At 72.5% G+C, this 57,671-nt stretch carries 35 protein-coding genes and 2 riboswitches (2 of these 37 running past the window's edge); of the genes, 18 read left to right on the top strand and 17 right to left on the bottom strand.

Features of this window, described 5'->3' with window-relative positions:
* Positions 1–17, bottom strand: the start of a protein-coding gene (locus ACLQ29_RS24370; protein WP_425773789.1) for an alpha/beta fold hydrolase. It extends 817 nt beyond the left edge of the window; 17 of the gene's 834 nt are visible here — the first part of the coding sequence; it begins with the start codon at positions 15–17; its stop codon lies beyond the left edge, outside the window.
* A 215-nt stretch (positions 18–232) separates the two neighbouring features.
* On the opposite strand from ACLQ29_RS24370, the gene ACLQ29_RS24375 reads away from it, so the two are divergent.
* From ACLQ29_RS24375 to ACLQ29_RS24385, 3 genes are all read left to right on the top strand, one after another.
* On the top strand, positions 233–3,100 hold the full coding sequence (locus tag ACLQ29_RS24375) for a BTAD domain-containing putative transcriptional regulator (RefSeq protein ID WP_425773853.1): 2,868 nt from the start codon (positions 233–235) through the stop codon (positions 3,098–3,100).
* Positions 3,101–3,193: 93 nt separating this feature from the next.
* Positions 3,194–3,676 carry a response regulator transcription factor gene (locus ACLQ29_RS24380; protein WP_425773790.1) on the top strand — a complete coding sequence of 161 codons (483 nt, stop codon included), beginning with the start codon at positions 3,194–3,196 and terminating at the stop codon, positions 3,674–3,676.
* Between the two features lie 36 nt (positions 3,677–3,712).
* The gene (locus ACLQ29_RS24385; protein WP_425773791.1) at positions 3,713–4,534 is read left to right on the top strand and encodes an SDR family oxidoreductase; all 822 of its coding nucleotides are present in this window, start codon (positions 3,713–3,715) and stop codon (positions 4,532–4,534) included.
* 12 nt (positions 4,535–4,546) lie between these two features.
* Here ACLQ29_RS24385 and ACLQ29_RS24390 read toward each other — a convergent pair whose 3' ends face one another.
* On the bottom strand, positions 4,547–5,707 hold the full coding sequence (locus ACLQ29_RS24390; RefSeq protein ID WP_425773792.1) for a low temperature requirement protein A: 1,161 nt from the start codon (positions 5,705–5,707) through the stop codon (positions 4,547–4,549).
* Positions 5,708–5,750: 43 nt separating this feature from the next.
* On the bottom strand, positions 5,751–6,275 hold the full coding sequence (locus tag ACLQ29_RS24395; RefSeq protein ID WP_425773793.1) for an FAD-dependent oxidoreductase: 525 nt from the start codon (positions 6,273–6,275) through the stop codon (positions 5,751–5,753).
* A gap of 103 nt (positions 6,276–6,378) precedes the next feature.
* Here ACLQ29_RS24395 and ACLQ29_RS24400 point away from each other — a divergent pair, with 103 nt between their 5' ends.
* Positions 6,379–6,894 (top strand): MarR family winged helix-turn-helix transcriptional regulator, encoded by a 516-nt coding sequence (locus ACLQ29_RS24400; protein WP_425773794.1) that lies wholly within the window; start codon positions 6,379–6,381, stop codon positions 6,892–6,894.
* Between the two features lie 47 nt (positions 6,895–6,941).
* Here the strand turns inward: ACLQ29_RS24400 and ACLQ29_RS24405 are convergent, their stop codons facing one another.
* The 6 genes from ACLQ29_RS24405 to ACLQ29_RS24430 form a co-directional block, all read right to left on the bottom strand.
* Entirely contained in the window at positions 6,942–7,097 is a 156-nt protein-coding gene (locus tag ACLQ29_RS24405) for a hypothetical protein (RefSeq protein WP_425773795.1), read from the bottom strand.
* Between the two features lie 249 nt (positions 7,098–7,346).
* Complete coding sequence (locus ACLQ29_RS24410) at positions 7,347–7,481, bottom strand: hypothetical protein (protein ID WP_269215350.1); 135 nt, start codon at positions 7,479–7,481, stop codon at positions 7,347–7,349.
* A 145-nt stretch (positions 7,482–7,626) separates the two neighbouring features.
* On the bottom strand, positions 7,627–8,217 hold the full coding sequence (locus tag ACLQ29_RS24415) for a dihydrofolate reductase family protein (protein ID WP_425773796.1): 591 nt from the start codon (positions 8,215–8,217) through the stop codon (positions 7,627–7,629).
* A 64-nt stretch (positions 8,218–8,281) separates the two neighbouring features.
* The gene (locus tag ACLQ29_RS24420; protein ID WP_425773797.1) at positions 8,282–9,118 is read right to left on the bottom strand and encodes a helix-turn-helix domain-containing protein; all 837 of its coding nucleotides are present in this window, start codon (positions 9,116–9,118) and stop codon (positions 8,282–8,284) included.
* 56 nt (positions 9,119–9,174) lie between these two features.
* Positions 9,175–9,321: a hypothetical protein gene (locus tag ACLQ29_RS24425; protein ID WP_425773798.1), complete on the bottom strand. Its 147-nt coding sequence runs from the start codon at positions 9,319–9,321 to the stop codon at positions 9,175–9,177.
* Between the two features lie 73 nt (positions 9,322–9,394).
* A complete protein-coding gene (locus tag ACLQ29_RS24430; RefSeq protein ID WP_425773799.1) occupies positions 9,395–9,970 on the bottom strand; it encodes a hypothetical protein in 576 nt (191 codons plus the stop codon).
* Positions 9,971–10,128: 158 nt separating this feature from the next.
* Here ACLQ29_RS24430 and ACLQ29_RS24435 point away from each other — a divergent pair, with 158 nt between their 5' ends.
* The 3 genes from ACLQ29_RS24435 (at position 10,129) to ACLQ29_RS24445 (ending at position 12,214) form a co-directional block, all read left to right on the top strand.
* A complete protein-coding gene (locus ACLQ29_RS24435; RefSeq protein WP_425773800.1) occupies positions 10,129–10,398 on the top strand; it encodes a hypothetical protein in 270 nt (89 codons plus the stop codon).
* A gap of 71 nt (positions 10,399–10,469) precedes the next feature.
* Positions 10,470–11,717, top strand: a complete 1,248-nt coding sequence (locus ACLQ29_RS24440) for an FAD-dependent oxidoreductase (protein WP_425773801.1) — start codon at positions 10,470–10,472, stop codon at positions 11,715–11,717.
* A gap of 8 nt (positions 11,718–11,725) precedes the next feature.
* Positions 11,726–12,214, top strand: coding sequence for a MarR family winged helix-turn-helix transcriptional regulator (locus ACLQ29_RS24445; RefSeq protein WP_425773802.1), 489 nt, complete (start codon positions 11,726–11,728; stop codon positions 12,212–12,214).
* 83 nt (positions 12,215–12,297) lie between these two features.
* Here ACLQ29_RS24445 and ACLQ29_RS24450 read toward each other — a convergent pair whose 3' ends face one another.
* On the bottom strand, positions 12,298–13,341 hold the full coding sequence (locus tag ACLQ29_RS24450; protein WP_425773803.1) for an iron-siderophore ABC transporter substrate-binding protein: 1,044 nt from the start codon (positions 13,339–13,341) through the stop codon (positions 12,298–12,300).
* Between the two features lie 96 nt (positions 13,342–13,437).
* Between ACLQ29_RS24450 and ACLQ29_RS24455 the strand changes: the two genes are divergently transcribed.
* Genes ACLQ29_RS24455 through ACLQ29_RS24475 form a run of 5 tightly spaced genes read left to right on the top strand, consistent with a single transcriptional unit; the run spans position 13,438 to position 19,847 of the window.
* The gene (locus ACLQ29_RS24455) at positions 13,438–14,517 is read left to right on the top strand and encodes a FecCD family ABC transporter permease (protein ID WP_425773804.1); all 1,080 of its coding nucleotides are present in this window, start codon (positions 13,438–13,440) and stop codon (positions 14,515–14,517) included.
* Positions 14,514–15,599: a FecCD family ABC transporter permease gene (locus ACLQ29_RS24460; protein ID WP_425773805.1), complete on the top strand. Its 1,086-nt coding sequence runs from the start codon at positions 14,514–14,516 to the stop codon at positions 15,597–15,599. Before ACLQ29_RS24455 ends, ACLQ29_RS24460 begins: the two co-directional genes overlap by 4 nt.
* Positions 15,599–16,441, top strand: coding sequence for an ABC transporter ATP-binding protein (locus ACLQ29_RS24465; protein WP_425773806.1), 843 nt, complete (start codon positions 15,599–15,601; stop codon positions 16,439–16,441). Before ACLQ29_RS24460 ends, ACLQ29_RS24465 begins: the two co-directional genes overlap by 1 nt.
* Positions 16,438–18,120: an ABC transporter ATP-binding protein gene (locus ACLQ29_RS24470; RefSeq protein WP_425773807.1), complete on the top strand. Its 1,683-nt coding sequence runs from the start codon at positions 16,438–16,440 to the stop codon at positions 18,118–18,120. Before ACLQ29_RS24465 ends, ACLQ29_RS24470 begins: the two co-directional genes overlap by 4 nt.
* A complete protein-coding gene (locus ACLQ29_RS24475) occupies positions 18,117–19,847 on the top strand; it encodes an ABC transporter ATP-binding protein (protein ID WP_425773808.1) in 1,731 nt (576 codons plus the stop codon). Before ACLQ29_RS24470 ends, ACLQ29_RS24475 begins: the two co-directional genes overlap by 4 nt.
* A 22-nt stretch (positions 19,848–19,869) precedes the next feature.
* On the opposite strand, the gene ACLQ29_RS24480 is transcribed toward ACLQ29_RS24475, so the two are convergent.
* The 5 genes from ACLQ29_RS24480 to ACLQ29_RS24500 all read right to left on the bottom strand — a co-directional run bounded on the left by ACLQ29_RS24480 (position 19,870) and on the right by ACLQ29_RS24500 (position 46,742).
* Positions 19,870–20,079 carry an MbtH family protein gene (locus ACLQ29_RS24480; RefSeq protein ID WP_393361908.1) on the bottom strand — a complete coding sequence of 70 codons (210 nt, stop codon included), beginning with the start codon at positions 20,077–20,079 and terminating at the stop codon, positions 19,870–19,872.
* Positions 20,076–30,848, bottom strand: coding sequence for an amino acid adenylation domain-containing protein (locus tag ACLQ29_RS24485; protein ID WP_425773809.1), 10,773 nt, complete (start codon positions 30,846–30,848; stop codon positions 20,076–20,078). The genes ACLQ29_RS24480 and ACLQ29_RS24485 overlap by 4 nt, the downstream gene beginning before the upstream one ends.
* Positions 30,845–41,257, bottom strand: a complete 10,413-nt coding sequence (locus ACLQ29_RS24490; RefSeq protein ID WP_425773810.1) for an amino acid adenylation domain-containing protein — start codon at positions 41,255–41,257, stop codon at positions 30,845–30,847. The genes ACLQ29_RS24485 and ACLQ29_RS24490 overlap by 4 nt, the downstream gene beginning before the upstream one ends.
* The gene (locus ACLQ29_RS24495; RefSeq protein ID WP_425773811.1) at positions 41,254–45,660 is read right to left on the bottom strand and encodes an amino acid adenylation domain-containing protein; all 4,407 of its coding nucleotides are present in this window, start codon (positions 45,658–45,660) and stop codon (positions 41,254–41,256) included. The genes ACLQ29_RS24490 and ACLQ29_RS24495 overlap by 4 nt, the downstream gene beginning before the upstream one ends.
* 137 nt (positions 45,661–45,797) lie before the next feature.
* Positions 45,798–46,742: a methionyl-tRNA formyltransferase gene (locus ACLQ29_RS24500; protein WP_425773812.1), complete on the bottom strand. Its 945-nt coding sequence runs from the start codon at positions 46,740–46,742 to the stop codon at positions 45,798–45,800.
* A gap of 126 nt (positions 46,743–46,868) precedes the next feature.
* Here ACLQ29_RS24500 and ACLQ29_RS24505 point away from each other — a divergent pair, with 126 nt between their 5' ends.
* Positions 46,869–48,215, top strand: coding sequence for a lysine N(6)-hydroxylase/L-ornithine N(5)-oxygenase family protein (locus tag ACLQ29_RS24505; protein WP_425773813.1), 1,347 nt, complete (start codon positions 46,869–46,871; stop codon positions 48,213–48,215).
* 117 nt (positions 48,216–48,332) lie between these two features.
* On the opposite strand, the gene ACLQ29_RS24510 is transcribed toward ACLQ29_RS24505, so the two are convergent.
* A complete protein-coding gene (locus ACLQ29_RS24510; RefSeq protein ID WP_425773814.1) occupies positions 48,333–49,766 on the bottom strand; it encodes a hypothetical protein in 1,434 nt (477 codons plus the stop codon).
* A 106-nt stretch (positions 49,767–49,872) separates the two neighbouring features.
* Positions 49,873–49,994: riboswitch (cobalamin riboswitch) on the bottom strand.
* A 67-nt stretch (positions 49,995–50,061) separates the two neighbouring features.
* Positions 50,062–50,179, top strand: a riboswitch (cobalamin riboswitch).
* Between the two features lie 93 nt (positions 50,180–50,272).
* Here ACLQ29_RS24510 and ACLQ29_RS24515 point away from each other — a divergent pair.
* The 5 genes from ACLQ29_RS24515 to ACLQ29_RS24535 are packed head-to-tail and all read left to right on the top strand — an operon-like array spanning position 50,273 to position 57,632.
* Complete coding sequence (locus ACLQ29_RS24515) at positions 50,273–53,002, top strand: prenyltransferase/squalene oxidase repeat-containing protein (RefSeq protein WP_425773815.1); 2,730 nt, start codon at positions 50,273–50,275, stop codon at positions 53,000–53,002.
* Complete coding sequence (locus tag ACLQ29_RS24520) at positions 52,999–53,949, top strand: LPXTG cell wall anchor domain-containing protein (RefSeq protein WP_425773816.1); 951 nt, start codon at positions 52,999–53,001, stop codon at positions 53,947–53,949. The genes ACLQ29_RS24515 and ACLQ29_RS24520 overlap by 4 nt, the downstream gene beginning before the upstream one ends.
* Before the next feature lie 4 nt (positions 53,950–53,953).
* Entirely contained in the window at positions 53,954–55,150 is a 1,197-nt protein-coding gene (locus ACLQ29_RS24525; RefSeq protein WP_425773817.1) for a CbiQ family ECF transporter T component, read from the top strand.
* On the top strand, positions 55,147–56,781 hold the full coding sequence (locus ACLQ29_RS24530) for an ABC transporter ATP-binding protein (RefSeq protein ID WP_425773818.1): 1,635 nt from the start codon (positions 55,147–55,149) through the stop codon (positions 56,779–56,781). Before ACLQ29_RS24525 ends, ACLQ29_RS24530 begins: the two co-directional genes overlap by 4 nt.
* The gene (locus ACLQ29_RS24535; RefSeq protein ID WP_425773819.1) at positions 56,778–57,632 is read left to right on the top strand and encodes an ECF transporter S component; all 855 of its coding nucleotides are present in this window, start codon (positions 56,778–56,780) and stop codon (positions 57,630–57,632) included. The genes ACLQ29_RS24530 and ACLQ29_RS24535 overlap by 4 nt, the downstream gene beginning before the upstream one ends.
* A 37-nt stretch (positions 57,633–57,669) precedes the next feature.
* On the opposite strand, the gene ACLQ29_RS24540 is transcribed toward ACLQ29_RS24535, so the two are convergent.
* Positions 57,670–57,671, bottom strand: a 2-nt sliver of a protein-coding gene (locus ACLQ29_RS24540; protein WP_425773820.1) for a hypothetical protein. 352 nt of this gene lie beyond the right edge of the window; only 2 of the gene's 354 nt are visible here; its start codon lies beyond the right edge, outside the window; the stop codon is cut by the window's right edge — 2 of its three bases fall inside, at positions 57,670–57,671.

The raw sequence follows: 57,671 nt of genomic DNA on the forward strand, positions 1-57,671 counted from the left end.
ACTGTGACACGGGGCATACGCACTCCTTGGGCTTGCGTTCCACGCTGGGAACCTCGCCAAAGGTACGGATCTGGAGCGTTTTACGAATCGCCCGGATCACGTAGTCCCCGTGTGTGTCGACCGACTCGACGGACAACGCGAGATGGGGGATGCGGCGGACCCGGTGCGGGCCGCAGGCTGGGCCGAAAAGCGAAGCCGCCACCCTTTCCTCACTAGGATGTCAATCGTGACGATGCCCGACCGCAGGCAGCCGGACGCGCCACAGTCCCACTGCGAGTTCAAAGTCTTCGGCGGCCTCGGCTGCCGGCGGGACGGCTCGGACGTCGATCTCGGCCCGGTTCGTCAGCGGATCATCCTGGCCAAGCTCCTCGCTGCCGGGGGCGACGCGGTAAGCCTCGACACCATCATCGACGGCGTGTGGGACGAACACCCACCCGCCAGCGCCGCCAACCAGATCCACCGGCACGTCGGGCACATCCGGCGGATTTTCGAACCGGATCTGGACGTCCGCGAGACCGGTGGGTACCTCCTGCCGGCCGGCACCGGCTACCGGCTGGTCCTCGCCACCGAGGACTCCGATCTGGCCATGTATCGCGAGCTGGTCCGGCGGGCCCGCGAGGCGCTCGCCGGCGGGGACGTCGTGGCCGGCGTACGGGCGTACCTGACGGCTCTCGAGCTTGGCCGCAGCCCTGCGTTCACCGACCTTCCGACAGGTGCGTTGAGTTCGCCGGAGTTCGTCGCCATCGAACGGGAGCGTGTCGCGGTGGCGATCGCGGCCAGCGAGGCGGCGATCGCCCACGGCATGGCCGGCACCGTGTTGACCCCACTCCTGAGCGTCGCCGTCGGGGCGCCGCTCGACGAGGCGCTACAGGCGTGCCTGATGCGCGCGTACGTGGCCGCCGGTCACCGGGCGGAAGGGGTACGGGTCTTCGAGCGGACGCGGCAACGGCTCGCCGAGGAACTGGGGGTGGACCCGGGGCCGGAGTTACGGGAGGCGTATCGGGAACTGCTCGCCAGCGGCTGGACCCCGCAGGACGAGCCGCGCCCGCCGGAGGAACCCCGACCCGCGCAGCTACCGCCGCCGGTCGCGGGCTTCGTGCGACGAAACGACGTCGCCGCCGTGCTCGACGACCACCTGTCCGACGCGTTCGGTGACGCGACGATCGTGATCACCGTGCTCGGCGGCATGGGTGGCATCGGCAAGACCGCCCTCGCCGTGCACTGGGCACATCAGATCGCCGACGATTTTCCCGATGGCCAGTTGTTCCTCAACCTGCGGGGTCTGGATCCCGACGGACGCGTCATGTCGTCGGAGGAGGCGCTCGCCACGTTGCTCGCGTCACTGGGCGAGCCGGCGGTCGCGTCACCGCTCGAGAACGTCGACGCGCAGGCGGCACGTTACCGCAGTCGCCTGTCCGGCCGTCGCGTCCTGATGCTCCTGGACAACGCCCGCGACTCCGACCAGGTACGCCCGCTGCTGCCCGCCTCTCGCGGCTGTCTGGTCATCGTGACAAGCCGCAACCGGATGACGAGCCTGGTGACCCGGGAGGGCGCACGCTACCTGCACGTCGATCGGCTGACCGGGGCCGAGTCCCGACAGTTGCTGATCAACCGCCTCGGCACCCGCCGCGCCACCACCGACCCGGACTCGTTGGACAAGGTCATCACGCTGTGCGCCGGGCTGCCGCTCGCACTGGCGATCGTCGCGGCCCGATTGGCCCTCAACCCGGCCCTGCCGTTGAGCGCTGTCGTCGACGACGTCTCGGCGCCGTCCGCCCGACTCGACGCGTTCTCCAGCGCGGACTCGTCCGACGATGTCCGGTCGGTGTTCTCGTGGTCGTACCACGCTCTCCAGCCGGCGACGGCGCGGGTCTTTCGGGCCCTCGCCGTCCATCCGGGTCCGGGGATCTCGCTGGAGTCGGTGGCCAGCATCGCCGGAGTCGGCCGCGCGCGGGCGCGCGACCTGCTGAGGGAACTGGTGACCGCGAATCTGCTCGACGAGTCGCAGTCCGGGCGCTACGTACTGCACGACCTGCTGCGGGCCTACGCGGGCGAGCTTCTCCACGAGGATCAGGAGCGAGGAGAGTACGAGCGGCGGCTCATCACGCACTACCTGCACTCGGCCCGCGCCGCGTACGCGAGGCATCACCGGCAACCCGTCGGGACTCTCGACGAGCCGCCCTCGGATGTGACGCCCGAATCGTTCGACAGCGTGCCGCAGGCTGCCGCCTGGTACGCACGGGAACGGTCCGCGCTGTGGGCGGCGATCGATCTGGCCCTCGCCCATGGCCTGCGGCGCGACGCGGTTGCCATGGTCCTCGCCGCCTCGGCTCCGGGCAGCAACTCCATACCCGCTCGCCGGACACCGACCGTACTTGCGATCCTCGACATGGTGAACGTGCTCGGCGAGCCGCTGATGGAGGCCGAACTCCTGCGCGCCGTCGGTGCGGTCTTCGCCCCGCTGCCGCAGGCCGACGAATATCTCCGTCGAGCCCTGGCCATCTTCGAAGGCGCCGGAGAACTCGCCGGACAGGCCGACGTCCTGCGCAACCTCGCCGCGCTGTCGTTGTCGCGTGGCGACCACGACGCCGCCAACGCGTACGGCGAACGCTCGGTGGATCTTGCGCGGCGGACGGGGCGTCAGGAGTTGCTCGCCGTCTCGCTGCTGACACTCGCGAGCGCGCGCCTGGGGTCGGATCGGTTCGAGGCTGGCACCCAGGTCGCGGACGAGGGGTTGGCCATCGCGGTGGCGAAGCGCCTCGATCACCTGAAGATCTACTACGCGCAGCTCATCGCGGAGTCCTCCTGGAAACTCGGCCGGCTCGAACGGGCGGTGCGGGTGTCGGAGTGGGGATTGGCGGAGGGCGTCAGTGAGTCGAACGGTCCCCGGTGTGCCGTCGCGGCGATCCTCGCGCGGGCCGCGTTCGATGGGGGCGACCTGGCGCGCGCGGAACGGGGTTGCCAGCAGTTCGAGGCTCTGATCGCCGACAACGGCTTCCGGGAACTCATCGAATTCTCCGGCATGGAGGAGGCCGAGGCGTACCGGACAATTGTCGCGTATGTCCGGGCTCGGCTGAGCTTGATGAGGGGCGCGTCGTAGACGCACAGCGCGAGCACTCAGTCTGCACTCGTCGTGCACCCCGGTGCGATCGGATGGTCGTCGAGACCCCGAACCCTCGCCCGAGGAGCACGAATGCACCGCGCCGTAGCCGAGCCCGCCCAAGTCCTCTCCCGCGCGGTACTGACCCCACGGCAGGCGCAGATCGCCCTGCTGGTGGCGGCCGGCTCCACAAACGTCGAGGTCGCGACGCATTTGGTCATCAGCACCCATACGGTCAAGCACCACCTGCGCGGGGTGTTCCACCGACTGGGCGTGGCCTCCCGCCGCGAGTTGCGCAGGGCGCTGGCCCACCACGACACGACCAGCCACTTCGCCCAGAGCTGCTGCCTGACCGGTCAGGAGCGCGACATCGCACGCCGGGTGTCGAACGGCGCGTCCAACCGCGAAGTGGCGGCACAACTGTTCATCAGCCCCAGCACTGTGGACTATCACCTACGCAAGATCTTCCGCAAGCTCAACATCACCTCGCGTCGAGAACTGGCGCGACGAGTCACGCAGTCGGCCGTCGCCGTCCCGCCGGGGATGAATCTTGACGAGGTGCAGGCGGGCCGTTGAGCATCCGGAGCCGAGATGCCGTGGTGCCCGGTTTCGTTGAGCACCCGACCCACGGCAGAAGTCGTTATATTGGACCTTATGTACAAAAAACTCAATTCACCAGATTCCACCGAATTCGCCGGCAAGCGCGCGGTCGTCACGGGAGGTTCTCGCGGCATCGGGGCGGCCATCGTGCAGCGGCTGCTCGACGGCGGCGCGACGGTCGTCACCACGGCGCGTAACGCCTCCGACGAGACGCCGAAGGCCGCCACCTTCATCCAGGGCGACATCGGCACACTCGCGGGCGTGCAGGCATTCGCCGCGGCAGCGCTCGACCAACTCGGCGGCGTCGACATCGTCGTCAACAACGCGGCGGCGGCACGCGCCCACCTCGGTGGTGTCTCCTCCATCCCGGACGAGGAATGGCTCGACGCCCTCGACCTCAACTACCTGTCCGCCGTACGCGTCAACAACGCGCTGCTGCCGGCGCTGCGCGAGGCCGGATCGGGCGCCGCGATCGTCAACATCTCCTCCGGAGCGGCGCTCACACCGGCGCCGCCACTGGCCCACTACGGCGCCGCCAAGGCCGCCCTCAACACCTACGGCAAAGCCCTCGCCACCGAACTCGCCCCGGCCGGAATCCGCGTCAACACGATCATCCCCGGCAACGTGCTCACCCCGGGCGCCGACGCGATCCGCCAGAACTTCGCCGACGCCATGAACGTCGCGCTTGCCGACACCACGGCGGGCATCCCCATGGGTCGTCCCGGAGACCCGCGCGACATCGCCGAGGCCGTCGCCTTCCTCGTATCGGACCGGGCCCAGTGGGTCACCGGAACAAGCCTGACAATCGACGGCGGCGAAATCCCCGTCGTCTAGTGCCACGTTCGGTCAGCCGCGCCCCCGTAGCTGCCGACGCAGGTCGGCGTGTCGGACCGTATCCACGACGATCACCACCGTCAGTATCAGCACCAGCAGCGCGAGTGCGGCCAGCGGCGGCAGCAGGGCCGCGACCGGTATGCCGGCCAGCAGCACGCCGACGGCGACCAGCCGCACGCCGCTGAGCGTCATGTGCATGCGCTGGACGAACAGCAACTGCCCGGCCAGGTAGGTCGCGAGGCCGCCGAACAGGGCCGAGGCGTAGAAGAGACCCAGTGGCTCCGCGTCGCCGGCGTGGGCCGCCATGCCCTCGACGCCGAGGGCGCTGAGAACGACGCCGGCGACGATCGGGAAATGCCCGAAGTTGTAGGCCTCCACGGCAAGGATCGTTCTCGCCTGCCCTCGGGCCTGCTCCAGCCGGCGTGCCGCCGCCAGGGACACGAGGTCGAAGTAGAGCCACCACAGGCCGATGGCGAGCCCGACACCCAGGACGGCGACCGCGAGCAGCGGCCAGCCGACGGGCTGGCCCTGGGCGCCAAAACCGATCGACAGGATCGACTCGCCGATCGTCAGGATCACGAACAGGCCGTGCCGCTCGGTCCAGTGCGCGGCGCTGTGCACCCGCCAGTCACCGCGCCGCGAGGTGAGGAGGAGCAAGACCCACTCCACCACGACGGCGCCAGCGAACAGCAGGGTCTGCCACCACCCGCCGACCGCGATCCCGATCAACAACAGGGCCACGCTGACCACCACCGGAATCCACGTGATGGCGAGCTGACGCCGCAGCCCCGCATCCTTGCCGGCGGCGACCGAATACACGCCGAGGTGCACGAAGCGCACGACCAGGTACGCGCAGACGAGCACCAGCGGAGCGTTCAACGCGCCCGGCGCGTCGTGCCACGCCTGCAGAACGGTCAGGTCGACGACGAAGATCGCGACCATCGCCACCGACATCCCCACCCGGAGCAGACCCACGTCGGCCCGAGCCTGGTTGCCCAGCCACGCGTAACCAGCCCACGTCGTCCACAACAACGCGAGCAGGATCAACCCCTGCAGCACCCCGGACGCGCTGTGCGCATCGGCCATGTACTCGGTCACCCGAGTGATCGCGAAGACGTACACCAGGTCGAAGAACAACTCGAACGTCGTCGCCGCTTGACCCTCGCCGGTCATCCGAACCGCACGCAGGAGCCGCGACCCCCGACGAGCGACAGGCTCATCCGACACGACAACGCCCCCTGGGCCTATTTGCCCCGTCTTGATGGTATTGGCACATCGTACCGATGAGCAGGTCGCCGACAGCTTCCGTGCCGTCGGTGAACACCGCTGCGACCTGGTCACCGCGCTGGTCGACGTGGACCAGGCGCTTGCCGTGGTGGATGGGCACGCCGCGGCGGAGGGCCTCCTGGCGCAGCGTGGCGTAGAGGTCGTGGCGTCTGATGACGATCGGGAGCGTCCCGTCGGGCAGCGGAGTGCCGGTGTGTCCTTCGCCCAGGCGTCTGCCGTTGCCGAGCCACATGACGCCGCGGGGTACCGGGAAGCCGGCGTCGCGGACGGCGGTGTGCGCGTCGAGGGTGCGCAGCGCGTCGAGACCGTTGAGGGAGATGCCCATGCTGGCACCCACGTCGTGAGCCGTGGTGGCGTACGCCTCGTAGACGGTGGCGTCGATCCCGACTTTTCGTAGTGCCATGGCGGCGGTCGGACCCGCGACACCGCCGCCGATGATCAGTGCGTGAGTCATGCCCACGCCTTCCTGTTCTAGGCTTTCCGCGGGTCACCCCACCCGAAGCAACAACTTCTCGAAGAAGTTGCTTCTCGGGGAAGCTGTCCGGAAGGAGGTGGGCATGTCAACGGGGCACGAAGCACTCGTGGCGGCTGCCTGGGTGGAGATCCCGCAGTTCGTCAGTGCCACCGCGCTGTTCCAGTCGGCGGTCGCCGACCAACTCGGCGTACCGGTCAACGACCTGCACTGCCTCAACCTCGTCAGCGCGGGTCTCGCCGTCACGCCCACCCAGCTCGCCGAACGGATGGGCATGACCACCGGCGCGGTGAGCAAGATGCTCGACCGGATGGAGGCGCAGCGCCTCGTCCGTCGCGAGCATGACCCGCACGACCGTCGGCGGATCACCGTGCACCCCAGGCCCGACCGGACCGACGAACTCGCCGCGCTGTACGAGCCGATGGCCGCATACCTGACCGAGCGCATCGCCGGGTTCACCGACGACCAACTGCTCCTGCTGACCGACTTCGCCCGTACCGGCCGCGACGTGGCGCTACGCGAGGCCACCCGGCTCCGTAAGGGCGGCAGGCCACACTCCACGCGGAAACGCCGACCGCCGTCGGATGGTCTACCGAACTGATCGCGCGGCGCCGCGTGAGCCTCAGGGACGCCTTCCCCTACGATCCGCTAGAGCAGTTCGCCGACGGTGTTGCCGCCGACGGCCAGGGTGGGCGTGGTCAGCCGGCCCACCGCTGAGATCGCTGCCGCGTTCTGCTCGGCGGCCCGGTAGTAGCCGAAGCCGCAGCGCAGGGCCTCCCGGCCGGTGATCCGGCGCAACTCCATGCGGAATCCCTGCCGGTTAAGCCCGGGTCTCTCCTTGGACGCCCCGCTGGCAGTGGTCCGGGCGTGGGCCGAGCAGCACAATCGAGGAGCGCCGTCGCAGCCCCGACCAGTAGCGCCGCCCGTCACGGACGGATTGATCGGCGGCTCCGCCCGACAGAACCATGATCCACGTGGGGCAGGTGGGAAGCCGACGACCGTCAGCCCCCACCTTCACCGCCGCATTCAGAGAATTGAGCGACGCAGCCGGGGTCAGCGCCCGGTGGGCACGATGTTCGAGGATTGCCCGTTCTGCTCGTCGCGCTTCAGGCGCTTCGCAGTCTGCTTCTCCTTGATCGTCTTACCCTTTTTCTTGACGTTCGCCTTGGTCGTCGAGTCCTTGGACATGATCGAACCTCCTGAAGCAGGTAGGTGAACGTGCAGCGTGGTGCTCGCCTGACAGCGGCGTGCAGGTGACGGATGACCCGCGCGGCGGGCACGAAGTCCTTCACTGCACGCCGACCCTACGCTGTTCTCGCTCGTGCCGGCGCTGTCACCCGCGGCCGTGGAGCACCGGATAGCGCAGGTGAAGCACCCGGTTGCCCTGAATCACCGCGTCCGGATCCTCCAGCAGGTGCTGCGCGTCAACCGACCCGAAGTAGCGCTTGCCGGAGCCGAACACCACGGGTACGACGTCCATGCGTACCTCGTCGACCAGGCCCGCGGCGAGCGCCTGGCCACCGACGTCGCCAGCGGCGACCTCGACGATGCGGTCACCCGCGAGCGTCTGCGCCTTGGCCACGGCGGCCTCGACGCCGTCGACGAAGTGGAACGGCGCCTCGGGGTCCCAGCCCTCGGGCTGCGGCCGGTGCGTCACGACGACCACGTGGTCGATCCCGCTCGGCGGCGTCCCGTCCCAGCCGTCCGTCAGGTCGAAGACGTGTCGGCCGGCGATCGTGACCCCGATCTGGTCCCAGTACGGCCGGGTGTAGTCGTAGGACGTCTGCGACACCGTCAGCGCGCCGCTCTCGTCCAACGCGACGTCACCGCCGGACAACCAGTCGAACAGCGGTCCGGGCTGGTCATTGTCGTCCGCGATGAAGCCGTCAATCGACACCGAGCCGTACATGACCACTCTGCCCACGGGGCGCTCCTCTGCTTCGGGGCCCCCAAGTTAGCGTGTCGTGAGCTGACGCTCTTGTACGAAATCAATCGACCGGCAGCGGCCAGTTGTCCAGCACGTGGCCGGGATGTTCGCGCAGGAAGCGCCGTCGGACTTCGACGTACCGGGTCGGCGTGAGCCCGGTGAACGCCCGGAACTCGTGGCCGAAGTGGGCCTGGTCGAAGTAGCCAGCCCTACCGGCGAGGTCACCCCAGTCGATCGGTCCGGCGGGGTCGATCGAGAACACGGTGGTGGCGAAGCGGTAGGTGCGGGCCAGCCGCTTCGGGGTGACGCCGACGAGTTCCTTGAACCGCCGCGCCAGGTGCGTGCTGCTGACACCTGCCGAAACCCTCAGGTCGTGGATGGCCACCGCCCCGCTGGTCGCCGCGATGACGCTGCTCGTCTGGCGGACCAGCCCCAGGCCGGCGGTCTCGCACAGCCGTCGCATCAGCTCCTCCTCGAGCAGCGTCAGCATCTCTTGTGGTCCCTCGGCCGTGGCCAACCGGTCTCGCAGCTCCGCGATCGCCGGCCGGCCCCACGCCTGCTCCACCGTCACCGGTCGGTCACACAGCTCGACCGCGGGCATCGGCAGGAACGGCGCCAACCCCCACGGCTTGAAGTGCACGCCGACGGACCGGGTTCGGGGTGGGTAGCCGAACTCCCACGCGCGGGTGGGCATGGTGACCACGCAGCCGTCGCCGTACTCGGCCGTCTCGATGTCGGTGCCGGCGCGGATGCGGAACGGCGCCCCGAGGTTGACGATGAGCAGCGCCGCCGGCGGCGGCAACGTCAGCCGGGCGTACGGCGGCTCACCCGCCAGGTAGTAGAGGTCGTCGATCAGCCCGTCCAGCGGCGGTCGCGGCACTCTGGACACGTACTCCACGCCCAGAGTATCGCCGACGCCCCCGCGGCATCGCGTCCAGCCGCGCCAACTCCGGTTCACGTCGCGGCGGTAGTTGCCGGCCACGAGCAGTCGTACACGACGTAACCCCGGTAGGCGGCGCGCTTGTCGTAGAAGGCGCGACCGCCGGAACTGGGCGCGTCGAGCGGCAGCATCGGTGCCTCGTCCTCCTGCTCGCCCAGCACCTGCTGAACGACAGTCAGAGTCGGACCGAGACCAGGTACGAGTGCCGCCGACGTCGGTGCGGCTGGCCCTCGCTCAGCCGCGTCGGGACACGTCCAGCGCGGTGGACCAGAGCGCGACGGCGGCTGGCAGACCGACCACCGCGCGTACGGTCTCGTTGCCCGTGTCGAGGCCGTACGCCGTCGCGCCGGCCGCGGCCACCAGGATCAGCAGTGCGCCGGTCCACAGGTAGCCGGGGACGTCGAAGATCTTGGCCAGGGGCAGGAAGTGCAAGCCGACGACCAGGCAGACGGCCACGACGATCAGCCCTGGTGAATCGGCCTGGAGCAGCCCGAAGACGGCGCCGAGGATCAGCGCGGTCTGGGCCAGGTTGACCAGGTGGAACCAGCGCATCGAATGCGTGTGGACGCGACGGACTCGGGACGGACCGCGCGCCTGCAACCGTCGGCCCGCCACCAGGAGGGCAGCGGCGCCGACCACGGCGGCCAGGTCGAGGGCGAGTCGGACGCCGGTGGGCACCGGTAGGCCGGTGACGCCCACGATCAGCCAGAGCAGTCCGTAGACGATCATTGTGACGACGCCCATGGCGAGCGGACCTCGGCGACTCACGGACTCGCCGCCCAATTGACGCGCGCCGGTGTCAGCAGACATGAGCGGACCCTAGCGTAGGCGCGTCGACAGGCGGCAGCGGCTGGCTCGGCCCCGACCACCGGTTTCGTGACTGAGGCGATCGGGCGAGGCTGCGACGGCGGAGTGACACGCGCGACCTGCGGGGAGCGGGCGGGCGGCCGTACGCGGACAATGGGGTGATGAAGCGAGAGGTAGGCGGGATGCGGTTGACCGGGGCGCGCGCCAACGGCGCGGTGGCGACGGGCGCGGCGGCCACCGGCGCGCGGGCTGCGGGGGCGGCGTCCCTGGGCGCCCTCGCGGTGGGGGCGCTGGCCGTCGGGGCCGTGGCCGTCGGGGCGCTTGTCATCGGGCGGCTGGCGATCCGCCGGGCGGTCGTGCGGGAGCTGCGCGTCGGCCGGTTGGAGATCGACGAGCTGGTGGTGCGCAGCCGACCCGCCGCCGAGGCATAACCCGTACCCGGCCCACCAGACGTGGCACGGCGCGGCCTTGCCCAAATCATCTTAGTCATTAAGATAACCGCATGGTCGTATCGACTGACTTCTCGGTGGCAATCGCCGGTGCCGGCCTCTCCGGCCTCTGCCTCGCCCAGTACCTGACGCGTGCCGGCATCGACGCGCACGTCTACGAGCGGGACCCGGGGCCGTTCGTCCGGCGGCAGGGCTACCGGATCATTCTCGACCGGCACGGGCTGGGGGCGCTGCGCGAGAGTCTGCCCCGCTCGCTGTACAACCTGGCGCTGACCACCGGCGACGAGCCCGGCGGGCACCTGCGCTTCACCGACAGCAGGCTGCGGGACGCGTTCACCATCGCCTTCAAGGACGAGCCGCACGCGACCCGCCAGGTCGACCGGCTGACCCTGCGGTCGATCCTGCAGTCCGGGCTGGACGGGCGCATCCACTACGGCAAGGACGCCGTCGCGGTGGACAGCGGCGGCCCGGCCGGGTTGCGGTTGCGGTTCTCCGACGGCGACGCCGCCCCGGCAACTGTCGTCGTGGGCGCGGACGGCGTCGGCTCGGCGCTGCGCGCACAGCTCGCGCCGGACGCGGACCCGGCGAACACCCCGATGGCGGGCATCTACGGCCGGTCGCCCCTGCGGCGCGACGGTGTGAGCGTCATCCCGGACGCCCTGCGTACCAGTGGGGTCCTGGCCATCGCCGACCGGCCGGGCCGCGCCTTCTTCTTCACGTCGATGCGGTTCGGCGAGAGCCCGCGGGAGGCGTTCGCGCGCCTGGCCCCGGGCAGCTACGCCCCCACCGGCGACGACTACGTCATGTGGGGGCTGCTGCTGCGGCAGGAGGAGGTGCCCAGCGGCGCCCGTGGGGACCTGCTGAAGCTGTGGAGACTGGCCGCCGGGATGAGCGCGGACTTCCACCCGCTGATCCGGCGGCTTGTCGACACGGCCGAGTTGGACGCGACAGTGCTCAACCACTTCGCCACCGGCCGGCGCCCGCGCCGATGGGCGGTGCCCCGGGCGACGATGATGGGCGACGCCGTGCACGTCATGCCGCCGTTCGGCGCGCACGGCGGCAACACCGCGCTTCGCGACGCCGCCCTGCTTGGCCACCGGCTGGTCGAGGCCCGGGCGACAGGCGCGTCGGTGGAGGAGGCGATCGCCCACTACCAGGACGAGATGGTGCCCTACGCCTTCCGCGCCGTCGACACCGCCGCCGGGCTGATGCGCCGACTCACCGGGGGAGCGGCCGCGCCGCATTGGGTGCTGACCCGCGTGTTACCTCGACTGCACCGGGTCACCGTCCCGGAGGCATGATTGCCGGCGTGTCCCACGAACCTGCCCGTGCGTCCGCGATCGCCGACCTCATGCGCGCCGGGCGGGAGATGTCGCGGCTGTCCATGGTGTTCCGGTACGCCATCGCGGAGCGGCTGGGCCTCACCGTGAGCGACCTGGAGTGCCTGGACTACCTGGCGGACGTCGGATCCGCCACCGCGGGGCAGGTCGCCGAGCGGACGAACCTCACCACCGGTGCGGTGACCAGCATGCTCCGCCGGCTCCAGCAGGCGGGCTACGTGACGGCCACGCGCGACCCGGCGGACCGGCGGCGGGTGATCGTCACCCTGCGGCCGGAGCGGATCGCCGAGTTGGAGCGACCGTACGAGGGGTTCGCCGAGCGGGCGGAGCGGCTCATCGAGGGCTACAGCGTCGCGGAGGTCACGCTGTTGGCCCGGCACTACGACCGCATGCGAGCGATGTACCTCGCCGAGTTGGACCGCCTCCGCAGCGACGACACCGAGCGGCGGCCTACCTGAGGCGACGTACCCGCGCCTGTGTGCCGGTCCGGCCGCCGCCGGGTGGGGAACTGTCCCGTCCGGTCCAGTTCCCCACCCCGACGTCAGGCGGCGGACCGCTGGACCGCCGTGGCCGGGTTGCCGTCCACCGCCGCGGTCAGCTGCGGAACGAGCTTCTCCAGCAGGAACGGCAGGCTCAGCGGGGTGATGAACGAGGTCGCCGCGCCGACCAGCTCCTCGTTCTCCAGGTAGATGTCACGACCCTCGGTCTTGACCTTGAGCTTGCTGTAGAGCGGGTCGGCCTGCACCTTCGCCCGGTCGGCGTCGTAGCTGTCGACAAGCCAGATCAGCACGCCGGTGTCGAGCATGTCGGTGCGCTCCCGGCTCAGGTTCGCGCCGAACTCCTTGCCGGTCACCTCGGCGAGCCCCGACGGCAGCGTGAAGCCCAGGTCGGTGAGGAACCGACCGCGCGAGTCCTGCGGGCCGTACACGTAGTAGCCCTCGTAGGTGGTGGCCATCAGGCCGGTCGCGCCGGCGAAGGCCGGGTTCGCCGTGCGTACCGCGGCGAACGTGGCCTCGACGTCGGTGACGACCTTGTCCGCCTGGGCCTTGCGCCCGACGGCGGTGCCGACCGTACGGGTGACGTCCTGCCAGGACACCCCGTAGTCGACCGAGTCCTTCGGCTGGGCCACGGTCGGCGCGATCTTCGCCAGCTTCGCGTAGTCGTCGCTGGTCAGCCCCGAGTAGACGCCGAGGATGAGGTCGGGCCGCAGGGCCGCCACCTTCTCGAACTGGATGCCGTCGGTGTTGGTGAGCACCTGCGGCTTGGCCCCCGCGCCCAGCGCGGCCTCGGCCCAGGGCCAGATCGCGCCCGGCTTCTCGCCGAACCACTCGGTGGTGGCCACCGGCACGACGCCCAGCGACAGCAGGGCGTCCTGCTCGACCAGACCGACCACGGCGATCCGCTTGGGCTCGGCCGGGATGGTGGCGGTGCCGAACTTGTGCTCGATCGAGACCGGGAAGGCGGTGGAGGTGGCGGCGCCGGAGGAGGGGGCCGACGGCTCCGATCCACCGCCGCAGGCCGCGAGGAGAAGCAGGAGCGCGGTCGAAGCGACAGTCGCGCTCCGGCGGATTGAGGGAAGCCGCACGGCTGTTCCTTTCTGCCAGCGAGGCCCCAGGGTGGTGACCTCGAACGGGAGTGTAGGTTAGCCTCACCTAATTGAGTAATGCGAACGGGTGGACGGATGGAGCACGTGTTGACCCCAGGCGCCAGCACCCGCCCGGCGCCCGGGACCGTTTCACCCCGGAAGGCGCCGCGCGAGTCGTTGTCGCGCTCCGGCCGCCGCTGGGCCGGCCTCGTCGTCGGCGTCGTCGCCCTCGCCGCCGCCGTGGCGCTGAGCATCGCGGTCGGCAGCCGTTCGCTCGGCCTCGGCACGGTCTGGCAGGTGCTCTGGCACGACGACGGCTCCTCCGCCGCGGAGATCGTGCACCGGCTCCGGGTACCGCGGACGATCCTCGGATTCGCCGTGGGCGCGGCGCTGGGCCTGGCCGGCACGGTGATGCAGGCGCTCACCCGCAACCCGCTCGCCGAACCCGGCCTGCTCGGGGTCAGCCTGGGCGCGTCCACAGGCGTGGTGCTGGCCATCGCGCTCCTCGGAGTGACAAGCGCGAACGGGTACGTCTGGTTCGCCATCGCCGGCGCCGGGCTCACCTCGGCGGCCGTCTTCGCGCTCGGCGGCGCCGGCCGGGCGCCCACCCCGGAACGGCAGGTGCTCGCCGGGGTGTCCCTCACCTCGGTGCTCGGCGCCGGAATCTGGGCGATCCTGGTGACCCACCGGGAGGCGTTCGACAGGTACCGGCACTGGGACGTCGGCTCGCTCGCCGACCGCGAGACCAGCACGATCACGCAGTTGGCGCCGTTCCTGGTGGTCGGCGTCCTGCTCGCGCTGGCGCTGGGCCGCCAACTCAACGCGCTGAGCATGGGCGACGACGCGGCGACCTCGGTCGGCGCGCACCCGGGACGGATCCGGGTGCTGGGCATGATCACGATCACCCTGCTGTGCGGGGCCGCGACCGCCGCCTGCGGGCCGATCTGGTTCGTCGGCCTCGCCGTCCCCTACGCGGCCCGGATGTTCACCGGCTCGGACCACCGCTGGATCCTGGCCTACTCGCTGGTCCTCGGCCCCACCCTGCTGCTCGTCTCGGACGTGCTCGGGCGGGTCCTGGTGGCCCCGGCCGAGCTGCCGGTCGGGGTGGTCACCGCGTTCCTGGGCGCACCGCTGTTCATCGCGCTGTGCCGCCGACGCCGGCTGAGCACCCTGTGAGCGGCCCGGTGCTCCAGCTCCGCCCGTCCGGACGGACGACCCGCCTGGTGATCCGCAGCCGGGGCGGCCGGCTCTCGCTGCGGGTACACCTGCGGGCGCTTATCGCCGGCACCGCGCTGCTGCTCACGGCGCTGGGCGTCGCGCTTGTCAACCTCTCCAGCGGCGACTTCCCGATCCCCGTGCCCGACGTGCTGCGCAGCCTCGTCGGCCAGGGCGACCCGGGCACCGACTTCATCGTGCAGGAGCTGCGGCTACCCCGCGTACTCATCACGCTGCTGGTCGGCACGGCCCTGGGCGCGAGCGGCACGATCTTCCAGGGGTTGACCCGCAACCCGCTGGGCAGCCCCGACTTCGTCGGCCTGACGGTGGGCGCGGCGACCGGCGCGCTCATCGTCCTGCTGCTGTTCAACGGCGGGGGCTTCCAGGTCGCGGCCGGTGCGATCGTCGGCTGCCTGGCCACCTCGGTCGCCATCTACCTGCTCGCGTTCCGCCGTGGGGTGCAGCCGTTCCGGCTGGTGCTGATGGGCGTCGGAGTGTCCGCGCTCCTCGACTCGTTCAACTCGTACCTGATCTACCGCAGCCGACTGGACGAGGCGATCGCCGCCCAGGTCTGGTTGATCGGCAGCGTCAACGGCCCCGGCTGGACCGAGGTGACGCTCGTCGCCGTCGCCGTCGCGGTGCTGCTGCCGGTCGCCCTCTACCACGGCCGGCACCTCGACATGCTGGCGCTGGGCGACGAGCCCGCGATGCTGCACGGCGTACCTGTCGAACGCAGCAGGGTGGTGCTCGCGCTGGCCGGCGTCGGACTCGCGGCCGGTGCCACCGCCGCGGCCGGGCCGATCGCGTTCGTCGCTCTCGCCGCGCCACCGTTGGCCGCTCGGCTGACCCGGTCGCCGAACGCCGGGATCCTGCCGGCCGCGTTGATGGGCGCCGCCCTGTTGACGGCCAGTGACTGGGTGGCGCAGCGCATCCTGCCGGACGACGACGTCCCGGTCGGTCTCGTCACCGCCGCCCTGGGCGGCATCTACCTGACCTGGTTGCTCTTCCACGAGCGACGTAACCGCGGACAAGGAGCACAGTGATGACCGAGTCGCGGCTGCGGGCCGACGCGCTGACCCTGGCGTACGACAAGAGGGTGGTCGTCCGGGACCTCGACGTCCAGATCACCGACGGTTCGTTCACCGTCATCGTCGGACCCAACGCCTGCGGCAAGTCGACGTTGCTGCGGTCACTGGCCCGGGTGCTGAAGCCGCAGTCCGGCGCCGTCTACCTCGACGGCCAGACCATCGCGTCGCAGCCGTCCAAGCTGGTGGCCCGACAGCTCGGCATGCTGCCGCAGTCATCGGTCGCGCCCGGCGGGATCGTGGTGGAGGAGCTGGTCGCCCGGGGGCGCTTCGCCCACCAGCGTGTGCTGCGGCAGTGGTCGCCGGAGGACGAGGCGGCGGTCGCCGACGCGATGCGCCAGACCGAGGTGACCGAGCTGGCCGACCGGTTCGTCGACGAACTCTCCGGTGGCCAGCGTCAGCGGGTCTGGCTGGCGATGGCGCTGGCCCAGCAGACGCCGATCCTGCTGCTCGACGAACCGACCACGTTCCTCGACCTGTCGCATCAGTTCGAGGTCCTGGACCTCTGCGCCGACCTGCACGAGCAGGGCCGGACTGTCGTCGCCGTCCTGCACGACCTCAACCATGCCTGCCGGTACGCCACAGAGCTGATCGTGATGCGGGAGGGCCGGGTCCTCGCTCAGGGTCCGCCCGCCGAGGTGATGACGGCGGAGCTGGTGGAGACGGTCTTCGCGATGCCCTGCCGGGTGATGACCGACCCGGAGACGGACACGCCGATGGTGGTCCCGGCCGGGCGGCAGCGGCGTCGACTGGCCCGCGCCGGCGTCGTCGCGACGCCTGTCGACCGGGTTCCCGCGTGACCGGCGGGCGCAGACTGCTCACCGACACGCTCGGCAGGCAGCGGCGGCTCATCTCGCTGAGCACGCTTCTGATCACCGGCCACCAGGCCGGCGAGGCCGCGGTGCCGTTCCTGATCGGTGTGATCATCGACCGGGCCGTGGACGGCGGCGTCGGCAGCCTGGGCCTCTGGCTGGGTGTGCTGGCCGCCGTCTACGTCGGCCTGAGCTACAGCTACCGGTACGGCGAACGTACCGGTGAACGTGCCGCCGAACAGGCGGCGCACGACCTGCGGCTGCGGGTGACCGGGCGGGTGTTGCACGAGCGCGGCGGCGCGGAGGTCGACCGGTTACCCGGTGCCCTGGTGTCGATCGCGACAAGCGATGCGGCCCGGGTCGGGGCGGTCGCCATCGCTGTCGTCTCCGGCGTGGCCGCCGTCGTCGGCCTGATCCTCGCGGCGGTCCTGCTGCTGTCCATCTCCCTGCCGCTCGGGCTCGTGGTGCTCCTGGGCACCCCGCCGCTGCTGCTGCTCACCCGCCTGTTCGGCAAACCGCTGGAGGAGCGCAGCGAAACGGAGCAGGAGCACAGCGCGCACGCCTCCGGCATTGCCGCCGACCTCGTCATCGGCCTTCGCGTGGTCAAGGGCCTGCGGGCCGAGACGGCGGCGGTCGAGAGGTACGCGCAGCGCAGTCGCAGCGCGCTCGCCGCGACCGTGCGAGCGGCGCGCGCCGAGGCCGCGTACCAGGGGCTGGTGCTCACGCTCAGCGGGGCGTTCCTGGCGGTCATCGCGGTCATCGGCGGGGTCCTCGCACTCCACGGCGAGATCAGCGTCGGTCAGCTCATCTCCTCGCTCGGCCTGGCGCAGTTCCTGGTCGGTCCGATGTCCACGTTCGGCTGGGTGGGCGCCGACCTCGCGCAGGGCCGCGCGTCCGCCCGCCGCGTCGCCGCCGTCCTGGACGCACCCGTCGCGGTGCCCGACGGCACGGCGAAGCCGGTCACGCCGGCCCGTGGCGGGCTCGCGCTGCGTGGGGTGGACAGCCCACCCCTGCGCGGAATCGACCTGGAGATCGCCCCCGGCGAGCTGGTCGGAATCGTGACCACCGACCCGGCCGAGGCGGCCGAGCTCGTGCGGCTGCTCGGGCGGGTGCGCGATCCGGTCGCCGGGGTGATCGAACTGGACGGCATACCGCTCGCCGACCTCGCACCGGACGACCTGCGGGCCGTGGTGCTGGCCGTCGAACATCAAACCGACCTGTTCGACGACACCGTCCGAGCGGCCGTCTCGCTCGCCGAACGGGCCCTCCCGGCACGAGTCGACGCCGCGGTGACCGCGGCAGACGCCGACGAGGTGGCCCGCGGCCTCCCGGATGGGCTGGACACGGTGCTTGACGATCGGGCCCGCTCGCTCTCCGGCGGGCAGCGGCAGCGCATCGCGCTCGCCCGGGCGCTGGCCGGCGAACCGCCGGTGCTGGTCGTGCACGACCCGACCACCGCTGTCGACGCGGCGACCGAGTCCCGCATCGCGGGGCGACTGCGCGCGATGCGGGACGGACGTACCACGATCCTGATCACCGCCAGTCCGGCGCTGCTCGCGGTGACCGACCGGGTGATCGTCGTACACGACGGCACCGTCCGCATTGACGGCGCGCACGGCGACCTGGTCGCCGAGGACGACACCTACCGGGAGACCGTGCTCGCATGACCACCGACTCGACGACGTTGCTGCCGATCGCGACCGGACGTCGCACCCTGGCGCAGTTGCGGACGCTTGTGCGTCCGCACCGCTCCCGGCTGGCCGGGGCACTTGCCCTGCTGGTCGCCGGCACCGCGGCCGGGCTGGTAGGCCCGCCGCTGCTCGGGCGCATCGTCGATCTGGCCACCGGCGGCGGCAGCACCGGTGACGTGGTCCTCACCGGCGTGGGGCTGGTGGCCGCCGCGGTCGTCGAGGCGGTGTTGGCCGGGTTCGGTGTCGCCCTGCTCGCCCAGGTCGGCGAGGGTGTGCTGGCCCGACTACGGGAACGGTTCGTCTCCTCGGCGCTGCACCTTCCGCTCGAACAGGTCGAGCGCGCCGGGACCGGTGACCTCACCTCCCGGGTGACCAACGACGTCGCCGTGATCGCCGAGGCGGCCCGCAGCGCGGTCCCCGAGTTCACCCGCGCCCTGCTGACCATCGTGCTCACCCTGGCCGGGATGGCCGTGCTCGACTGGCGTTTCCTGGTCGCGGCGCTGATCGCGGTGCCCGTGCAGGCGCACACGGTGCGCTGGTACGCCCGCCGCGCCGTCCCGCTCTACGCCCGGCAGCGGGTCGCCGTCGCCACGCAACAGCACCACCTGCTCGCGACCATCGACGGGGCGTCGACCATCCGCGCGTTTCGGATCGCCGACGAGCACCGGGAGCGGGTCGCCACGAAGTCCCAGCAGGCGGTGGACCTGTTGCTGCGGGGCGTCGCGTTGCAGACCCGGTTCTACGCCCGGCTGCACGTCGCCGAGTTCCTCGGGCTCGCCGCCGTCCTCGGCACCGGCTTCTTCCTGGTCCGCGGGGATCTGGTGAGCATCGGCACGGCGACCGCGGCGGCGCTGTACTTCCACGGCCTGTTCGGCCCGATCAACGTGGCTCTCGCCCTGGTCGACGATGCCCAGGCCGCCGCCTCGGGGCTGGACCGGCTGGTCGGGGTCGCCGACCTGACCCCGCCGGTACGGCAACGGGCCAGCGGCGGCGAAGGCCCGGACGCGGTGGTGGTTGGTGGGCTGGACTTCGCCTACCGACCGGACCGGCAGGTGCTGCACGACGTCGATCTGACGATCGCCCGCGGCGAGCGGGTCGCCCTGGTCGGCGGTAGCGGCGCCGGTAAGACCACTCTGGCCAAGGTGATCGCCGGCGTGCACCAGCCGACCCGCGGGAACGTCGCGGTGCCGGCCGGCGAGGTCGCACTGATCACCCAGGAGGTGCACGTCTTCGCCGGACCCCTCGTCGACGACCTGCGACTGGCCCGTCCGGACGCCACCGACGACGAGGTGAGCGCCGCGCTGGACCGGGTGCAGGCGCTGGGGTGGGTGCGGCAACTGCCCGACGGCCTGCAGACCGAGGTCGGCGCGGGCGGGCACGTCCTCACCGCGGCGCAGGCCCAGCAGTTGGCGTTCGCCCGGCTGATCCTGGCCGATCCGCCGGTGGCGATCCTGGACGAGGCCACCGCGGAGGCCGGGAGCGCCGGAGCGCGCCTGCTCGAACGGGTGGCCACTGCCGCCCTGGCGGGGCGTACCGCGCTGATCGTGGCGCATCGACTCACCCAGGCGGTGAGCGCCGACCGGGTCCTGGTGATGGAGGCCGGCCGGATCGTCGAGGCGGGCACCCACCGCGACCTCGTCGAGCGGGACGGCCCGTACGCCACGCTGTGGCGGGCCTGGTCGGACCAGCGCGCTCGGCACTGAGCGCGCTGGTCCGGCCTGCCGGTCAGCGCTCGGCGTCGATCAGGCTCTGCGGGCGCATGTCGGTCCAGTTCGCGTTGACGTAGTCGACGCAGTCCTGCCGACCGGCCGGGCCGTGCACGGCCCGCCAGCCCGCCGGCACCTCGGCGAAGACCGGCCACAGGCTGTGCTGGTTCTCGTCGTTGACAAGCACCAGGAACGTGCCATCGGCGTTGTCGAACGGGTTCGTGCTCATCGGATACTCCTCGTTACCAGGGTGTGTGTTACCAGGGTGTGCAGGGCGTCGAACCAGAGGTGGGCGAGATCGTCCACCGCGCCTTCGGCGAACACGCCGTCCGGCCAGCTCCAGGTGGCGACCAGGTGCGGGCCGGTCGCGCGGTCCTCGGTCTGGGCGTTCAGCACCAGCTCGTACGTCTCGGGCATGGCGTCGTCGGCGCCGTTCTCGGCGGCCTCCGCCTCGGGGGCGAACTCCCAGTCGGCGGCCTCCGGGAAGTCGAACCGTCCCATGTAGTTGAACTGGATCGGCGGATGCGGCAGCGCGGCCAGCGTGGGCGCGGTCACCGGGTTGAGGTGGCGGAGCAGGCCGTAGCCCATGCCGTTGTCCGGCAACTCGGCCAGGTGCTCGCGGACCCGCACCACCGCCTCGGCCACCGCCGCGCCGCCGGCCGACACGTCGATCCCGGCGGTGTCCAGGCAGACCGGGAAGATGTTCGTGAACCAGCCGACCGTGCCGGACAGGTCGGCCCCGTCCACCAGGTGCTCCTCCCGCCCGTGGCCCTCCAGCGCGACGAGCACCGCCTCGCCCGCGCCGCCCTGCGCGGCCCGCCACCTGGTGACGGCCACCCCCAACGCGCCCAACAGGACGTCGTTGACACCGGCGCCGAGCCCGGCCGGCACGCGGGTGAGCAGGGCCTCGCTGACGTCGGTGGGCAGGGTCAGGGTGATGTCGCGCAGGGTGCCGGCCACGTCGACCGCGGCGTCGAGCGGGCGGCGTACCGGCAACGGGTCGCCCCGCCGCACGATCTGCTCCCATCTCGGCAGCTCCGCCACCCGGGCCGGGTCCAACGCCCGCTCGGCGAGGCCTGTCGCCCAGCGGCGGAACGACGTGCCGGTGGCGGCGGTGAGCGGTGTACGACCGGCGACCGCGTCCCGCCAGGCCGCGCCGATCTCCGGCAGCAGCACCCGCCACGAGACACCGTCCACGACCAGGTGGTGAACCAGCAGCAGCAGGCGGCCCGGCCGGTCCGGGCCGGCGTCCAGCCAGGCGGCCCGGATCATCCCCCCGTTGTCCGGGTCGAGGCCGGCCTGCGCGACTGTCGCCTGCTCGACGACCGCGTCCCACAGGCCACGGTCGTCGAGGCCGCGCACGTCGACGCGGACGGTCCAGTCGGCGGCCCGCGACGAGCCCGGTGGCGGCACCGTCACCGACCAGTCGCCGGTGCGGTCCAGCCGGGCCCGCAGCAGGTCGTGCCGGTCGGCGACGGCCTGCAACGCGGCCAGCAGCGGCGTCCAACCCAGACCCGCCGGGACCTGCACCACGGCCGACTGGTTGAACCCGTCGATCGGGCCGTCCACCTCGCGCAGCCAGCGCATGACAGGGGTCAGCGGGAACGACCCGACCCCGTCGTCGGCCCGGCCGTCGGCCCGGTCGAGCGCGGTCGCGACCAGTGCCAGCCCGGCCACCGTACGCTCCGCGAAGACCTGCCGCGGGGTGAGCCGCAGGCCGGCGGCACGGGCGCGACCGACGAGCTGCATCGCGACGATGCTGTCGCCGCCCAACGCGAAGAAGTCCGCCTCGACATCCACCGACGGCAGGCCCAGCACGGCCGCGACCACCTCGCCCAGGACCCGCTCCCGTTCCGTGCGGGGCGCCCGGCCGGCGCCTGTCGCGCCGAGGTCGGGCGCGGGCAGCGCGGCCCGGTTCAGCTTGCCGTTGGCCAGCGTGGGCAGCCGGTCGAGGCGGACCACTGCGGACGGCACCATGTAGTCGGGCAGCTCGACGGCGACCGCGGCACGCAGCGCGGCCAGGTCGAGACCATCGGCACCGACCACGTAGCCGGCCAGGAGGCGTACGCCGGGGCGGTCCTCCCGGGCGACCACCACGGCCTCGGTGACGCCGGGCTGCGCGGCGAGCACCGACTCGATCTCGCCCAGCTCCACCCGGAAGCCACGGATCTTCACCTGTTCGTCGACCCGGCCGAGGTACTCCACCCGGCCGTCCTCGGTCCACCGCACCAGGTCACCGGTGCGGTACATCCGCTCGCCCGGCGCGCCGTGCGGATCGGCGAGGAAACGCTCGGAGGTCTGGTCCGGCCGGCCCAGGTAGCCACGTGCCAGTCCGGCGCCGGCCACGTACAGCTCGCCGGCCACGCCGGTCGGGGTGTGCCGCAGGGCCCGGTCCAGCACGTACGCGCGGGCACCCGCGACGGCCCGGCCGATCACCGGGGAGGTGGTGTCGCCGATCCGGGCGGCGAGAGCGTCCACAGTGGCCTCGGTCGGGCCGTACAGGTTGAACGCCTCGGTGCCGGGCAGCCCGCCCAGGCGCTGCCAGAGCGCGGGCGGCACCGCCTCGCCACCGACGCCGACCACGGCGAGGGGGCAGCGCCCGTCGCGGATCAGGCCGGCGTCGGCGAGTTGCGCGAAGTGCGAGGGCGTCAGCTCGATGAAGTCGATCCCCTCGGTCCGGATCAGCTCGACGAGCTGCTCCGGGTCGCGTTGCGACTCCTCGGTGACGATGTGCAGGGCGTGCCCGTCGAGCAACCACAGCTGCGGCTGCCAGGAGGCGTCGAACGCGAACGACCAGGCGTGCCCGACCCGCAGGTGACGGCGGCCGGTGGCGGCGCGGGCGGGCAGGTGCAACTGCGCGCGGTGGCTCCGGAACAGGTTTACCAGGTTGCGGTGGGTCACCACCACGCCCTTCGGGCGTCCGGTGGAGCCGGAGGTGTAGATGACGTACGCCGGGTGCTGGGGGAGGGCCGGGCGTACCCGGTCGTCGTCGGTCAGGTCGTGCCCGGCGAGCGTGGCCAACGCCGGGTCGTCGACCAGGACGCGGTCGAGCCCGTCCGCCGCGACACCGACCCCGGCGGCGGTGACAAGCGCGGCGGGCCGCGCGTCGGCGAGCATCGCGGCGACCCGCGCCGGTGGGTAGGCCGGGTCCAGCGGCAGGTAGGCGGCACCGCACTTGAGCACCGCGAGGATCGCGGCGACCGCGTCGGCGGTGCGCGGCAGGGCCAGGGCCACCACGTCCTCGGCGCCGACCCCCCGGCCGACGAGCAGCCGGGCCAGCCGGTTGGCGCGGTCGTTGAGGTCGGCGAACGTCAGGCGAACCGGGCCGCAGACGACGGCGGGCGCGTCGGGTGACTCGGCCACCTGCCGCTCGAACAGGTCCGCCACCGTCGGGTCGTCGCCGCTGGCCGGCGGTTGCGGGTTCCCGCCGCCGCGGTCCTCGTCCGAGACCAGGTCCAGGCGGCCCACCGCACGGTCCGGGTCGGTGGTGAACGCGGTCAGGACGGCGGTGAGCGCGTCGACGAGTCGTCGGGCGACCGGCGGGGCGAAGAGGTCGGGACGGAACTCCAGGCCCATCCGTAGCCGCTGGCCGGGGTCGACGACCCAGGTGAGCGGGTAGTGGGTGGCGTCGCGCCCGCCCGCGTCGACGGCGGCGAGCAGGCGCTCCGACCCGTCGTCGGCACGCTCCGGATAGTTCTCCACGATCAGCAGCGTGTCGAACAGCTCCCCGACCCCGGCCAGGCGCTGGACGTCGGCCAACCCGAGATACTGGTGGTCGAGCAGCGTCGACTGCTCGTCCTGGAGCCGGGCCAGCAGCCCCGCCACCGGCTCGGCCGGGTCGAGGCGGACCCGCACCGGCACGGTGTTGATGAACAGCCCGATCATCGACTCCACACCTGCCAACTGCGCCGGTCGTCCGGAGACGGTGGCGCCGAAGACCACGTCGTCACGGCCGGTGAGCCGGCCCAGCACGATGCTCCAGGCGGCCTGGACCAGCGTGTTCAGCGTCAGCCCCCGGGAGCGGGCCAGGCCGGTCAGGCGCGCGGTCACGGCCTCGGTCAGTTCCTGCTCGACCAGTTCGGGAACCGCGGGTTCCCGTTGCGGGTCGGCCGGGGCGAGCCGGGTGGCGTCGGCGACCCCGGCCAGCGCGGCACGCCACGCCTGCTCGGCGGCGGACCGGTCCTGCCCGACCAGCCAGGCGAGGAAGTCGCGGTACGGCGCCGGGGCGGTGCCACCGTCGGTGGCCTCGTACAACTCGGCGAGCTGGTCCATCAGCGGCCCTCGGGACCAGCCGTCGAGCAGCATGTGCTGGTGGGTGAGGATCAGCCGGTACGCGTCACCGGTGCGGACCAGCATCATCCGCAGCAGCGGGGCGACCGCCGGATCGAAACGGCGGCCCTCCTCGGCGAGGCAGCGCTGCCACGCCTCCTCGTGCCGCGCGGCCTCCAGATCGGACAGATCCGCCTCGGCCCAGGGCAGCGTGACACCCCGGTTCACCACGGCGACAGGTCGACCGGACTCGAGCTGGTGAAACGAGGTCCGCAGGTTGGCGTGTCGCTGCAACAGCGCCTGCCCGGCGGCGCGCAGCCGGGCCGGGTCGATGCTGCCGGGCAGGTCGAAGACCATCTGCACGGTGTACAGGTCGAGGCCGTCGGCGTCGAACGCGGCGTGGAAGAGCAGCCCGGTCTGCAATGGGGAGAGCGGCAGCACCTCGGCCACGTCCAGGCCCCGACCGGCGATCTCGGCGGTCTCGGCGTCGGTGAGCGTGACAAGCGCGCCGCTGCCGCTGGTCACGGTGAACGCCGACCCGGCGGCGGCGGCCAACGCGGCAGGCGTACGCAGCTGGAACACCTGCCGCAGGCTGAGCGACAGACCTGCGGCGCGGGCCCGGCCGACCAGCTGGATCGAGATGATGCTGTCGCCGCCGAGGCTGAAGAAGTCGTCGTCGACACCCACCGTGGGCACCGCCAGCACCTGTGCGAACAGGTCGACGAGCACCTGCTCACGCGGGTTACGCGCGGCCGTGCCGGTGCCCGCGCCGGCGAAGTCGGGCGCGGGGAGGGCGGCCCGGTCCAGTTTGCCGTTCACCGAGACCGGCATCGAGTCGAGGACGACGAAGGCGGACGGCACCATGTGCTCGGGCAGCAGCGCCGCGAGCCGGGCCCGCACCGCTGCCTCGTCCAGTGCGCCGGCCACGGTGAGGTACGCGACCAGGTGCGCGACACCGGGCCGGTCCTCGCGCAGCAGCATCACCGCCGAACCCACGTCGGGCTGTGCGGTGAGCGCGGCCTCGATCTCGCCCAGCTCGACGCGCAGCCCACGGATCTTCACCTGGCCGTCGCCGCGGCCGAGGAACTCGAGCACCCCGGGCGCGCTCCAGCGCACCTGGTCGCCGGTGCGGTACATGCGTTCGCCGGCCGGACCGTACGGGTCGGCGACGAACCGGTCGGCGGTCAGGTCGGGCCGGCCCCGGTAACCGCGGGCCAGCTGCACGCCGGAGAGGTAGAGCTCACCGGGCACCCCGACCGGCACGTGGCGCAGCCCGGCGTCGAGCACGCTGACCCGGGTGTTCCACACCGGCGCGCCGATCGGGACCGAACCCGTGCCGGTACCACGCTCGGCGGGCCACGCCGTCACGTCCACCGACGCCTCGGTCGGACCGTACAGGTTGTGCAGGGCGGCGCCGGGCAGCAGCTCCCGGCACCGATCGGCGAGGGCGCTGGGCAGCGCCTCGCCGCTGCACAGGACGCGGCGCAGGGCTGTGCAATCGGCCGCGCCGGGCTCGGCGAGGAACGCGGCGAGCATCGACGGGACGAAGTGCACGGTGCTGACCCGTTCCCGCTGGATCAGTTCGGCGAGGTAGACCGGGTCGCGGTGGCCGTCCGGCCGCGCGAGGACGAGGGTCGCCCCGGTGCTCAGTGGCCAGAAGAACTCCCAGACCGAGACGTCGAAGCCGGCCGGGGTCTTCTGCACCACCCGGTCACCCACGGTGAGGCCGTACTCGTGCTGCATCCAGCGCAGCCGGTTGACGATGCCGGCGTGTTCGACCTCGACACCCTTGGGCGCGCCGGTGGAGCCGGAGGTGTAGATGACGTACGCCGGGTGCCGGGGGCCGGGCGGGGTGGGCCGTACCCGCGGGTCGTCGAGCGGTCCGTCGAGCACGATGGGCGCGTCCGCGTGCGGCAATCCGGCGACGCGCGGCGCGGTGGCGCCGACGGCGAGCACCGCGACGGGCCGCGCGTCGGCGAGCATCGCCGCCAGCCGCGCGTCCGGGTGGTCCAGGTCGAGCGGCAGGTACGCGGCGCCGGCCCGTCCGGCCGCGAGGATCGCCACCACCAGCTCGACCGAACGCGGAAGGGCGAGCGCGACGACTGTCTCCGGTCCGGCGCCGACGGCGGCGAGCACCCGGGCCAGCCGTTCGGTGCGCGCGTCCAGGTCGCGGTAGGTGATCTCGGCACCGTCCGGGTCGACGAGCGCCACCGCGTCGGGGGCCGCCGCGACCTGTGCGGCCACCAGCTCCGGCAGGGTCGCCGCGGGCAGCTCGCGGACCTCGCCGGTCCCGGCGGCCAGGATCGCCGCGCGCCCGCCCCGGTCGAGCAGGCCGACCCGACCGACCGGGGCGTCCAGCCCGCTGACGAGTTCGTCCACGACCGTGACGAGCGCCGTGGCGAGCCGCCCGGCGTACGCGGCGTCGAACAGGTCGGGCCGGTACTCGACGGCGAGGTGCAGGGTCGGGCCGGGCTCGGCGATGAGCGTGAGCGGGTAGTGGGTGGCGTCGTGCCCGTCGGTGCCGGTGACCGGTAGCCCGTCGTCGGCGGCGTCGCCGTCCGGGTAGTTCTCGAAGACCAGCAGGGTGTCGAACAGCTCGCCGTGCCCGGCGATGCGCTGGATGTCGCTGAGGCTGAGGTACTGGTGTTCCATCAGCGCGGACTGCTCGTCCTGGATCCGGTCGAGCAGCGCGTGGGCGGGCTCGGCCGGGTCGATGCGGACCCGCACCGGCACGGTGTTGATGAACAGGCCGACCATCGACTCGACACCTGGCAACTGCGGTGGCCGCCCGGAGACGGTGGCGCCGAAGACCACGTCGTCGCGGCCGGTGAGCCGGGCCAGCAGCAGCGCCCAGGCGGCCTGCACGATGGTGTTCACGGTCAGGCCACGGGCGCGGGCGTTCGCGGTCAACGCCGCCGTCCGGTCCGCGGGCAACTCCACCTCGGCCACCTCGGGCGCCAGCGCGGCACGACGCCCGTCGGCGGGCGCGACACGGGTTGGCGCGGCCAGGCCGTCGAGCGCGGCGGCCCAGGCGTCCTCGGCGGTCCGCCGGTCCTGCCCGGCCAGCCAGGCGAGGTAGTCCCGGAACGGTCGGCCGGTCACCGGCGCGGTGTCGCCGTCGCGGTACAGGGTGGACAGCTCGGCCAGCAGTGGTCCCCGGGACCAGCCGTCGAGCAGCAGGTGGTGGTGGGTGAGCACGAGCCGGTGGGAGTCCGGGCCGGTACGCACCAGAGCCAGACGCAGCAGCGGCGCGACGGCCGGATCGAAGCGGCGGCCCTGCTCGGCGAGGAGCCGCTGCCAGGCGTCCTCCCTCGCGTCGGAGTCCAGCTCGGACAGGTCGACAGCGGTCCACGGCACGGTGACGGCGGCCGGGACGACGCTGACCGCCGTGCCGGACGCGAGGTGGTGGAACGAGGCGCGCAGGCTGGGCTGCCGGTCGAGCAGCGCCTGACCGGCGGCGCGCAGGCGGGCGGCGTCGATCGGCCCGGTCAGGTCCACCACCATGCGGACGGTGTAGACGTCCGGGCCGGCGTCGTCGAGCAGGCTGTGGAACAGCAGGCCGGTCTGCAACGGCGAGAGCGGCAGCACCTCGCGGACGTCGACGCCGAGGCCGGCCAGTTCGCGCCGGTCAGCTTCGGTGAGGGTGACCAGGGACAGGCTCGACGGCACCGCGTCGGCGCCGGTCACGGTGCCGGCGACGGCCACCAGCCGGGCCGGGGTGCGACTGTGGAACACCTGACGCGGGGTGATCAGCAGGCCGGCGACCCGGGCCCGGCCGACCAACTGCATCGACATGATGCTGTCGCCGCCGAGGGCGAAGAAGTCGTCGTCGATGCCGACCGTGGGCACCCCCAGCACCTCGGCGAAGACGTCGCAGAGCAGCTTCTCGCGGGGGGTTCGGGGCGTACGCCCGCCGCCGTCGGCGGTGAACTCCGGGGCGGGCAGGGCGGCCCGGTCCAGCTTGCCGTTGACCGACACCGGCAACGCGTCCAGGGCGACGAACGCGCCGGGGACCAGGTAGTCGGGCAGCGTGGCGGCGATGCCCGCCCGCAACCGGCCGAGATCGGTGCCGCCGACGACGTACGCGACGATCCGCTTGACGCCACCGTCGGTACGCAGCACCACGGCGGCCTGCCGGACGCCCTCCTGCCGGGCGACGACAGCCTCGATCTCGCCGAGTTCCACCCGGAAGCCGCGGATCTTGACCTGGTGGTCGACGCGGCCGACGAACTCCAGCGCCCCGTCCGGGGACCAGCGCACCAGGTCGCCGGTGCGGTACATCCGGGCGCCGGGCGCGGCGAACGGGTCGGGCAGGAAACGCTCGGCGGTCAGGCCGGGCCGGTTGTGGTAGCCACGGGCCAGGCCGAGGCCGCCGAGGTACAGCTCACCGACGACACCGGGCGGGACCGGGTTCAGGCCGCTGTCCAGCACGTACGCCAACTGCCCGGGATCCGGATAGCCGATCGGCACGGTGCCGGTGGAGACCGGCACGCACTCCCACAGTGTCGCGTTGACGCTTGTCTCGGTGGGCCCGTACGCGTTGAACATGCGCCGGCCGGCGGCGAACCGTTCGGCCAGCCGGGCCGGCACCTCCTCGGTGCCGACGAGCATGGACACCCCGAGCGGCAGTCGGCAGTCGGCCGGCAGCGCGCTGAGCACCGACGGCGGCAGGGCCAGTTGGGTGACCTCGTGCTTGGTGAGGTAGTCGACGAGCGGCGCGCCGGGGACGCGCAGTTCGGCCGGGACCACCACGAGCGCGCCGCCGGAGAGCAGCGCCTGGCACAGCTCCCAGTACGCGAGGTCGAAGCTGGGCGACGCGAAGAACAGCACCCGACTGGCCTGCGTGACACCGAGCCGGAGCTGCTGGGTGGCGAGCAGCTTCGCGACGCCCTCGTGGGTGACGACGACGCCCTTGGGTTGGCCGGTCGAACCGGACGTGTAGATGACGTACGCGGCGTCCGAGACGTCCGGCTCGACACGTGTCACGTCCGGTCCGGACGCGGTCACGTCCACCACGGGCACGTCGCCGGGCAGCGTGTCGGTCAGCTCGGCACGGGTGACGACGCAGGCCGGTGCGGCGTCCTCCAGCATGTAGCGCAGCCGGTCGGCCGGGTAGTCCAGGTCGAGTGCGAGGTAGGCGGCGCCGGAGCGGAGCACGCCGACAAGCGCGGTGACCAGGTCGACGCCGCGGGGGAGTGCCACCGCGACGACCTGCCCGGGGCCGACGCCCCGGGCGGTCAGCGCCCGGGCCAGCCGGTCCGAGCGCACGGCCAGCTCGGCGTAGCTGATCTGCTCGTCCTCGCAGATCACCGCGATGTTCTCCGGGTACGCGGCGACCATGTCGGCGAACCGCCGGGGGAAGGTGGTGGCCACGATGCCGTCCGTGCTGCCGTTCCACTCGGTGAGGACTGTCGCCCGCTCGGTCGGGTCGAGGATGTCGATCCGGCCGACCGGGGCGACCGGGTCGGCGGCCAGCGCGGTGACGACGCGGACCAGTCGGTCGAGGATGGTGCGGGCGGCGTCGGCGTCGAACACGTCCGCGCGGTGCCGGATCTCCAGGTTGATCCGGGTGCCCGGCTCGGCGACCAGCACCAGCGGATAGTGCGTGGCGTCCTCGTCCTGCGCCTCGGTGACCCGCAGCCCGGGCACCGGCTCGGCGGCGTCCGGACTGTCGGGGTAGCTCTCGAAGACGGTGAGCGTGTCGAACAGCTCGCCGTGTCCGGCCAGCCGTTGGATGTCGGCCAGCCCGAGGTACTGGTGTTCCATCAACGCGGCCTGCTCGTCCTGCAGGCGTACGAGCAGGTCGTGGGCTGGCTCGGCCGGGTCGACGCGGACCCGCACCGGCACGGTGTTGATGAACAGGCCGATCATCGACTCGACACCTGGCAACTGCGGTGGCCGCCCCGAGACGGTGGCGCCGAAGACCACGTCGTCGCGGCCGGCGAGCCGGGCCAGCAGCAGACCCCAGGCCGCCTGCACCACTGTGTTGAGTGTGACACCGAGGGTACGCGCGAGGTCGGTGAGTCGGCCGCTCAGCTCGGCGGGCAGCGCGGTCTCCACCGAGCCGGGGACGACCGGCTCGGGCGTGGTGCCGGCGGGCGCCATTCGGGTCGGTTCGTCGAGCCCGGCGAGCGCGTCCCGCCAGGCGGCGGTGGCGGCGTCCCGGTCCCAGCGGGCCAGCCACGCCAGGTACGCCTTGTACGGGGTGACCGGCGGCAACGAGCCGGGCTTGGCGTACAGGTCGAGCAGTTCCCGCACGAGCAGCGGCGCGGACCAGCCGTCGAGCAGGATGTGGTGGTGGGTGATGGTGAGGCGGTGTGCCGCGGGCCCGAGTCGGGTCAGCGTCATCCGCAGCAACGGCGGCCGGGTCATGTCGAAACGCTGCTGCTGGTCGGCGGTGGCGAGCCGGTCGAGTTCCGCGTCGCGCTCGGCCTCGGGCAGGCCGCTGAGGTCGTGCTCGGCCCAGGGCAGGCGGGCCCGGGTGGGGATCGCGGCGACGGTGGTGCCCTTGGCCGTACGCCGGAACCCGGCCCGCAGGTTGGCGTGCCTGTCGAGCAGCGCCTGCCCGGCCTCGCGCAGCCGGACGGCGTCCAGCGGCCCGGTCAGGTCCAGCGCCGTCGACACGGTGTAGACGTCGGGGGCGTCGGTGTCGTAGAGCGCGTGGAAGAGCAGCCCCTCCTGCAACGGCGACAGTGGCAGGACGTCCTCGAGCCCGGTCTTCTTCGTCACTGCGTCTCCCACTCGGACTCGAGGTCGGCGAACTCGGCCTCAAGGCTGTCGATGTCGGCCTGGCTCAGCTCGACCAGGCTCAGGTCGGACGGGGTGTAACCCCCGGATTCCGGGTCGGCGGCGAGCGCTCGCAGCGCCTCCCGCCAGCGGCCGGCCAGGTCGCGGACGTGCTCCTCGGTGAGCAGGTCCCGTGGCCAGGTGAAGGTCGCGGCGAGCCGGGGCCCGTCGGCGTGGTCCTCGGTTGTCGCGTTGATCTCCAGCGGGTAGTCGGCGGGCATGCCGTCGTCGGCGCCGCCGCCCCAGCCCTCCCCGGCCGGTTCCCACGGCCCCTCGTCGGCGTTGCCGGCGGCGAACCGGCCGAGGTAGTTGAAGCCGATCGAGGGCTTGTCGTACCCGGCGAGCACGGCGGCTGTGTCGGGGTTGAGGTGGCGCAGCAGGCCGTAGCCGACGCCGTTGTCCGGCACCGCCCGCAACCGCTCCTTGATCGTCTTCAGGGCGTCCGCGGGGTGCTCCGGGCCGAGGTCCAGCCGGACCGGGTACTCGCTTGTGAACCAGCCGACCGTGCGGGACAGGTCGGTGCCGGCCACCAGGTGCTCCTCGCGGCCGTGCCCTTCGAGCATGACCAGCCAGCCGGCGCCGCCGGCCCAGTCGCGCAGCGCCAGCGCGAGCCCGGTCAGCAGCACGTCGCCGACGCCGGCGTGGAAGCCGGTGGGCACCGTGGTGAGCAGCGGCAGGGTCTCCTCCGGTGGCAGCTCGACGGTGATCTCGTCGCAGGTGCCGGTGCGGTCGCGGGCCGGGTCGAGGGGACGGTTGCCCAGCGGGGCGCGCGGCCCGGCCAGAACCTCGGTCCAGTACGGCAGCTGCGCCACAGTCCTCGCGTGGCGGGAGAGGCCGTCGAGTTCCCGGGCCCAGCGGCGGAACGAGGTGCCGGTGGGCGGGAGCGTGCTCGGGGTGCCCGCCCGCCGGGCCGCCCAGGCGGCGGCGAGGTCGGGCAGCAGGACCCGCCAGGACACCCCGTCCACGGCGTAGTGGTGCACGACGAGCAGCACGTGCCCGGGTTCGAGCAGCACCGCCTGGAGCAGGACGCCCCGGGCGGGGTCGAGCCGGTCGCGGGCGGCGGCGGCGATCGCGGGCAGGTTCTTCTCGTCGTACGCGGCCACCCGCACGACGTCGACGGGCGCGCCGGGCTCGGGGATCTGCACACCGTCGCCGGTCACCCGGGCGCGCAGCAGGTCGTGGCGGTCGACGAGCGCCTGCACCACCTCGGCCAGCCCCGCCGCGGTGAGCCCGGCCGGGGCGTGCAGCAGCATCGACTGGCTGTATCCGGTGGTCGGGCCGTCCACCTCGGCGAGCCAGCGCATGACCGGGGTGAGTGGCGCGCTCCCGTACGCCTCGCGGGGGTCCTCGGTCACCGGGGCGTCGACGGTGGCGGCCTGGGCGAGCCCGGCCGGGGTCTTGTGTCGGAACACGTCCCGTGGGCTGATGCCGAGGCCTGCCGCGCGAGCCCGGCTGACCAGTTGGATCGAGACGATGCTGTCGCCGCCCAGGGCGAAGAAGTCGTCGTCGACGCCGACGGTCGGCAGGCCCAGCACCTCGGCGAACAGGTCACACAGGTGCTGCTCGCGGCTGGTGCGGGCGGCCGTGCCGCCGACAAGCGCGGAGAAGTCCGGGGCGGGTAGCGCGGCGACGTCGAGTTTGCCCGCGATGGTGCGGGGCAGCGCGTCGACCTCGACGAACGCCGACGGGATCATGTAGTCGGGCAGCGTCGCCCGGAGCCGGTCGGTGTCGACGGGCCCACCCACGACGTAGGCGACGAGTCGGCCGTCCCGGAGCACCACGGCGGCCTGGCCGAGGGCGGCCTCGATCTCGCCCAGCTCGATGCGGTACCCGCGAACCTTCACCTGCCCGTCGGCGCGGCCGGCGAACTCCACCACCCCATGGCGGTTGAGCCGCGCCAGGTCGCCGGTGCGGTACATCCGACTACCCGCCGGACCGAAGGGGTCGGCCACGAACCGTTCCGCCGTCAACCCGGTCCGGTTCAGGTATCCGTGTGCCAACCCGGCCCCGGCGACGTACACCTCACCGAGCACCCCCGGGGGCACCGGCCGCAGCCCGGCGTCGAGGACGTAGGTCCGGACGTTCGCCAGCCGGTACGCGGTCCGGTCCGGGCCGTGCCACCCGTAGGCGTCCACGGACGCCTCGGTTGGCCCGTACAGGTCGTGACAGACCAACCCCGGCGTGGCGCACACCCGCTGCCACAACTGCCCGTCGATCGCCTCACCGCCGACGAGCAGCACGCTCAGGCCCGCGTCCAACAGTCCGGCCGCGACCAACTCCCGCAGGTAGGTGGGCGTCACGTCCAGCACGTCGAGGTGGTGGCGGCGGACGTAGCCGACCAGGGCGGTGTCGTCGCGGTACTCGTCGTCGTCGAGGACGTGCAGGGTGTGCCCGTCGAGCAGCCAGAGCAGCGGCTCCCACGACCCGTCGAAGGTGAACGACGCGACGTGCGCGACCTGACGTCGGGGACCGGTCATCAGCCGCTCGCGATGCGACGCGAACAGGTTCACGATGCCCCGGTGCGGCACCACCACACCCTTCGGCCGCCCCGTCGACCCCGACGTGAAGATCACGTACGCGGGGTCGTCGGCCCGAGGGCCGGCGGGGCTGCCGACCGGGCCCGCGAAGACTGTGGGCTCGTCGAGCAGCAGGTGGGCGGTGGCGGGCGGCAGGGGCACGTCACCGCTTGTCAGCACGAGCGTCGGGGCGGCGTCGTCGAGCATGGCCGTGATCCGGTCGGTCGGCTGGTACGCGTCCAGCGGCAGGTACGCCGCACCTGCCTTGAGCACGCCGAGGATCGCCGGGACGGTGAGCGGGCGGGACACCGCGAGCGCGACCAGGCTCCCTCGGCCCACGCCGCGTCCGGCCAGCACCCCGGCCAGCCGGGACGACCACCTGTCCAGCTCGGCGAACGTCCACGACCGGCCACCGGAGACCAGCGCCACGGTCGCGGGCGTGGTCGAGGCCTGCGTCTCGAACAGGTCCACGATGGACCCCGGCGGGACCGTCGCGCCGACGTCGGCGTCGAGCAGCCGGTCCCGTTCGTCCGGGCTCAGGACGTCGATTCGGCTGACCACCGCCGACGGGTCGGCGGCGACGGTGGTGAGGACCCGCTGCAACCGCTCGACGAGGATCTGGGCGGACGACCTGTCGTACCTGTCGGTGGCGAATTCGAGGCTTCCCTCGATGCCGCCGCCCGGGGCGTCGGCGAAGTCGAAGGAGAGGTCGAACATCGCCGTACGGTGTCCGACGGGTTCGGGCGCGCCGGTCAGCTCGGCGAGCGTCCAGGTGTCGCCCCCACCGGGCAGGTAGGAGACCATTGTCTGGAACAGCGGGTGTCGGCCCAGCGACCGGACCGGGTTCAGGGCTTCCACGAGGTGTTCGAACGGTACGTCCTGTCGGTCGAACGCGGCGAGGTCGGTGTCTCGTACCCGGGCCAGCAGTTCGCGGAACGACGGGTCGCCCGAGGTGTCGGTGCGCAGCACGAGGGTGTTGACGAAGAAGCCGACGAGGTCGTCGAGTGCGGCGTCCGGGCGGCCCGCCACCGGTGCGCCCAGCGGCACGTCGGTGCCCGCGCCCAGGCGGGACAGCAGCACCGCCACCGCCGCCTGCACCACCATGAACATGGAGGTCCCGGTCGACCGGGCCAGGTGGCGTAGGTCGCGGGCCACCTCGGCGGGCAGGTCGAAGTCGACCAGGTCCCCGCGGTGGCTGGCCTCTGGTGGGCGGGGGCGGTCGGCCGGCAGGTCCAGCTCGTCGGGCAGCCCGGCCAGGGCCTCCCGCCACGCCCGCACCTGGTCGGTCAGGCCGGTGGACTGCTCGCGCTGCCACAGCGCGAAGTCGGCGTACTGCACGGGGAGCGGTCGGAACGCCGGGGCGTGTCCGGCGCGGCGCGCCTCGTACGCGGTGGTGAGGTCGGCGCGCAGCGGTTCGTCGGACCATTCGTCGCCGGCGATGTGGTGCACCAGCAGGAGCAACACGTGCTCGTCAGGTGCCACCCGGAACACGTCGACCCGCAGCGGCGGCTCCCGATCGAGCGCGAACGCGTGCGCGGCGGCGGCGTCGACGTCGCCGCCCTCGTGGAACGCGACCGGGACGGCGTCCGGTGGGAGGATGTGTTGGTAGGGGGTCCCGTCGACGTCCGGGAAGATGGTGCGGAGGGTTTCGTGTCGGGCGACGACGTCACCGACGGCCGCGGTCAGCGCGTCGGCATCGAGTCGGCCGCGTAGCCGCCAGGCGATCGGGATGTTGTAGGTCGGGTTCGGTCCTTCGAGCCGATACAGGAACCACAACCGTTGCTGGGCGTACGACAGCGGCACCCGGTCCGGGCGCGGTCCTGCCACGAGTGGCGCGCGATTGGACCCGACAAGTTTCGGCAGCAGACCCGCCACGGTTGGTGCGTCGAACACCGCCCGGACGGGCAGTTCGACGCCCAGGACGGCGCGTACGCGGCCGGCGAGGCGCATGACCAGCAGCGAGTGGCCGCCGAGGGTGAAGAAGTCGTCGTCGATGCCGACCGAGGGCAGTCCGAGGACCTCGGCGAAGAGGTCGCAGAGCTGTTGTTCGCGGCTGTTGCGGGCGGTCCGGCCCACACTTGACGTGGTGAGGTCCGGGGCGGGAAGCGCGGCGACGTCGAGTTTGCCCGCGACGGTGCGGGGCAGCGCGTCGACCTCGACGAACGCCGACGGGATCATGTAGTCCGGCAACGTCGCCCGGAGCCGGTCGGTGTCGACCAGCCCACCCACGACGTAGGCGACCAGCCGGCCGTCCCGCAGCACCACGGCGGCCTGGCCGAGGGCGGCCTCGATCTCGCCCAGCTCGACCCGGTACCCGCGAACCTTCACCTGCCCGTCCGCGCGGCCGGCGAACTCCACCACCCCATGGCGGTTGAGCCGCGCCAGGTCGCCGGTGCGGTACATCCGTGCGCCCGCCGGACCGAAGGGGTCGGCCACGAACCGCTCGGCCGTCAACCCGGTCCGGTTCAGGTATCCGTGCGCCAACCCGGCCCCGGCGACGTACACCTCACCGAGCACCCCCGTTGGCACCGGCCGCAACCCGCCGTCGAGCACGTAGGTCCGGACGTTCGCCAACCGGTACGCGGTCCGGTCCGGACCGTGCCACCCGTAGGCGTCCACGGACGCCTCGGTCGGCCCGTACAGGTCGTGGCAGGTCAGCCCCGGCGTGGCGCACACCCGCTGCCACAACTGCCCGTCGATGGCCTCACCGCCGACCAACAACACGCTGAGGCCCGCGTCCAACAGCCCGGCCGCGACCAACTCCCGCAGGTAGGTGGGCGTCACGTCCAACACGTCGATCCGCTGCTCACGAAGCCGCGACACGAGAATCCCCGCGTCGCGGTACTCGTCATCGTCGAACACGTGCACCGCGTGCCCGTCGAGCAGCCAGAGCAGCGGCTCCCACGACCCGTCGAAGGTGAACGACGCGACGTGCGCCACCCGACGCCGGGGACCGGCCATCAGCCGCTCCCGATGCGACGCGAACAGGTTCACGATGCCCCGATGCGGCACCACCACGCCCTTCGGCCGTCCCGTCGACCCCGACGTGAAGATCACGTACGCCGGGTCCTCCGCCGATGGCGTGGCCACGAACGGTTCCGCCTGCGGCACCGCCGAGCCCACCACCAGCCGAGGGCCGGTCCAGGGCACGTCGGTGTCCCCGGTGGTGACCAGGATCGCCGGCCGGGCGTCGTCGAGCATGGCCGTGATCCGGTCGGTCGGCTGGTACGCGTCCAGCGGCAGGTACGCCGCACCCGCCTTGAGCACGCCGAGGATCGCCGGGACGGTGAGCGGGCGGGAGGTGGCCAGCGCGACCAGGCCCCCGGTGTACGAGGCCAGCGCGCCGGCTAGGCGCGACGACCAGTCGTCCAACTCGGCGTACGTCCAGGTCCGGCCGCCGGAGACCAGTGCCACCGCTTCGGGGTTGGCCGCCGCCCGCGCGACGAACAGGTCCACGACGGAGCCCGCCGGGATCGGTGTGGAGGGCTGCACGGCCAGCAGTCGAGCACGCTCGGCGGGAGCGAGCACGTCGATCCGGCTGACCACCGCCGACGGGTCGGCGGCGACAGTGGTGAGGACCCGCCGCAACCGCTCGACAAGGGTCTGGGCGGATGACCTGTCGTACCTGTCGGTGGCGTACTCCAACTCGCCACGGACGCCGCCGCGCGTCTCGAAGAAGTCGAACGAGAGGTCGAACATGGCGACGTGCTGGCGTACCCGCTCGGTCTCGACGCGCAGCGACCCGAGGTGCCAGGAGGCGTCGGCCTCGCCGAGGTAGGAGACCATCGTCTGGAACAGCGGGTGTCGGCCCAGCGACCGGACCGGGTTCAGGGCTTCCACGAGGTGTTCGAACGGTACGTCCTGTCGGTCGAACGCGGCGAGGTCGGTGTCTCGTACCCGGGCCAGCAGTTCGCGGAACGACGGGTCGCCCGAGGTGTCGGTGCGCAGCACGAGGGTGTTGACGAAGAAGCCGACGAGGTCGTCGAGTGCGGCGTCCGGGCGGCCCGCCACCGGTGCGCCCAGCGGCACGTCGGTGCCCGCGCCCAGGCGGGACAGCAGCACCGCCACCGCCGCCTGCACCACCATGAACATGGAGGTCCCGGTCGACCGGGCCAGCGCACGCAGCCGTTCGGTCACCTCGGCGGGCAGGTCGAAGTCGACCAGGTCCCCGCGGTGGCTGGCCTCTGGTGGGCGGGGGCGGTCGGCCGGCAGGTCCACCTCGTCGGGCAGCCCGGCCAGGGCCTCCCGCCAGCCGTCGACCTGCGTGCTGAGCGCGCCCGACTCGGCGCGCTGCCACAGCGCGAAGTCGGCGTACTGCACGGGCAGCGGCGGGAACGCCGGCACCAGCCCGGCGCAGCGGGCGGTGTAGGCGGCCACGATGTCCCGGCGCAACGGCACATCCGACCACTCGTCGCCGGCGATGTGGTGCACCAGCAGCAGCAACACGTGCTCGTCAGGTGCGATCCGGAAGAGCCAGGTGCGCATCGGCGGCTCGTGGTCGAGGCGGAACCCGTACGCCCCGATCTCCGCGAGCCGGTCGGCGAGGTCCGCCTCGGCGATGTCCGCCACCGACACCGCGACCGGCGCGGCGGGCAGGATCCGCTGGTACGGCTCGCCGCCGTCCTGCTCGCCGAAGATGGTGCGGAGGGTTTCGTGTCGGGCGACCACGTCACCGACGGCCGCGACCAACGCGTCCGGGTCCAGTCGGCCGCGTAGCCGCCAGGCGATCGGGATGTTGTAGGTCGGGTTCGGTCCTTCGAGCCGATACAGGAACCACAACCGTTGCTGGGCGTACGACAGCGGCACCCGGTCCGGGCGTGGTCCCGCGACCAGTGGCGCTCGGCTCGACCCGACAAGTTTCGGCAGCAGACCCGCCACGGTTGGTGCGTCGAACACCGCGCGGACGGGCAGTTCGACGCCCAGGACGGCCCGCACCCGGCCGGCGAGGCGCATCACCAGCAGCGAGTGACCGCCGAGGGCGAAGAAGTCGTCGTCGATGCCCACCGACGGCACACCCAGCACTTCGGCGAACAGGTCGCACAACTGTTGTTCGCGGCTGTTGCGGGCGGTCCGGCCCACACTCGACGCGGTGAAGTCCGGGGCGGGAAGCGCGGCGACGTCGAGCTTGCCCGCGACGGTGCGGGGCAGCGCGCCGACCTCGACGAACGCCGACGGGATCATGTAGTCCGGCAACGTCGCCCGCAGCCGGTCCAGGTCGACAGGCCCACCCACGACATACGCGACCAACCGGCCGTCCCGCAGCACCACGGCGGCCTGGCCGAGGGCAGTCTCGATCTCACCAAGCTCGATCCGGAAACCGCGAACCTTTACCTGCCCGTCCGCGCGGCCGGCGAACTCCAACACCCCGGCCTGGGTCCACCGGGCCAGGTCGCCGGTGCGGTACATCCGTGCGCCCGCCGGACCGAAGGGGTCGGCCACGAACCGCTCGGCCGTCAACCCGGCCCGGTTCAGGTATCCGTGCGCCAACCCGGCCCCGGCGACGTACACCTCGCCGAGCACCCCCGTTGGCACCGGCCGCAACCCGCCGTCGAGCACGTAGGTGCGGACGTTCGCCAACCGGTACGCGGTCCGGTCCGGACCGTGCCACCCGTAGGCGTCCACGGACGCCTCGGTTGGCCCGTACAGGTCATGGCAGACCAACCCCGGCGTGGCGCACACCTGCTGCCACAACCGTTCGTCGATCGCCTCGCCACCGACGAGCAGCACGCTCAGGCCCGCGTCCAACACACCCGCCGGCACCAGTTCCCGCAGAAACGTGGGCGTCACGTCCAACACGTCGATCCGCTGGTCACGCAGGTGGCCGACAAGCGCGGCGGCGTCGAGGTAGACGTCGGAGTCGACCACGTGCACCGTGTGCCCGTCGAGCAGCCAGAGCAGCGGCTCCCACGACCCGTCGAACGTGAACGACGCGACGTGCGCCACCCGACGCCGCGGACCGGCCATCAGCCGCTCCCGATGCGAGCCGAACAGGTTCACGATGCCCCGATGCGGCACCACCACACCCTTCGGCCGCCCCGTCGACCCCGACGTGAAGATCACGTACGCGGCGTCCTGCGCCGACGGCGTGGCCACGAACGGCTCCGCCTGCGGCACCGCCGAACCCACCACCAGCCGGACACCCGTCCACCCCGGGGCCGGGTCGTCGCCGGCCGCGACGACGAGCACCGCCGGGGCGGCGTCGTCGAGCATCGCCGTGATCCGGTCGGTCGGCTGGTTCAGGTCGAGCGGCAGGTAGGCCGCGCCGCTGTCGAGCACGCCGAACACCGCCGGCACGGTGAGCGCTCGGGGCAGCGCGAGCGCGACCCGATCGGTACGCGTGACGCCGCGCTCGCGCAACGCCCCGGCCAGTCCGGCAGCCCAGCGCTCCACCTCGGCGAAGGTCCACTCGCGTCCGTCCGCGACGAGAGCGACAGCCGTGGGCGTCCGGGTGGCCTGCTCGTGGAACAGCGCGCTGACAGTGGTGTCGGGCACCGGCCGGGCGGTGTCGTTCCAGCCCCGTAGGACGCGGTCCCGTTCCGCCGAGGTCAGCACGTCGACGGTGGCGAGGGGCGCGTCCGGGGCGTCGCAGATCCGGGTCAGCACCACTGTCAGCCGGTCCAGCAACGTCCCGGCGGCGTCGGTGTCGATCAGGTCGGCGCGGTACTCCAGGTCAAGGTGTAGCCGCTGGCCGGGACGCGCGGTGAGCGTCAGCGGGTAGTGCGCGCAGTCGCGGACGGCCGCGCCCGTGACGCGGACGCCGTCGGCAGGCGCCGGCAGCGACTCGCCGAGCGGGTAGTTCTCGAAGACCGTCAGGGTGTCGAACAACTCGCCGTGCCCGGCCAGCCGCTGGATCTCGGCCAACCCGAGGTGCTGGTGCTCCATCAGCCGCACCTGCCCGTCCTGCAGGCGGCGCAGCACTGTCGTCACCGGCGCGGCCGGGTCCAGGGTGATGCGGACCGGGATGGTGTTGATGAACAGGCCGATCATGGTGTCGGCGCCGGGAAGGTCCGGCGGTCGACCGGCGACAGTCGCGCCGACCACCACGTCGTCGCGTCCGGTCAGCGCCCCGACCACGATGCCCCAGGCGCCCTGGACGACCGTGTTCAGGGTGAGCCCACGGGCACGACCGAGTGCGGTGAGTCGGGCGGTCAGGTCGACCGGAAGGTCTCGCACGAGACGTTCCGGCACGACCGCGTCGGCCGGGGGCCGCCCGGCCAGCACTGTCGGCCCGTCCAGCCCGGCCAGTGCCTCGCGCCACGCGGCCTCGGCCGCCGGGCGGTCCTGGGCGGCGGTCCAGGCGAGGTAGTCGCGGAAGTCGGCGGGCTCGGGCAGCGGGTCGCCCCGGTAGAGGGCGACCAACTCGTCCAGCAACAGCGGCACCGACCAACCGTCGAGCAGCAGATGGTGGTGGGTGATGACGAGCCGGTGCCGGTGCGGACCGAGCTGGACCAGGGTCATCCGCAGCAGCGGCGCGGTCGCCGGGTCGAGCCGGGTCGCGAGGTCCGCGTCGAGGAAGCCGGGGAGGTCGTCCTCGGCCAGGGTCAGGGCGGACCAGGGCAGCGGCACGTGCCGTGGCACCACGGCCACGGACTGCCCGTTCTTGCGGCGGCGGAACGCCACCCGCAGGTTGGGCCGACGGTCGAGCAGGGCCTGCCCGGCGGCCCGCAGCCGCTCGGCGTCCAGCGGCCCGTCCAGGGCAACAGTCAACTGTCCGGTGTAGACGTCCGGGCCGTCCGCGGCGAGATGCGCGTGGAAGAGCAGCCCCTCCTGCAGCGGGGTCAGCGCCAGGATGTCGGCGATCCCGGAGGCCTGCCCGGGGGTGGCGGTCGCGGTCACGAAAGCTCCCATTCGGCCTCGAACTCGTCGATCTCGTCCTGGCTGAGCCGCAGCGTCAGGTCGGACGGGGTGAGCCCGCCGGCGGCCGGGCCGCGGGCGTGCACGACGAGGGCCTCCAGCGCGGCGAACCAGGCCGCGGCCAGGTCGGCCACCGCCGCGTCGTCCAGCAGGTCACGCGGGTACGCCCAGGTCACCCCCAACTCCGGGCCGGCCGTGGTGTCCTGCACGTACGCGTTGATCTCCAACGCGTACGGCGCGACGGGCATGCCCAGGTCGAACCCGCCGGCCAGGATCCCGTGCCCCGCCACCGGCGTCCAGCTCCCGCCGTCGCCGGACGAGGCGGTGAACCGGCCGAGGTAGTTGAAGCTGACCTGCGGCGCGGGGTGGGCGGCCAGCTCAGGCTCGGTGTCCGGGTTGAGGTACCGCAGCATCCCGTACCCGATGCCGTGGTCCGGGATGGCCCGCAGTTGCTCCTTGAGCCGCTTCAGCGCGGTGCCGGCGCTCGGTCCGCCGGCCAACGCGTCGGCGACATCGATGTCGCCGGGGTCGAGACGGACCGGGAAGACGCTCGTGAACCAACCGAGCGCCGGGGTGAGGTCGGCGTTCGCGACGACCTGCTCCTCCCGGCCGTGCCCCTCCAACGCGATGAGCACCGAGCGCTCGGTCCCCTTGCCGTGGCGGGTCCGCCAGTCGATCATCGCCAGGGCGAGCGCGGTGAGCAGCACGTCGTTGATGCCGGCGTGGAAGGCGGCGGCGACCGTGGTGAGCACCGGCTCGGTGGTCGCGGCGGGCAGCCGTACGGTGTGCCGGGCGACGGTGGCGAGGTCGTCCACCGGCCGCAGCGGGCGCCGCGTCAGCGCCGGGTCCGCGCCGGTCAGGATGCGCCGCCACAGCGCCAGTTCGGCGGTGCGTTCCGGTCGCCGGGCCGCCTCGGTGAGTGCGGTGGCCCACCGCCGGAAGGACGTGCCGGTGCGTTCCAGGACGGGGGTACGACCAGCCTTCCGCTGTTCCCAGGCGGTGGCCAGGTCGGCCGGCAGGATCCGCCACGAGACGCCGTCCACGACGCTGTGGTGGATGACGAGCAGCAGCCGGCCCGGCGCGGAGGGCCCGTTGTCGAACCAGACGGCCTGGGCCATCACGCCCCGCTCGGGGTCGAGCCGGTCGGCGGCGGCCCGCTCCTCGGCCTCGATCACCGCGCCGGGCTCGGCCCGCCGCAGCCACGACTGGCCGGTGCCGCGCGGCGCGACGTGCAGCCGGCCCGGCGTCGTGGGGGTGGCGCGGACGAGCCGCGAGCGCAGCAGGTCGTGCCGGTCGGTGAGCGCGGTCAGCACGGCGGCCAGGTCGGCCTCGGTGGCGCCCGCCGGAGTGGCGAGCACCATCGACTGGCTGAACGCCTCGATTCCGCCGCCGGTCTCGTCGAGCCAGCGCAGGATCGGCGTGAACGGGATGTCGCCGACCCCGTCGTCGGGACGGTCCCGGGCACCGGTGTCGAGGTCGGTGACGACCTCGGCCAACGCGGCCACCGTCCGACGCTCGAACACCTGGCGTGAGGTGCAGACCAGCCCCAGCGCGCGGGCGCGCAGCACGAACTGGATGGAGACGATACTGTCCCCGCCGAGGCTGAAGAAGTCGTCCTCGATGCCAACCCCCGGGACGCCCAGGACGTCCGCGTAGAGCTGGCAGAGCACCCGCTCCCGGGGCGTGCGGGGCGCGGTGCCGGTGGCCTGGGCGGCGTAGTCAGGTGCTGGCAGCGCGGCCCGGTCGAGCTTGCCGCTGGTCAGCACCGGCAGTCGGTCCAGCAGCACGAAGCCGGTCGGCACCATGTAGCCGGGCAGCCAGGATTCCGCGTGCAGGCGCAGCGCCTTCACCAGCGCCGTCGGATCGGCGGCCGCGGTCGGGGTGTTGGCGTGCGTGGCCACCCCGCCGGGACGGTAGGCGTGCCGGGGCTCGGCGTCGCGTTCAAAGACGACGTCCAGGTCCCCGCTTGTCGAGGAGCCGTCCCAGGTCACCACGACGCGGTAGCCGGACGCGTCGCCAAGTGCGTGGATGTCCTCGACGGACGGGGCGTCTGCCGCACCCAGGCGCGCGTTCGGCACCGCGGTGACCCGCAGTCGCCGCGGGCCGGCGGTCAACTGCTTCCGGACGTCGATAAGGCTCCCGGCCCACGCGTACGTCGCCTCGGGTGTGGGCGCGGGCACGGGCGCGGTGGTCAGCACGACGTCGTAGCGGTAGCCGCTCAGCTCGTTGTGGTAACCGCCCCGCTTGACCCACACCTCGGCGCCCCGGATCGACCCGCTCGGCAGCGCGGCGAAGTAGTCCGGGTCGAGCAGCAGTTCGCGTTCGGCGCGGACCGCGGCCTCGACGGCGGCGTCCACCTCGGCGGGGGCGACGCCACGGCTGGTCTGGATCGCCTCGTGCAGCATCCGGTGCAGGCGCAGGTTACGGACGTCTCCGACGAAGATCACACCGCTGGGGGCGAGTCGCTCGGCCGCCGCGCGCAGCACGCCGGTCAGGTAGTCGGCGCTCGGGAAGTACTGCGCCACCGAGTTGATGACGACCGTGTCGAACCAGCCGGTCGGCACACCTTCCAGGTCGTGGGCCGGTTGGGCGCGCAGCGTGACCCGTTCGTCGAGTTCCGCAATCGTCGCCACCGCGGCCCGTAGCGTGTCGATGGCCTGCTCGGAGAGGTCGAGTCCCCAGTAGCTCTCGCACTCCGGGGCGAGTCGCGACAGCAGCAGCCCGCTGCCGACACCGATCTCCAGGACGCGCCGGGGCCGGAGCGACCGGATCCGGTCGACAGTGGTGTCCCGCCACTCGCGCATCTGCTCCACCGGAATGGGCGAGCCGTCGAAGCTGCTGTTCCAGCCGGTGAAGTTCTCGTCGAACTGCTCCACCCGGCCGGCCTGGTAGAGCAGTTCGTGCAGTTCCTTCCACTCGGCGACCTGGCTGTCAACCCGGTCCTGCGGCGGGCCGTCCGCGCTCGGTACGACGTAGGCGGCCAGCCGCACGTCACCCGGGCGGTCCTCGCGGGCCAGCACGGTGACCTGACCGACGTTCGGGTGGCGGGCCAGCACCGACTCGATCTCGCCCAGCTCGATGCGGTATCCGCGCACCTTCACCTGGTCGTCGACCCTGCCGAGGAAGTCCAGCCGTCCGTCGGCACGCCAGATCGCCACGTCACCGGTGCGGTACATCCGTCCGCCAGGTGGTCCGAACGGGTCGGCGAGGAAACGCTCGGCGGTCAGGTCCGGACGGTTGACGTAGCAGCGGGCCAGGCCCGGCCCGGCGAGGTAGAGCTCGCCGGGCACACCGGGCTCCACCGGCCGCAACGCGTCGTCGAGCAGGTAGGCGTCGGTGCCCGGGTCGGGGCGACCGATCGGGACCGAGGCGCCGTCGATCCGCTCCGGGTCACACTCGCCGAGCGTGGAGTTGACGGTGGCCTCGGTTGGGCCGTACGCGTTGAACATCCGGCGATCCCGCGCCCAGCGGGCGACCAGTTCCGGCGAGACCCGTTCGGTGCCGGCCAACAGGATGCCCGGTGGCAGTTCGCACTCCGGAGGCAGCGCGGCCAGCAGCGCCGGCGGCAGGATCATGAAGTTGGCGCGGTGCCGGATGGCGTACTCGGTGAGTGCCGGCCCGGCGACGCGGCGGTCGGCGGGGACGATGACCAGCCGCCCACCGGAGAGCAGGGCCAGGCAGAGATCCCAGAACGCGACATCGAAGCTCGGCGAGGCGAAGTGCAGGACCCGGACGTCGGGGGTGAGCCCGAACCGCTCGAACTGGGTGGAGAGCAGCTTGGCCACGCCGGTGTGGGTGAGCAGCACGCCCTTGGGCCGGCCGGTGGAGCCCGAGGTGTAGATGACGTAGGCGGCGTGCTCGACCCGCAGGCCAGGCCGCTCGGGGTCGTCTGTCGACGCGTTCGCCAGCTCGGCCGTCACCTCGGGGGCGTCGAGCAGCAGCCGGGGCACGTCGTCGGCGCGGGGCAGTCGGTCCGCCACCTCGGAGGTGGTGACCAGGCACACCGGTCGCGCGTCGCCGAGCAGGTAGGCGAGCCGTTCGGCCGGGTCGGCCGGGTCCAGCGGGAGGTAGGCGCCGCCGGCCTTCAGCACGGCCAGCTCCGCCACGATCATGTCCACCGAGCGGGGTACGGCGAGCCCGGCCACCCGATCCGGGCCCAGCCCCTGGGCGACAAGCACGTGCGCGAGCCGGTTGGCCCTGGCGTCCAGTTCGGCGTAGGTGACCTCGACGTCCTCGAAGACCACCGCCACCGCGTCGGGGTCACGTCGCGCCATCGTCGCGAAGGCGTCCGGGAGTGTGGTCGGGGCGACGGTCAGCGGGCCGCCACTGGAGTACGCCTCCCGGTCCGCCACGGTGCCGCCGGTGCTGCCACCGATGATCTGCATACAGTCGCTCCTGAAGGGCCGGGGCGGTCGTCAGTAAGGTAAGCCTGACCTAAACGTAGAGATTCGAGGCGCGACGGATCCGAGGCCCCGCCCATCGGCGCGAGCCCCGGAGGCCCGAACGAATCAGCGCCCTCGCGTCACGGGTGGCTGGTGAGGTAGCCGCCCATGGTGCGGAAATACTCCGTCGCGGTCAGCTCGGTGCCGTCGTCCAGGCGGACCCGCTCGATCGCGAGACCACGGCTTCTGCCACGGCGGGCCTCGGCGCCGGCCACGACGACGACGGCGTCGCCCTCACGGAAGAAGATGCGGCCGGGTGTACCGCCGTAGATGCCCTGCGAGACGGACGCGGCGACGATGCGCAGACGCCGGCCCTGGTGGAACGCGTACGCGTTCGGGTACGGGTCGGACTGCGCCCGGACCAGCCGGTCCAGCTCCTCCGCCGACCAGGTCCAGTCGATGCGGTTGTCCTCATCGGAGCGCTTGTGGAAGAAGCTGGCCTTCGAGCGGTCCTGCGGCGTCCAGTCGGTCTTGCCGGAGGCGATGAGCGCGAGGCCGTCGACGGTGATCGGCCCGAACAGCTCGAGCGTCTTGTGGAACAGGTCGGTGGTGGTGTCCCGTGGGCCGACCGGGACCGATCGCTGCAACACGACGTTTCCGGCGTCCAGCTCCGCGTCCATCATGTGCGCGGTCACCCCGACCTCCTTCTCACCGTTGATGAGAGCCCAGATCAACGGCGAGAAGCCCGCGTACGCGGGGAGCAACGAGTCGTGCACGTTGAGCGTGCCCCGCCGGGGCAGCTCGAAGATCTGCGGTGGAATCCAGGTGCGCCAGTTGGTCGCCACGATGACGTCCGGGTCGGCCTTCTCCAGCGGGACCAGCAGATCGTCGTCGGGCCGGTCACGGACCTCGACCGGGATGCCGTGCGCCGCCGCGAGGTCGGCGACCGAGTCGCTCCAGATCCGCTCGTACGCGTGGTCACTCGGCGGATGCGTAACCACGAGGGCGACCTCGTGTTCCGAGTCCAGCAACGCTTGCAGGGTCCGATGCCCCCACGTCTGGTACCCGAACATGACTACCCGCACGGTTCCTCCTGGCCCATCCAAGTCAGCAAAAGTTAGGTTAGTCTAACCTAGCTTCGCGCCGTCCCCGGGGGCGGCTCTTCCACGTGCAGGGTGTCGACCCACTCGACCTGACGATGAGGACTGCCGATGTCACAGGCCGCTCCGTACGGCGCAATTCCGGTCTACGACCTGGTCGGAATCGGCTTCGGTCCGTCCAATCTGGCCCTGGCGGTCGCGGTGCGCGAGCACAACGACGGCGCCGGGGCGGACCCGGTCACCGCCGTGTTCCTGGAGCGCCAGGCCCGGTTCGGCTGGCATCGCGGCATGCTGCTGTCGGACGCGACGATGCAGGTGTCCTTCCTCAAGGACCTGGTCACGCTGCGTAACCCCACGAGCGAGTTCAGCTTCCTCTGCTATCTGCAGGACCGGGGGCGGCTCGTCGACTTCGTCAACCACAAGAGCTTCTTCCCGCTGCGCGTCGAGTTCCACGACTACCTCGAGTGGGCCGCGGCCAAGGTCGACGACCTGGTGCACTACGGCCAGGAGGTCACGACTGTCGTTCCGGTGCTCCGCGACGGCGTCGTCGAGGCGTTCGACGTGCTGGTGCGCCACAGCGGCGGCGTCGACTCGTACCGCGCGCGCAACCTCGTCGTCGCGACCGGGCTGCTCCCGCAGACCCCGGCCGGCGTGGAGGTCTCCGACCAGATCTGGCACAGCCGCGACCTCCTGACGAACATCGACCGGCTCGACGGCACCGACCCGTCCCGGTTCGTCGTGGTGGGCGCCGGCCAGAGCGCCGCCGAGGTCACCGCGTTCCTGCACGAGCGGTTCCCGTCCGCCGAGGTGTGCGGCGTCTTCTCCCGGTACGGCTACAGCCCGGCCGACGACAGCTCGTTCGCCAACCGCATCTTCGACCCGGCCGCCGTGGACGACTACTTCACCGCGCCGTCCGAGGTCAAGACGATGCTGATGAACTACCACCGCAACACCAACTACGCGGTCGTCGACGCCGACCTCATCGAGGAACTCTATCGGCGCTCCTACCAGGAGAAGGTCAACGGCGTCCAGCGGCTGCGCCTGCTCAACATGTCCCGTCTGACCGGGGCCCGCGAGCACGACGGCAGGGTGGCGGTGACCGTCGAGACGCTCACCACAGGTGCGGTGTCGGTGCTCGACGCCGACGTCCTGATCTGCGCCACCGGCTACCAGCCGGTCGATCCGTTCCCGCTGCTCGACGCCGCCGCCCGCTACTACCACCGGGACGAGTTCGGCCGAGCCGTGGTGCAGCGCGACTACCGGATCCGGGCGGACGCGTCGGTGCTGGCGAACGTCTACCTGCAGGGCGGCACCGAACACTCCCACGGCATCAGTGCCTCCCTGCTGTCCAACGCGGCCGTACGCGCCGGCGAGATTCTCGGCTCGATCGTCGGCCACCGCGCCGACGACCGCCCGATGGCCACCCGCGTCGCGGTGAGCGCGGGCGTGCCGGACTGACGGAACACCCATCCGGAGCCGCGCGTTTCCGCACCTCACCTGACCAACCAGCAGCCGGACGGGTGACCAGCGGCAGCGGGTGAGCCGCCGCTGGCCACGTCAGCACCCGGACGACAGTCAGACCCCGTAGCGCAGGTAGATGGTGTCGCCGACGGTCACGGTCGTGCCGCGCGTCGCGGTGGCCGGGGTGCCGCCGTCTCGGGCGACCTTCCAGGTGGACGAGCCACTGTTGGCCAGGCCGTTGATCGAGGTGATGGTGCCGGTGCCGCTTGTCGGGTTGAGGGCGGTGACACAACCGCCGGGGGTGGCCGCCCCGACGGCGGCGTCCAGCACGGCGCCGAGGGTGGTGGTGGCGGCGGTCGGCGTCAGGGTGACCGCGCACGGCGTGATGCTGCCGCTGCCGTTGTCGATGATCACGGCGAGCCGCGTGGCGGTGCCGGCGGTGAATCCGCTCGCCGCGACCCAGGTGGGGGCGCCCGAGGTGACCGGGGTCGGGGGAGCGGCGGTGTAGCCGGCGCCGGCCAGGGCCCGGACCGCGTCGATCGACGCGTACGCCGATGGGGTGGTGTTTGTCGGCAGGTACTTGAACCCGCCGCCGGTCAGCTGCTGCGCGCGCAGGAAGTCGATCGGGGTCTTGCCGGCGGTGGTGGTGAAGTCGGTGCCCTGGCTGGGGATGCCGCAGGCGTTGAGCCCGGAGACGGCCCAGGCGTTGGAGTCGGTGTTGACGCCGAACATCGAGGTGAAGGCGCCCGAGGCGTTGACGAGCTTGCCCTTGAGGAAGTTCTTCGCCTGGACGATGTCGGTGTCGGTGTTGGGCACGCCTGCGGCGCAGAGGGCCGCCATGGCGGCGCCGGTCATGTCGATGTCGCCGGGAGTGGCGAGTGCGCTCGCGTTCCCCTCGGCCTGGCTGAAGGTCCAGCCGCCGTCGTTGTGCTGGTTGTTGCGGATCCGGGTGACCGAGAGGTCGAGCAGTGCCTGCGGTACACGGGCGCCGCCGGTCTGGGTCTTCGCCCCGGCCAGGGCGAGGGTGGCGAAGATGGTGCCGTTGACGTTGGCGGGCGGGCCGTAGTAGCCGGGCGAGCCGGTCTGCCAGTAGGCGATGGTGTCGGCGATCAGGTTGCGGGCGGGGGAGACCCGAGCGGGGTCGATGCCTGCCGCGTAGGCGTTCAGGACGCCGCGCTCGTAGTCGGTGACGACGGGCGAGGCGCTTGGCCAGGACGCGGCGGAGAGCTGGTTGCGGTAGACGGTGCGGGCGTTCTTGGTCGTGTCCCCGGAGGGGTAGACGTCCACGGCCGCGACGCCGGCGGGGGCGAACGCGCTGAACGCCCACTCGTTCGACAACCCGCCGCTGGCGTAGCTGCCGTCGGCCGCCTGCAGCGTCCGCAGGTAGGCCACGCCGTTGGTCCGGGCGGTGGCGATCTGCGCGGGCGTCGAGGTCGCGGCGGCCGGTGCGGCACCGGCAGTCACCGCGACGGCGGTGGCGATCAGCGCGGCGGCGGGGACTGTCGCGAGACGTCTCCGGCGGCTGCCGGAGGAAAGGCGCGAGGACATCGGGTCTCCTTGGGGGTACGGGGCACGACTGCCTCGACCCAGAGCCCGACAGGGAAGCCGGCGGGGGCGGGGCGGGCCGGCCGCAGGACGCGTGGGACGGATACCGCAGGTGCTGCGTCACCACGTGGGTAGTCGGGCTCGGGACGGCGGACCGTCCTCACCGTTGCGCGTCAGCCCCGGATTCCCACCGGGTTCCCCCACGCGATGACGCGGTCACCGTATGGGAGGAAGCCCCTACCGCGCGCTGTTAGCTAGATGACAGCGGCTCGCGTTGACGGCGTGGTCGCGGGTGTGGTCCGATGGCCGCGATCCAGCAGTCAGGGGAAGCCGGTCAAAGTCCGGCGCTGGCCCGCAGCCGTAGGTCCCGTTTTCTCGGGACGAGTCGGATTACCTGGCTGGATAGTGCACCGCAGCGCCGTCGAGGTACACGGCGCGGAGCCAGGTTTCCGAGACTTGTCCTCGGGGTCCGCGTCCGCGCCTGCGCCGCTACCCCCGAGAGAGTCGCCATGTCCCCACTTGTCAGTCGCACGCCGCGTGTTCCCCGGGCGTGGTTGGCGTTCGTCGCCGCGGTGACGCTTGGCGTGGCGGCGCTCGTGGTGCCGACCCGTGCGATCGCCGATCCGCTGGAGTCCTGCACGCCGACCCAGGGCGCTGTCGTCGCTGTCGACTTCGGGCCGTGGGGCGGGCCGCTGCTGCGGGGCTGCGACGCCACCCCGACCACGGGTCTGGACCTGCTGCACGAGGCGGGTTTCACCACGGCCGGCACCGCCCATGACGGCCCCGGTTTCATCTGCCGGATCGGCTCACCCGCCTTCGAGTCCGGTGCCGAACGCCCGACGCCCGCCGACGAGGCGTGCCAGTTGACGCCGCCGGCGACTGCCTACTGGTCCTACTGGATCGCACCGGCCGGGCAGGACCACTGGACCTACAGTCCACTCGGTGCGATGTCCCAGCGGCCGGGCCCCGGCGAGGTCGAGGCATGGGTCTTCGGCGGCACCGACATCGGCGGCACGACCGGGGCGCCGAACTTCACCCCCGCGTCGGTGCGCGCGAGCGGCCCGACGCCCTCCTCGACGCCGACTCCCTCGCCCACCACGACGGCCGGGCCGACCGACCCGGCGCGGCCGACCGAAGCCCAGGTCAAGGCCGTCGGCAGCTACCTGGTGGAGCAACTCACCGACGGCGACCACGTCGACTACGGGTGGGTCGACTACTCCCGGACGATCGCCGTCGCCACCGCCCTGGCCGCGACCGGCGGGCAGGACGAAGCCCGCACGAAGATCGTCGACTACCTCCGGACGCACGTCGACGCGGCGATCTTCCCGGACGGCGAGTCCGCCGCACCCCACACCGGCAACGTCGCCAACCTCGCACTCCTGACGACGAGCACCGGCGGTGATCCCCGCGCCTTCGGCGGCCGGGATCTGATCACGACACTCACCGACCGGGTCTGCGCCGCGACCGACGCCGATGCCGGCTGCGCCGCCGCAGGTGACTTCGCCGGAGCGCCCGGGCCGATGGCCCAGGCGAGCGCGCTGCTCGCGCTCAAGCGGGCCGGCGTCACCCCGCCCGCCGCCACCGTCACCCGACTCACCGAGCAGCAGTGCGCGACCGGGGCCTTCGGCGACCGGTGGCTCTCCCCGGGCGACGGCTGCGATCCGGACCTCGCCGCCACGACGCTTGCCGTCCTGGCGCTGCACACGCTCGGCGGGCAGGACGCGGCGCTGGGCTCGGCAAAGGCGTTCCTGACCGGTGCGCAGGACACCGACGGGGGTTACCAGCCGTACACCGGCGCCGGGTTCACCGACACCTACTTCACCGGGTACGCCGCGCAGGCCCTCGCCGTGCTGGGGGTGACCGACAGGGCCGCCACCGCCACCGGTTTCCTTGTCGGTCGGATCGTCACCGGCGGTGGGCTCAGCCGCGACCCGAGCAACCCGGACGCGGAGTTGGACGCCACCGCCGCGGCGGCGCTCGCGCTGGCCGGTAAGAACCTGGCCACCCTGGGTCAGTCGCCGCCGCAGGCCGGGCCGCGACCCGATCTGGTCAAGGGGGTGTCCTACCTCGTCGCGCCGAGCAACCTGATCGACGGCAGGTACTACGAGTCGTTCCCCGGCTTCCCCGAGTTCGGGTTGAGCATCGACGGCGCGTACGCCCTCGCCGCCACCGGCGGGGACGACGCCAAGCTGCGCGCGATCGTCGAGTTCCTGCGCGGCGGCGGCGCGGTCGGCGACAGTGGATTCACAGTCGACACCTGGCTCGGCGTCGGCACCGACTCCGCCGTCGGCGGCGCGATCGGCAAGATGGCGCTGCTCGCCCAGGTCACCGGCTACGACCCACGGTCCTTCGGCGGTCACGACCTGATCGCCGCGCTGAAGGACGTGACCTGCGCGAAGGTCGACACACAGGCCGGCTGCGCCGGGGCCGGCAACTACGCGTACGCCACCTCGGTCTTCGGCCAGTCGCTCGGCATCATCGCCCAGCTCCGCGCCGGACAGGGCGAGGCCGCCGCCGCACCGATCGCCTTCCTCAAGGGTCTCCAGCGCGCCGACGGGTCGTTCCCCAGCCTCATCCCGGCGGGCGACGCCGACAGGGACGTCGACAGCACCGCGATGGCGGCGATGGCCCTGGCCCTGCTGACCGACGACCCGACGGCGGTCCCCGCCGTCGACAAGGCACTGGTCTGGATCGCCGCGGCGCAGAAGGAGCACGGCGGTTTCCCCGGCGCGGCAGGCGACTCCACGAACTCCACAGCGCTCGCCGTCCAGGGCCTCACCCTGCGCGGCGACACCTACGCCCGACAGGTCGACAAGGCGCTGTCGTTCCTGGCCGGTCAGCAGAACGACGACGGCGGGTTCACCGTCGCCGCCGGGGGACAGCCCGGCTCGGACGTGCGCGCGTCCACCCAGGTCGTCGGCGGCGCGACAGGGATCTCGTTCGCCACCCTGACCCGGGACGTGCACGAACTGCCGGGTCCGGACCCGTCCGGCACGCCGACGCCGAGCGCGACGCCGACCCCGACGCCGACCGCGAGCCAGTCGTCGACCCCGTCGGCAACCCCCGCTGCGACGGGGCCGTCGGCCGGCACCGGCGGTCACTCGTCGGGCAACCTGCCCCGCACCGGCTTGTCGATCATCACGATCACCCTGCTGGCGTTCGTGCTCGTCGTCGCGGGCGTCCTGCTGCGGATCTCGGCCCGTCGGCGCGCGGTGGCCGGCGCTGGCGGTGGATCATGACGGCCCGTAGGTGTCTGCGCCCCATCGCGGCCCTGACCATCGTCGCCGCAGTGGTCGGCACACCCGCGCCGGCGCTTGCCGATCCGCTGCCGACCGGGCAGTGCACCACCTCGTCCGGGGTCATCCTCGCGGTCGACTTCAGCAGGTGGGGCGGGCCGCTCCTGCGGTCCTGCGGCACCACCCCGACCACCGGTTACCAACTGCTCAACCAGGGCGGCTGGCGCACCACCGGCACGCAGCACGACGGGCCCGCGTTCATCTGCCGGATCGGCTACGCGGGCCACCAGGGCGGCACCCAGTACCCCACCCCGGCGGACGAGAAGTGCGCTCTCACTCCGCCGGCCAGCGCGTACTGGTCGTACTGGCATGCCGACCCCGGGCAGAACAGTTGGGTCTACAGCCAACTCGGCGCGATGAGCTACAAGCCCAAGCCCGGCAGCGTCGACCTGTGGATCTTCGGGGCGACCGACATCGGCGGCACCGAGGGACGCCCCCGGTTCAGTCCGGACAGCGTCCGGGCCCGCAACAGCACGCCGATCGGCGCGACCACCACCGCCGCGCCACCGGCCGCGCCCACCCCGGCCCAGCCCGGCGCGGGCAACCCGCCACGCGCGGGCAACCCGCCTGCCGCTGGCAACCCGCCGGGAGCCGGCAGTCCCGGAGCCGGGAACCCGCAGCCCAGCCTGCCACCGGGCGGAGCGCAGGCCTCGGTCCCGCCCAGTGGCACGCCGACGCCGCTGGCCACCGTGACGACAGCCCCGGCGCCTGTCGCGTCCCCACCGTCGAGCGCCGCCACCGAGGAACCACGAATCCTCGACGCGGCACCCACCGCGACGGCTGCCCGCGAGGACACCGGCTCGGCGCTGCCGGCGCTGATCACGGTCGGCCTGCTGGCCCTGCTCGCCCTCGTTGGCGGTGTCGCCGGCTGGCGCCGCCGCCGCGCCTGACCCGATGGGCCCGACCCGCACCGGCGTCACCCGCCACCACGGCTTCTTCCACCGGCTCGCCGTCTCCCGGCTGCCGCGCTCCCTGCACCCGGTGGCCTGGTGGTTGTGGGCGCTCGCGCTGGCCACCGCCGCGAGTCGCACCAGCAACCCGCTGTTGCTGCTGCTGATCTTCGCGGTGCTCGGGTTCGTCGTCACCGCCCGCCGCACCGACGCCCCCTGGGCGCGAGCGTTTCGCTACTACCTCTATCTGGCTCTGCTCGTCGTCGCGATCCGGGTGGTGTTCCGGACGGTCTTCGCGTCCGGCATCACCGCCGAGGACCACATCCTGTTCCGGCTGCCGCACCTGCCCACACCCGACTGGTACGCGGGCATCCAGATCGGCGGCCCGGTCTCCCTGGAGGCGACTCTCTCCGCCGCTGTCGACGGGCTCCGCCTGGCCTGCCTGCTCTGCTGCATCGGCGCCGCCAACAGCCTCGCCAACCCGAAGCGCGCGCTGCGGGTCCTGCCCGGCGCGCTCTACGAACTGGGTGTCGCTGTCACCGTCTCGCTCAGCGTCGCACCGCAACTTGTGGAGAGCGTCCAACGGGTCGCCCGTGCCCGCCGACTTCGTGCCGGGCGGGCCAGGGGTTTCGGCGCCGTACGGGCCATCGTGATGCCGGTTCTGCACGACGCGTTGGACCGGTCGCTGCGGCTGGCCGCAGCCATGGACGCCCGTGGCTACGGCCGGGTCGGCACCGCCACACCGGGATCGCGACGGCTCACCGGGGTCCTCATGCTCACCGGCATGGCCGGCCTGTGCGTCGGCGCGTACGGTCTGCTCGATCCGGGTGTGCCGCGCCCGGTCGGGCTCGGTGGCCTCGGCGGCGGCGTCCTGCTCTGTGTGGCGGGGATCGCTCTCGGTGGGCGACGGGTGTCCCGCAGCCGCTACCGACCCGACCCGTGGCAGTGGCCGGAGTGGACGGTCGCCGGCTGCGGCGTCGTCACGGCAGTCGTGCTCGGTGCCGGCACCGGCTACGACCCCGCCGCGCTCAACCCGAGCCTCTATCCGTTGCACTGGCCCAGTTTGCCCGCCCTGCCGGCCGCCGCGATCCTGGTCGCCGCCGTCGCGGCGGTCGCCGCACCGACACCGCCGCGCCCGCACCGACCGCAGCCCGCCGCCGCGCGACGCGAATCAGTCGACACCGTAGGAGCGCCGTCATGATCCGCTTCGAGGGCGTCAGCGTCACGTACGACGGCGCGCCCCGCCCCACCCTCCGCGACGTCGACCTCGGCATCGACGAGGGGGAGCTGTGCCTGGTCGTCGGCCACACCGGGGCGGGGAAGTCGACACTGCTCGCCGCGATCAACGGCCTCGTGCCGCACTTCACCGGCGGCACCCTCGAAGGCAGCGTGCGTGTCGCCGACCGGGACACTGCCCATCACCCTCCCCGTGAGTTCGCCGACCTGGTCGGCGTGGTCGGGCAGGACCCGGTCGCCGGGTTCGTCACCGACACCGTCGAGGAGGAGTTGGCGTACGGGATGGAGCAACTCGCCCTCGACCCGGCGGTCATGCGGACCCGGGTGGAGGAGACGCTCGACCTGCTCGGCCTCGCCGACCTGCGCCACCGTGGCCTGCACGAACTCTCCGGCGGTCAGCAGCAACGCGTCGCGATCGGCGCGGCGCTGACCGCGCACCCGCGGGTGCTCGTCCTCGACGAACCCACCTCCGCGCTCGACCCGACCGGCGCCGACGACGTCCTCGCCACCATCACCCGGCTGGTCCACGACCTCGGCGTCACAGTCGTGCTGGCCGAGCACCGCCTGGAACGCGTCCTGCCGTACGCCGACCGGCTCATCCACGTCGCCCGCGACGGCACCGTGCGCCACGGTGAGCCCGCCACGCTCATCGCTGCCGCCACCGTCGCGCCGCCGGTGGTCGAGCTGGGACGCCTGGCCGGCTGGTCACCGCTGCCCCTGTCGGTACGCGACGCCCGCCGGCACGCGACCACCCTGCGCGACCGGCTACCCGACACACCACCGCGGCCGCACCGCCACTCGCACGCCGACGCCCAGACCGCGCTCACCGCCGCCGGCGTGATCGTCCGGCACGGGACCGTCGTCGCCGTCCGTGGAGTCGACCTGACCCTGGTACGCGGTGAGATCACCGCCCTGATGGGGCGCAACGGATCCGGCAAGTCGTCCCTGCTCTGGGCACTACAGGGATCAGGTCGCCGGGATGGCGGCACCATCGTCGTGTCCGACGCGTCGCAGGGGGACCTCGACCCAGGTCGGGTCAGCGCCAGCCAGGCCCGCCGACTCGTCGGCCTCGTCCCGCAGACCGCCACCGACCTGCTGTACCTGGACACCGTCGACGCCGAACTCGACCAGGCCGACCGCGACGGCGCCGAGCCGGGCGCCGCCCGACGCCTGCTCGACGGCATCGCCGCCGGAATCGACGGCGACAGCCATCCCCGGGACCTGTCCGCCGGGCAGCAACTCGCCCTTGTCCTGGCCATCCAACTCGCCGTGACCCCCGGTGTGGTGCTCCTCGACGAACCCACCCGAGGGCTGGACTACCAGGCCAAGGCCGCGTTGACCCGTACTCTCGACAGCCTCGCCGCGCAGGGTCGTGCCGTCGTCGTGGCCACCCACGACGTCGAGTTCGCCACCGCCACCGCCGACCGGGTCGTCGTCATGGCCGACGGGGAGATCGTCGCCGCCGGAGGTGTTCCGGCCGTCCTCACCGCGTCGCCGACGTTCGCCCCGCAGGTCGCGAAGATCCTCGCGCCGCTGCCGTACCTGACGGTCGGGCAGGTCGCCGCGGCCCTCGACGATCCGGCGGTGCCCGCATGACGACACTGAACGTCGCGGTCCGCGTGCCCCTGCGCGCCGTGCTCGCGATCACCATGGCGTCGTTCCTGGGTTTCGTCGCGTTCCTGTGGCCGTTCGTCGTCGCGCCGGGCACGTTCGGCTCCACCCAGACCCCGCCGCTGATGTTCGGGGTGCTGCTGCTCCTGGTCCTCGCCGTCATCTTCGCCGAGATCGCCGACGGCAGGATCGACGCCAAGGCACTCGCCATGCTCGGGGTGCTGTCCGCGATCAACGCGGCCCTGCGACCACTCGGCGCCGGCACAGCGGGCATCGAGACGGTCTTCTTCATCCTCGTGCTCGCCGGCCGGGTGTTCGGGCCCGGCTTCGGTTTCGCGCTGGGCTGCACCTCGCTGTTCGCCTCCGCCCTGCTCACCGGGGGAGTGGGGCCGTGGATGCCGTACCAGATGTTCGGCTGCGCCTGGGTCGGCATGTTCGCCGGCCTGCTGCCCCGCGTGCGCGGGCGGGCCGAGATCGTCCTGCTCGCCGCCTACGCCGCGATCAGCGGGTACTTCTTCGGTTTCATGCTCAATCTGTCCTTCTGGCCGTTCTCGCTCGACCCGACCAGCTCGATCGCGTACCAGCCGGGACTGCCGGCCCTGGAGCAACTCCACAGGTACCTGACCTTCTTCACCGTCACCTCGCTGGGCTGGGACACCGGGCGGGCGGTCACCACCGCCATCCTCGTCACCCTGGCCGGACCGGCCGTGCTCGGCGCGTTCCGACGCGCGGCCCGACGGGCGCGGTTCCGGGCCGCCGCGACGTTCACGCCCGCCGCTGCGCTGCCCCCAACCGGCCGTGGAGCCGCGTCGACTGATAGCCCGCCTCGTCACTGAGCCGTCGACCGAACGCTCGGTGTCAGTTGGCGCTCGGTC

Origin of the sequence: Micromonospora sp. DT228, from assembly GCF_049841595.1 — a bacterium.
GTDB lineage: Bacteria > Actinomycetota > Actinomycetes > Mycobacteriales > Micromonosporaceae > Micromonospora.

What these genes read in the sequence shown, in the direction of transcription:
- ACLQ29_RS24375 (WP_425773853.1), top strand. Translation starts at nt 233, where the DNA reads ATGCCCGACCGCAGGCAGCCGGACGCGCCACAGTCCCACTGCGAGTTC.
- ACLQ29_RS24380 (WP_425773790.1), top strand. Translation starts at nt 3,194, where the DNA reads ATGCACCGCGCCGTAGCCGAGCCCGCCCAAGTCCTCTCCCGCGCGGTA.
- ACLQ29_RS24390 (WP_425773792.1), bottom strand. Translation starts at nt 5,707, where the DNA reads ATGACCGGCGAGGGTCAAGCGGCGACGACGTTCGAGTTGTTCTTCGAC.
- ACLQ29_RS24395 (WP_425773793.1), bottom strand. Translation starts at nt 6,275, where the DNA reads ATGACTCACGCACTGATCATCGGCGGCGGTGTCGCGGGTCCGACCGCC.
- ACLQ29_RS24400 (WP_425773794.1), top strand. Translation starts at nt 6,379, where the DNA reads ATGTCAACGGGGCACGAAGCACTCGTGGCGGCTGCCTGGGTGGAGATC.
- ACLQ29_RS24405 (WP_425773795.1), bottom strand. Translation starts at nt 7,097, where the DNA reads ATGGAGTTGCGCCGGATCACCGGCCGGGAGGCCCTGCGCTGCGGCTTC.
- ACLQ29_RS24410 (WP_269215350.1), bottom strand. Translation starts at nt 7,481, where the DNA reads ATGTCCAAGGACTCGACGACCAAGGCGAACGTCAAGAAAAAGGGTAAG.
- ACLQ29_RS24430 (WP_425773799.1), bottom strand. Translation starts at nt 9,970, where the DNA reads ATGTCTGCTGACACCGGCGCGCGTCAATTGGGCGGCGAGTCCGTGAGT.
- ACLQ29_RS24435 (WP_425773800.1), top strand. Translation starts at nt 10,129, where the DNA reads ATGAAGCGAGAGGTAGGCGGGATGCGGTTGACCGGGGCGCGCGCCAAC.
- ACLQ29_RS24440 (WP_425773801.1), top strand. Translation starts at nt 10,470, where the DNA reads ATGGTCGTATCGACTGACTTCTCGGTGGCAATCGCCGGTGCCGGCCTC.
- ACLQ29_RS24455 (WP_425773804.1), top strand. Translation starts at nt 13,438, where the DNA reads ATGGAGCACGTGTTGACCCCAGGCGCCAGCACCCGCCCGGCGCCCGGG.
- ACLQ29_RS24465 (WP_425773806.1), top strand. Translation starts at nt 15,599, where the DNA reads ATGACCGAGTCGCGGCTGCGGGCCGACGCGCTGACCCTGGCGTACGAC.
- ACLQ29_RS24475 (WP_425773808.1), top strand. Translation starts at nt 18,117, where the DNA reads ATGACCACCGACTCGACGACGTTGCTGCCGATCGCGACCGGACGTCGC.
- ACLQ29_RS24480 (WP_393361908.1), bottom strand. Translation starts at nt 20,079, where the DNA reads ATGAGCACGAACCCGTTCGACAACGCCGATGGCACGTTCCTGGTGCTT.
- ACLQ29_RS24495 (WP_425773811.1), bottom strand. Translation starts at nt 45,660, where the DNA reads ATGCAGATCATCGGTGGCAGCACCGGCGGCACCGTGGCGGACCGGGAG.
- ACLQ29_RS24505 (WP_425773813.1), top strand. Translation starts at nt 46,869, where the DNA reads ATGTCACAGGCCGCTCCGTACGGCGCAATTCCGGTCTACGACCTGGTC.
- ACLQ29_RS24510 (WP_425773814.1), bottom strand. Translation starts at nt 49,766, where the DNA reads ATGTCCTCGCGCCTTTCCTCCGGCAGCCGCCGGAGACGTCTCGCGACA.
- ACLQ29_RS24515 (WP_425773815.1), top strand. Translation starts at nt 50,273, where the DNA reads ATGTCCCCACTTGTCAGTCGCACGCCGCGTGTTCCCCGGGCGTGGTTG.
- ACLQ29_RS24520 (WP_425773816.1), top strand. Translation starts at nt 52,999, where the DNA reads ATGACGGCCCGTAGGTGTCTGCGCCCCATCGCGGCCCTGACCATCGTC.
- ACLQ29_RS24525 (WP_425773817.1), top strand. Translation starts at nt 53,954, where the DNA reads ATGGGCCCGACCCGCACCGGCGTCACCCGCCACCACGGCTTCTTCCAC.
- ACLQ29_RS24530 (WP_425773818.1), top strand. Translation starts at nt 55,147, where the DNA reads ATGATCCGCTTCGAGGGCGTCAGCGTCACGTACGACGGCGCGCCCCGC.
- ACLQ29_RS24535 (WP_425773819.1), top strand. Translation starts at nt 56,778, where the DNA reads ATGACGACACTGAACGTCGCGGTCCGCGTGCCCCTGCGCGCCGTGCTC.